The sequence below is a fragment of the Allorhizobium pseudoryzae genome (genome assembly GCF_011046245.1).
GTDB classification, from domain to species: Bacteria; Pseudomonadota; Alphaproteobacteria; order Rhizobiales; family Rhizobiaceae; genus Neorhizobium; species Neorhizobium pseudoryzae.
The window spans coordinates 2,478,239-2,535,730 of record NZ_CP049241.1; the positions used below are offsets into that span (position 1 = coordinate 2,478,239).

The window sequence follows — 57,492 nt, forward strand, 5'->3', positions numbered from 1 at the left end:
CTCGCCGACCCATTTGGCGAATTCGGTGAAGGCGCGGCGATACTCCACTTCCTGGAAGGCCTCGCGTTCGCGGGCATCGCGCTGCACCTGGCCGATGAAGAGGATCATCGGGATCGAATCCTGCATGGCGACATGCAGGCCGGCAGAGGCATTGGTGGCGCCGGGGCCGCGGGTGACCATGCAGATGCCGGGTTCGCCGGTGAGCCTGCCCCAGCAATCCGCCATCATCGCCGCACCGCCTTCCTGGCGGCAGACCAGAACCTCGATGCCGCTGTCATAGAGCGCATCGAGCACCGCGAGATAGCTTTCGCCCGGCACGCAAGAGACACGGCTGACGCCGTTTGCCTTCAGCGCCTCGACGATGAGTTGGCCGCCGGTCTTCATGGGGTCTGCCCTTCCTTGTCTGCAATAGCGTTTTTGTCGTTGTCTGTTTCGATGCCGAATTCGGCGAGAACCGCGTCGGTGTGCTGGCCCAGCGCCGGGCTCGGACGGTGATAGGCAAGCGGCGTTTCCGATAGAACGATGGGCGTGCGCACGCCCGGAATGGTCGTGCCATCTTCTGTCTCAAGATCGATGCGCATGCCGCGTGCTTTGATCTGCGGATCGTCAAACATTTCGGCGATGGAGTTGATCGGCCCCGCCGGCACGGCGTTCTCGCCACAGGCGGCCAGAAGATCGGCCTTGGTCCACTTCGCCGTTTCGCCGATCACCAGCGCCCGCACCTCGGCACGACGGGCGAGGCGGGCTTTGTTGGTGGAATACCGTTCGTCTTCTGCCACGCCCTCCAAGCCGAGGATCCTGCAGAGCCGCGCGAACTGGCCGTCATTGCCGACCGCGAGGATCAGGTGGCCGTCGACGGTCGGGATCACCTCGTAGGGGCTGATATTGGGATGGGCATTGCCGAGCCGCACGGGCGAGACGCCGGAGACCAGGTAGTTCATGTTCTGGTTGGCCATCACGGCGGACATCACATCAAACAGCGCCATGTCGATGTGCTGGCCTTCGCCGGTCTTCATCACATGGATCAGCGCCGCCTGGATGGCGGTCACCGCATAGACGCCGGTGAAGAGATCGGCGACGGCCGTTCCCGCCTTCATCGGTTCGCCGTCCATGGCGCCGGTCACCGACATGAAACCGGACATGCCCTGGACGATGTAATCGTAACCGGCGAGATCCGCATAGGGACCGTCCTGGCCAAAGCCGGTGATGGAGCAGTAGACGAGGCGGGGATTGATCGCCTTCAGGCTTGCATAATCCAGCCCGTATTTGGCAAGCCCGCCGCGCTTGAAGTTCTCGATGACGACATCGGCATCCTTCACCAGCTGCCGAATGATCTCCTGACCTTCCGGCTTGGAGAAATCCACCGCGATCGACCGTTTGCCGCGGTTCGTCGCGTGATAATAGGCCGCGGAGAGATTTTCGCCGTTGGCGCCGGTGACGAAGGGCGGGCCCCAGGTGCGGGTGTCATCGCCGCCATTCGGGTTCTCCACCTTGATGACATCGGCGCCGAAATCCGCCAGCACCTGGCCGGCCCAGGGACCTGCGAGAATACGCGCGAGTTCGATCACACGAATGCCCCTGAGGGGCGGCTGTCCGGGGTTCTTGCTCTGCATGTCTCCTCGCCGGTCTTGTTACTGTCCGTTGCCGCCCCTGCCATCCTTGCCGGGAATGGTCCATTGGACGGGGAGCAATTGCCGGCAGCCCTCATCCGCCCTTCGGGCACCTTCTCCCCGAGGGGAGAAGGGACCAGCCGCGCCGCTTGCGGTTCTCCTCTCCCCTCGGGGAGAGGTCCGCCGAGCGAAGCGGAGGCGGGGTGAGGGGACCATCCGGCATTCAGGTGGTCATTTCCACTCCGTCATAGCCCGCGCTGATCTGTGCGGCACTTGAATTCTAGTCATGACATCATTCCGGCCGCTGCGCGGGCCCGCGCCAGGCTGTCGTCGGCCCAGTCGGCAAACTCCGCCATGGCGGCCTCGCGGCCGATCTCGTTCAGTGTTTCGTGGCGCATCTCGGGATAAATGCGCTTCGTCACCTGCGAAAAGCCGGCAGAGGCCAGACGATGGGAAAGCCAGGCGGTGGCCTTGGCGCCATCGGTCGCGGGGTCCTGGCCGCCGCCGACAAGATGAATGGGCATATCCTTCTTCAGGCGGGAGAGGAGTATGGGTTCCGTGCCGCGGAAGGTCAGCGCGAAGACATCGAGCCACATCGACACACTGATATCGAAGCCGCAGAGCGGATCGGCTTCATAGGCCTCAACCTCCGCGCGGTCGCGACTGAGCCAGTCCGCCTGGCTTTTATAGTTCGGCATGGAGCGGCCCCAGGTGTCGAAGGTGAGCCGCGGCAGGATGGCGCTCGGCACGTCCGAGCCCTTCAGCGCCCGCTCCGTCTTCAGCACCACCTGCGCCACGCGTCCGAGAAAGCCGACGGCGAAATTGGAATTCCACACGGCCAGAGCGGAATAGATGCGCGGATGGCTGAGCGCGGTATTCAGCGCAATCAGCCCGCCCATCGAATGGCCGAAGAGCAGAACCGGCAGGCCGGGATGAGCAGCGACTGCCTGATCCGTCACCGCCTTCACGTCAGCGATCACCATGTCCACGCCGTTTCCGTGCGCAAACTGTCCCTGAACCGCATCGGGAGCGGTCGTCAGCCCATGTCCGCGGTGATCATGGGCATAGACCGCAAAACCACGCGCCGCCATGAACGCGGCAAAAGGCTGGTAGCGGCCGGAATGTTCGCCAAGCCCGTGGCAGATCTGCAGGATCGCTTTTGCTTCGCCCTCTGCCGGTTCATGCCGGAGCGAAAGCGTCGCACCGGTCGGGCTGAGGAGGCGTGATGGCGTGGCAAACATGAGGTCTTCCTTCCTTCCCGCATTGCTCCTGAGCGCCGATTCGCCTAGATAGCGTCCAAACCCGAAAAAGAGACGCCGGAGCGATCACCCTTATGGCACGTCAATTCATCTATCACATGGCCGGGCTGAACAAGGCCTACGGCAACAAGAAGATCCTCGAGAACATTCATCTCTCCTTCTACCCGGATGCCAAGATCGGTATCCTCGGTCCGAACGGTGCCGGTAAGTCGACCGTGCTCAAGATCATGGCGGGCCTCGATAAGGAATGGACCGGCGAGGCCTGGCTGGCGGACGGTGCGACGCTGGGCTACCTGCCGCAGGAGCCGCAGCTTGATCCGTCGAAGACCGTGTTCGAAAACGTTATGGAAGGTGTGGCCGACAAGACGGCGATCCTCAATCGCTATAACGAACTGATGATGAACTATTCCGACGAGACGGCGGAAGAGGGGGCAAAGCTCCAGGACATCATCGACAGCCAGAACCTCTGGGATCTCGAAAACCAGGTCGAAATGGCCATGGATGCGCTGCGCTGCCCGCCGGGCGATGCGGCTGTCGACAATCTGTCCGGCGGTGAGCGCCGTCGCGTGGCGCTCTGCCAGCTCCTGCTGCGCAAGCCCGACCTGCTTCTGCTCGACGAACCGACCAACCACCTGGACGCCGAGACGATCGCCTGGCTTGAAAAGCACCTGCGCGAATACCCGGGCGCTATCCTGATGGTCACCCACGACCGTTACTTCCTCGACAATGTCACCGGCTGGATCCTCGAACTCGACCGTGGCCGCGGCATTCCCTACGAAGGCAACTATTCTGCCTATCTGACGGCCAAGGCCAAGCGCCTGGCGCAGGAAGAGCGGGAAGAAGGCAGCCGCCAGAAGGCCCTGTCGCGCGAACAGGAGTGGATCGCCTCCAGCCCGAAGGCCCGCCAGGCCAAGTCGAAGGCACGTATCCGGGCCTATGACGAACTGGTGGCAGCCGCCGAAAACCGGCGTCCGGGCGAAGCCCAGATCATCATCCCCGTCGGCGAGCGCCTCGGGCAGGTGGTCATCGAAGCGGAGAACATCACCAAGGCCTATGACGGGCGCGTTCTCTTCGAGAACCTCACTTTCAAGCTGCCGCCGGGCGGCATCGTCGGCGTCATCGGCCCGAACGGCGCCGGTAAATCGACGCTCTTCCGCATCATCACCGGCCAGGAGCAGCCCGACAGCGGCGAGATCCGCGTCGGCGACACCGTGCATCTCGGTTATGTCGACCAGAGCCGTGACTCGCTGGATGGCTCGAAGAACGTCTGGGAGGAAATCTCCGGCGGCAACGACATCATCAAGCTCGGCAAGTTTGACATGAATTCGCGTGCCTATTGCGGGGCCTTCAACTTCAAGGGCGGTGACCAGCAGCAGAAGGTGGGCAACCTCTCGGGCGGCCAGCGCAACCGCGTGCATCTGGCCAAGATGCTGAAGGCGGGCGGCAACGTGCTGCTGCTCGACGAACCGACCAACGACCTCGACACCGAAACGCTTGGTGCGCTCGAAGATGCTTTGGAAAACTTTGCCGGCTGCGCCGTCATCATCAGCCACGATCGCATGTTCCTCGACCGTCTCGCCACGCATATCCTGGCCTTCGAAGGCGACAGCCATGTGGAATGGTTCGAAGGCAACTTCGAAGACTATGAGAAGGACAAGATCCGCCGCCTTGGCCCGGACTCCGTCAATCCGAAGCGCGTGACCTACAAGCGCCTGACGCGCTGAGATCTCTGCGGCTCCTGTCGCTGCGGACTGACAGCCTTGAAGAAGCCCCGGCCTTTGCGCCGGGGCTTTTTGCGTTGACGGGGCCGAGGCCCAATTTGCGTCAGGATGATACGATTATCGCAGCGCTGTGAAAGATGGTTTACGATGCGGGAAACGGATTGCTGCATTGCGATATGCTGCGGGGAAGTCACGTCATTACGGTAATATTTTGTTTGCTTTCGCTGTTTTATCCATGGTGCATCGCAATAGGATAAACCTCCATGGCTATTTCTCTAAAATCAATTTTGATCGGAATTTTCACAGCGCTGAGCACGCTTGTCTGCGTTCTGGTCGGTTCCGCTTTTGTGTCGTCGGTGAGTGATTACCGGCGATATTCCGACATTTCCCATCTCGCCGTGCTGGACAAGGGGCTGTTTGCCACCTTGCTCGCCTTCCGCAACGAACGTGGCGATGGACCACCGGCGCTGGTCCTGCCGATCGAAAGAGCCGATGGCGCGATCGCCCAGATCCGCAAGGATCGTTCTGATACGATGGCCGCGATGGGCGGCGTGCGGGACGCCGCGCCGACCATTGCCGATGCATTGATTGTCACGTCGATGCGTCAGGTCATGGACCGTTATGCCCTGGTCGACAGCTTCCGGCAGCGGCTGGATGATACGCTTGCCTTGCCTCTGGCGCGTCGGGATGCCTCGTTCAGCGACCAGTGGATGACCGAGACGCAGAAGTTTCTGGATTCGGTTGGCGAGGCGTCCGAGCGCGTAGGCCAGGCTATTCGTGCGCTGGATCCGAGCCTTGTGCCCGTCAGCCAGATGGGGTCCACCGCCTGGAGCGCGCGTGTGGCGGCCGGCGAGGTGTCACTGATCCTCAACCCGCTTGTCGCTTCCGCCAAGCGGATGAACGAAGATCAATATGCAAAAGTCATCGTGGGCGAGGCGCGCATCAACGCGCTCTGGCAGATCGTTGGCGCGCTGGTGGCGCATCCATCGACCGAACCGTCGTTGCGGGAGGCTTATGCACGGGGCCAACAGAATTTCTTTACCAGCAGCTTTGCCCAGCACCGCCAGGAGCTGATCACCGCGCTGCACACCGAAAAGCCGCTGCCGATGAACACGGATGAATGGCGGGCCGGCAACAAGACGGCGCTCGGCTCCGTCGCCGAGGTTGCTCTCGTCGCGAAGGCCGTCCTGGTCGACCGTGCGGCGGCGGCGCGTGCCGATGCCTTCCAGTCCGTCCTCCTCTACGGCGGCATCTTCCTGGCGACGCTCGTCTTTTCCGTTGCGGCGCTTGTCGTGATCATTCGTCGTGTCGCCCGGCCCATCGAGCGCCTGACCCTCTGCATGAACGAACTGGCGCAGGGCAGTCACGCCGTCATGGTCCCCGACCTGGAACGCCAGGACGAGATCGGCGGCATGGCGCGCTCGGTCGAGGTCTTCCGCCAGGCGGCGATCCGCAATGCGGAGTTGGAGCGTGAAGCGGAGGAGGCGCGTGGACGCAGCGAGGCCGAGCGTCTGGCCTTCCAGCGCCAAGCCGAGGCCGAAGCGCAGGAGCGTCTCGATGCCGCGACGGGTGCGTTGGCAACCGGTCTGCGGCGGCTTGCCTCCGGTGACCTGCTCTGCGAAATCGATGTCCAGTTCGCGCCTCAGTTCGAACCGCTTCGGCACGATTTCAACCACTCGGTCGAACAGCTGCGCCAGACGCTCGTTTCCGTCGGCAACACGGTGTTCATGGTGCGCGGCGGCAGCGGCGAGATTGCATCCGCCTCCGCAGACCTGTCCAAGCGCACGGAAGGGCAGGCGGCAACGCTGGAGCAGACGGCAGCGGCTCTTGAGGAGATCACCTCCAACGTGATGTCCACGTCATCGCGGAGCGCCGAAGCCCGTGACCTCGTCAGGGCCGCCAGCGGCCAGGCCGAGCAATCGGGTGTCGTCGTCAACAATGCGGTTCTCGCGATGGAACGCATCGAAACCGCTTCGCGCCAGATCGGCCAGATCATCGGCGTCATCGATGAAATCGCCTTCCAGACCAACCTGCTGGCACTGAACGCAGGGGTCGAGGCCGCCCGGGCCGGCGACGCCGGCAAGGGGTTTGCCGTGGTGGCTCAGGAGGTGCGCGAACTTGCACAACGTTCCGCCAATGCCGCCAAGGAGATCAAGAGCCTGATCGGCAATTCGGAGCAGGCGGTGGCCGAGGGCGTCAAGCTCGTCAGTGCGACCGGTGACGGGCTGAGCGCGATTGCCGGCATGGTCGATTCGATCAACCGCCACATGGAAGCCATCGCCACGGCTGCGCAGGAGCAGGCGACGGGACTGCGGGAGGTGAATGGTTCGGTCAATCACATGGACCAGGCCACGCAACAGAATGCCGCCATGGTCGAGCAGTTGAGCGCCGGAAGCTCAAGCCTTGCCCGGGAGGCGGCGCAACTGGCAGCCATGCTGCAGGCCTTCCGGATCGGCGTTGAGACGCAACGGGCGCCTGATCGGGGGCGGCCCACCAACACGCCTGCTTCGCGGCGCGCAGCGTAACTCGTCGCTCAGCCTGGCTGCGTCGCAAACCCTTGCGGCGCCGCTCGCACTCAGGGCAACGCCACTCTTGCGGCCCGCAATGGCGGGAATGAGGGCAGAGGCGTTGACCGAACTTTTCGCATCCGACACAAGGCGACCTCGCGGGCCGCCTTGTGCTGTTTGCGCGGCAAAAGCGCTTGCAGTGCCGAACGCCATCATATAAAGATATCTTTATATCTTGATTGTGATGGACGATGGAATGGCCCTGGGTCTCGACAAATTGGTGGATGTGCTGAAGACCGCGGGGGAGCTAACGCGTTTTCGTCTTCTGGCGCTCCTGTCGGCCGGTGACCTGACGGTGAGCGATCTGACCGATATTCTCGGGCAGTCGCAACCCCGGATCTCGCGCCACCTGAAGCTTCTGTCCGAGGAAGGTCTGATCGAGCGCTATCAGGAAGGCGCCTGGGCGTATTTTCGCCTGAAACAGGACGGGCCCGTCTCACCTCTGGCCAGGCTGCTGCTGGAGGCGGCTGGCTCCGACGATCCCGTCTTGCAGCGTGACGGCGAGCGACTTGCCGAAGTCAAGCGCGTGCGGGCCGAACGGGCACAGGCCTATTTCAGCCGCAATGCCGCCGAGTGGGATGAATTGCGCCGCCTGCATGTGAGCGACAGGGCGGTGGAAGAGGCATTGCTGCGGCTGGTTGGCTCCGAGCCCATTGATGCTTTGCTCGATCTCGGCACCGGGACCGGCCTCATCCTGCAACTGTTCCAGAACCTCTATCGCCGCGCTGTCGGCATCGATGCGAGCCGCGACATGCTGGCGGTCGCCCGGGCCAATCTCGATCGCACCGGCATCCTGAAGGCCTCCGTTCGCCAGGGCGATATCTTCAACCTGCCAGTGGAGGCCGGGGATTTCGACCTCGTCACCATCCATCAGGTTCTGCATTTCCTGGATCATCCGGAGCGGGCGATTGCCGAAGCGGCCAAGGTGATCCGGCCGGGCGGGCGCCTGATCATCGTCGATCTTGCCCCACACACGCTCGACTACCTTCGGGAAGACCACGCCCATGTGCGCCTCGGCTTCTCGCACCAGACCGTGACGGAGTGGCTGGAAAAGCTCGACTTGTCCGTGGAGCAGGTGATCGATCTTCAACCGAGCGCCAAGGCGGAAGCGCCGGCGCTGACGGTAACCATCTGGCTGGCCCGTGCGGCAGCCGCAGCGGCTGGCGCGGGTAAGCCCCTTCAGCGGAAATCTCTTGTATCGGACGTAGCCTCATGACCTCTGTTGCCCCCACTCAGGACCGCTTTCGCATCTCCTTCGAATTCTTCCCGCCGAAATCGGTGGAGATGGAGGGGCAGCTGTGGGACACGGCGCGCGACCTGAAGCGCTACAATCCCGATTTCGTCTCCGTCACCTATGGCGCCGGCGGCACAACCAAGGCGCCGACCTTTGCGGCTGTCGACAAGATGATCTCCGAGGTTGGGCTTGCGACCGCCTCGCACCTGACCTGCGTCGATGCCGACAAGCAGGAGACCCATCAGGTCATCGAGGACTTGCGGGCGCTTGGCGTGCGCCACATCGTTGCACTGCGCGGCGATCCGTCGAGCGGTATCGGCACCGCCTATGTGCCGCATCCGGATGGTTATGCCAATGCAGCGGAACTGGTTTCGGCCCTGAAGGCCGATGGCAGCTTCGAAATCTCCGTCTCCGCCTATCCGGAAAAACATCCGGAAAGTGCCGACGTCTCCGCCGATATCGCGATGCTGAAGCTGAAGGCGGAAAACGGTGCGGACCGGGCGCTGACGCAGTTCTTCTTCGATAACGACGTGTTCGAACGGTACCTCAACGAAGTGCGCAAGGCGGGCATCACGATCCCGGTGATCCCCGGCATCATGCCGATCCAGAACCTGACGCAGCTGAAGCGATTTGCCGGGCGCTGCGGATCCAGCGTTCCGGCGTTTCTGGATGCGCGGTTCGAAGGGTATGACGACAAGCCGGAAGAGCGGGCCAAGGTCGCCGCCGATGTGGCGGCCGAGCAGGTCGAGGATCTGATCCGCCGGGGCATCCACGAATTTCATTTCTACACGATGAACCGCGCGCCGCTGATCGCCGCCGTGCTTGATCATCTCGGACGCCTGCCCAACGAAAAGGCTCAGGCCGGGGCGGCGGCCTGAGCCCTGTTTTCGGAGAGGGCGGTGCATGACCGCCCACACTCATTCATGAAACTGCTGTCTTGTTCATCGGGTCAATTGGCTAATCTGGCCAGGCTGCGTCCCTTGGGCTCAAACGAAGAGCATTGACGCGACGAAAACGAACGCTGCACCGAAGATGAGGAGATTGAAGGAATAGGTACGTCCCATGTCTGTCTCCCTTGCGTTAACAGCTGAAATCTAAGGGCAAGCGACGGGCTTTGCAAAGTGAATAATGTGCTGCACTGCCGCACAATGCCGGGCCGAGACGTGCTCATGTTTTGGCTAAGATTAGGAAATATAAAGGGAAAAACCCTTTATAAATGTGCCTAACAAACTGTGAAAAAACTTCGAGACGTTGTTAAGAAGCGTTACATTCCGTGATGAATTGCTGCACTGCCGCGATCGTGTGATCGCCTGACCTCTTCGAGGTGAGTCCGGGCTTGCGGCTTTCGCCAGGCAGATCCCCCGCTGAAAGGGTGTCAATTTATAGCCCGGAAGGAAGATGCCGGAACCTCTGTGCGACGCTCCGGCATCCCGCAATCAAAGTGCGTTCAAGAGAGCCTGGGTCGGCCAACCATCCGCTGGCATGCCGAGCCGCTGCTGTTCGCGCTGCACGGCGCGGCGGGTGCCGGAGCCGAGGATGCCGTCGATTTCGCCGACATCGTGGCTTTTCGCGTCAAGCTTGGCCTGCAGCGCCTTCATCTGGTCCACGTCAAGGCCGGGCTCCGGGTTGCCCTTGAGGTAGGGCGGCGCACCGGACAGGCGGGTGGCGAAATAGGCGGCCGATGTCGTGTAGATGAACGACTTGTTCCATTCCAGATAGATGCCGAAGTTCGGATAGGTGAGGAAGGCCGGCCCCTTGCGACCCTGGGGCAGGACGAGAGCCGCGGGGAGGGTGCCGAACTCGGTCTTGCCGTCGCGCGGCTTCACGCCGAGCTTGAACCATTCGGAGGCCGGGATCTCGTTGCCGAGGCCGGACTTTTCCCAGGGCAGGCTTTCCGGCAGTTCGACTTCCTGGATCCAAGGCTCGCCGGCGCGAAAACCGAGGCTCTTGATGAAGGAGGCGGCGGTCAGGATCGCATCGGGCGCACTGGCCTTGACGTTCACATGCCCGTCTCCGTCGCCGTCGATGCCGTGGGCGATGATATCCTTCGGCAGCATCTGCACCTGGCCGATTTCGCCGGCCCAGGCGCCGGTATTGGTCTGCGGGTCAAGATCGCCATGCTGCACCATCTGGGTCAGTGCCAGAAGCTGCGGACGGAAGAGTTCGGGACGGCGGCAGTCATGCGCCAGCGTCACCAGAGCGTTGCGGGTGTTGAAATCGCCCTGAACGGCACCGAAGTCGGTCTCCATGGCCCAGAAGGCGGCAATTACGCCCGGCGCAATGCCGAATTCCTTCTCGGCGCGGGAAAAGACGGAGGACAGGTCCTGCAGCTTCTTGCGGCCCATGTCGAGACGCCCCTGGCTGACGGTGCGCTGCGAGAACTCAAGGAAGGTCTGGCGGAAGACGCCCTGGGCGCGGTCGCGCGACAGGACCTTCTGGTCGATCTGGGCGCCGGCCAGTGCCTTGTCGGCGGCATCTGCCGGGACGCCCATCGACACGGCCTCGGCCTTTACGGCCTGCAGGAAGCCTGCGAGATCGCCGCCACAGGGAGCGGCTGGCGTCTGGGCGCGTGCCGGCGACAGGGCGCAGGTGGAAAGAAGAAGCGCCAGAGACAGGCGACGGAAGATCTTGGACGTCATTGGGTATCCTCGGTGGGACGGTGGCTTCATTTCAGCAAGATTTGTGACAGAAGAGAGGCGCTGCCTTCAAGAAATGGACACTTCGCCTGTGGATGGCTGGCAGAACGGCAGCGGTCACGTCTTTGCCGCAGCGACCAGCCAACGCTGCCAGTGCTCGCGTGTTCCGCTGAAGACATTGATATCTGCTTCTCCCTCGATGCCCGGGATGATGCCGGTCGATGTGTATTGCCAGAAGGCCCAGTTCCTGTCGCCATAGATCTCCTGCGGGTGGGCTGCAACCGATCGAACCCAGAATTGATAGGTGCGGAAGTGGCCGACGAGATTGTCGCGGTGGAAATCGACCGAGGTGTAGATGATTGGGCGCTTGCCATAGTACGCCTCGATGCGATCGAGGAAACGGCTCATGGCGGCACGGACCGTCTGGGGATCGGGTCGCGTCTTGCAGGTGGGGGAGGCGGGGTTCCACTCGACATCGAGCACCGGCGGCAGGCTGACGGAGGCTTTCGGCACGTTGCGGATGAACCAGTCCGCCTGCACATCCGGCTCGCCGCAGAAATAATAGAAGTGGTAGGGCGCGTGCGGAATGCCCGCTCTCGCCGCCCCGCGCCAGTTCTCCTCGAAGCTCTGGTCGATGCGATCGGCTCCCTCCGTTGCCTTGATGAACACGAAGTCGATGCCGGAGGCTTTCACTTTGGGCCAATCGACGGAGCCGTTCCACTTGGAGACGTCGGTGCCGTGTATCTCGTGGCGATGCGGATGCCGCGCGCCAAAATCCTGCGGATCGTTGTCCTTGAACTTGCCTTGAGGAGCAGTGAGGCCGAGGGTCAAGGCATCCGGCCCCGTGGCCGTACATCCGGAGAGTGCCAGTCCCACAGCCAGGACCAGGGAGGGTATGCGCACGATCTGGCTCCGCGATGACATCCAAGGACGGCGACCGGGCTCGGTATTCCGTGATTCGCCCGGTCGTGTTCCTTATCGCTGCACCGGGCGCTGTCACGCAAGGCAAAAACGGTTGAGGCAGCCATCGCCACCCAGGAGGGGCGCAAAGGCGGTTCAGGCGCGGCGACGCACCACCGCCTGCCAGGCATAACCGCGATAGAGCGGCAGGAAGATCATGTCCGCATCGGCGCCTTCCAGCGAGCGCTCCAGCGCTTCGGCAAGGTCGGCCCTCGGCGTTACGTGGAAACGCGTAAGCCAGGTCTGCAACCCGCTGCGGAACCATGCGGGCAACTGTTCCTGCTGGCCGAAATCGACGATGTGCAGGGAACCGCCTGCCTTTACCGCGCCAAGGGCGGTGCGGATCGCGCTCTCCCAGTCCGGGATCATCGACAGCGCATAGGAGATCATGACGCGATCAAAGCCCGCGGTGCCGAAGTCGCTCGGCGAAAACGTCGTGGCATCGGCCACCTGCAGCACCGGCTGCACCGCTTTGCCGCGGAAATTCGCCCGTGTCGTCGTCAGCATTTCCGCAGAAATATCGAGCCCGTAGAGCCTGGCCGTCGGATAGAGCTTGTGCGCCAGCATCAGGTTGCGGCCCGTGCCGCAGCCGACTTCCAGAAGCGTGCCCTTCTGCGGCACCTGCAGTTCCCGGATCGTGCGGTCGCGCCCGAGCAGGTAATATTTGCGCGTCAGATCGTAGATGTGCCGCTGGTAGCGGTACATCCGGTCCATGCGCTCGGCGTGTTCGGCATCCATCACGGGAGAGCTCGTGTCCACCGCCGTCAGGCCTTCTTCACGTAGATGTGGAAACCGCCATAGATGGCGGAGCGGTCCTGCAGGTTGAGGTCCTGCGAGCGCGCTTCCAGATAGGTCCACTGGTCGCGGATCGTCGGCGACAACCGGCCTTCGATGATGCTGCGCTCGGCAGCGGTGCGGAAGATCACCCGCGCGCCCGCGGCCGCGGTACGGGAGATTTCCGCCCAGAGTTCGTTCAGCTGCCGGTCGTTCATCCAGTCCTGCGCATCGAGAAGGACGTAACGATCGACCGTGCCGGCCTGCTTACCCGAGAGAAGTTCCGTGAAGGTGGCATGGTGGACGGTGACGCGATCGGCATTGTCGCGGATGGCGCGGTAATGCTCCGGCTTCAGATAGGTCGGCAGCGTGCCTTCATGCGGCTGCGGATAGCGGCGGGCAAAGGCCTGCCAGGCGAAATAGTTGTCGCGAAGCGGGAAATGGCAGGCAAGCTTTTCGAGGCGCTGGCGCAGCACCGGGGCAATCGACCCCTCGTCCGCCAGGCTTGCGAGCTCGTCATACTGCTGCGGCGGGATGCCGAGGCCGAAAAGCGAGCTCTTGCGGCCAGTGAGCCAGCGCACGAAGGGCCGGTCGAAGAGCGGGGCGATGCGATCCTCGAAAAACTGCCGCTGTTCGCGCAGCGACCTTGTCTTCGCCATCTCGGTCAGGTCCACCCCGTGCAGGCGGGCGATCAGGTGACCGGCGGCGATGAAGCGGCCGAGCAGGCCGGTGCGGTAGATGTTGCGGTCGAAGACGCTGATGCGGCGGCGGCCATTCAGCGTCCGCTTTTGCCAATAGCGGCGGGTGGCCGTATCCAGTGCAGGCGCAACGAAGGTGTCGAAGGCCTTCGAATTGCTGGCGCGTCCTTCGGTGGCGAGAAGCCGCACGACATCGGCATGGGCGGGCAGGCTCCGGAAGGCGGCAAGTTTCAGCCTGTTGAGAGCGATGTGATGCGGGTTGAGATCCACGACGTCGATCGAGGCCGGATGGTGGGAAAGATAGGCCAGCATGTTGCAGCCGCCGGAACCGATGGTGACGATGCGATGACCTGCGGCCAGTTCCATCCCCGCCATATCGACATCCGGATCTTCCCAGATCTGCGGATAGACGAGACCGGAGAACAGCAGACCGAACATCCGCTCGGAGAAGCCGCTTTTCGACAGCGCCTTGTGTTGCAGGAGTGCAGTCTTCAGTTTTCCGTTCTTCAGAAAACTGGCTTCCGGTGCAATCTCGGCCATCCCCGATTCCCCGTCTCGTCATGAGCTTTTCGAAAGCCTCTAGTCGCGGCGTGTTGCAGTTTCATGACGCAAACCCTGCGCAAAGCCCTGCAATTCGTGACTTTTCATTGTCACGGAAACCTGTTTGCATGCGGAACTGAGCGAAGCGGAGAAGTGAATGCGCAGCGTCGGAAGCCTGTTGAAGCGTCTCGCGAAGATCGTCCTTGTGCTGTTGCTGCTCGTCGTGGCCGGCGGGCTTGTCTGGCTTTACACCATGCCGCCGGATCTGCTGCGCGTCGGCAGCGGTTATGCCGCGAAGATCGTCTGCTCCAACGTGTTTCTTGCCGGACGCGATGAAAACGACGTGCTGGCGGAGGATGTGCAGGCGCCGGGCCATCCTCTGCTGCGGCTGATGCGGGTGTCGGTCGATCGGCCGGCACAACGGGTCTCGGCTGCCCTCCTCGGTCAGATTGCGCCGAGCGCTGCCGTCTATCGACCGGGGCTTGGATGCGCCGTGGTTCCGCAGGGCAGCACGGCTGCGGCGCTTGATCTGCCGGAGGCAGGGCCGGGCGCTGCGGTTCAGGCGGGAGCCGGTTCGTGGCCGAACGGCGAGGGTATCGAGGCAAATGCGGCTGTGGCCGCGCTTCTGGCGCGGGACGATCTGGTCGGCCCCGGCTTTCGTGCGGTCGTCGTCGTGAAGAATGGCGCCATTGTCGGCGAGCGGTATGCAGCGGGTTTTAACGACAAGACGCCGCTGCTCGGCTGGTCAATGACCAAGACGGTGAATGCCGCGTTGATTGGCCGGCTGATCGACGAGGGGCGCATGCGTCTTGATGAGCGCAACCTGATGCCGCAATGGGCAGGCGATGCGAGGCGTGACATCACCCTTGCGCAGCTTCTCGCCATGGAAAGCGGCCTTGCCTTCAACGAGGATTACGGCACCGTCGCGGATGTCACGCGCATGCTCTACCTTCAGCCGGACATGGCGGCCTTCACGGCCTCCCTGCCACTCGAAGGCACGCCGGGCCAGAGGTTCAGCTATTCGTCCGGCACGGCCGTTCTGCTGTCGCGCATCTGGATGGATCGTCTGAGTGATCGGGCAACGGCGCTCGCCTTCCCGCGCGACGCGTTGTTTGCCCCGCTTGGCATGACCAGTGCCGTGATGGAGGTGGATGCGTCCGGCACCTTCGTCGGGAGTTCGTATCTCTATGCCAGCGCGCGTGACTGGGCGCGGTTCGGCCTGTTTCTGGCTCAGAACGGCATGTGGAAGGGTGTGCGGCTTCTGCCGGATGGTTTCGTCGCGTCGATGGCTGAGCCGACCACGGCATCCGGCGGCTGGTATTCGAGGATGCAGACCTGGTTGCCGCGACCGTCCGAACGGGCGGACATGCCCGCAGACACGTTCAATCTGCAAGGGCATGATGGCCAGACGATCACCGTCATTCCGTCCCGCGGATTGGTCGTCGTGCATCTCGGGCTGACACCCTGGTCGGCTCGCTATTCGACGATGCCCCTCACAAAGGCCATTCTCCGGGTGTATCCCTGAGCCTTAGTCGCAAGCCTGCGTTGGGTGCACTTGTCTGCTGTTCACTCCAGAACGTGCAGCATGTCCTTGCGCTTGGCGTCAAAATAATAACCGCGCGCATAAAGCTTGATCGCATCGTCCGGATCATTGTCGGCCACCAGCCAGGCGCCGCGCAGGTACTTGATCGCGTATTTCAGGTTGGTCTCGGCATCAAGAAGACCATCCGGCGTGCCCTGGTAACCCATCGACTTCGCCGTCGCGTATTTGATCTGCATGAGGCCCCAGAAGCCGCGCTTGTTGTAGGCCTTGGGGTCATACCGGCTTTCGCGATGCACGACGCGGTGCACGAGCGATTCCGGTACGCCATACAGGCCCGCATAGCGGTGGATCAGCTTGCTCAGCGTCTCGTTGCTGGCATCGGCCGTCGTCGGAAGGGGTTCGCCCGGTGCCGGCGGGAAGAAGTCGGTCGACATGGCCGACAGCGGCTGGCGCGTCCCGGCATAGGCGACCATCGACGACGGGGTTGCCTTTTCGATCCGCGGACGTGGCGTCGGGATCGCGGTGAACGGACCGGTGACGTCGGCGGGAAGGGCGGTCGCCATCACCGGCCCGAGGGTCTGGGCGGATGGTGTCGTGGTATTCGTGGGCGCGGAAAGAGCAGACGGTGCGGCGAGCGGTTTCGTGATCGTCTGGCCGGAGGTTGCCATGTTGATCGCCTGCAGGCCGCCAGCCTGATTGACGGCCGTGGAGGCGACGGCAAGTGCGGGGACTGCGACTGGCTGACTGTTCTGGGCGATGGAATTGGCCGCGGTTTCTGCGGCGCGCTGCATGGGATCAGTTGACTGCGAGACGAGCGTGACGCGTCCGACTTTCTGGGCTGCGCGATTGGGGGCCGCTGCGATCTGCGTGGCCGCGGCTGATGGCGCAGTCGAATCACCGGGGAGGCGGTCTGTCTTGCCGGCCGCATGGGCGGCGGTTGCCGTGGACGCATCTGCGACGGCGGTGCCTGCATCGGCAACTGTTGCGGCGGCGACATCCGTGCCTGCCTGGCTGTTGGATGCCGTCTGAACGCTTGAGCAGCCGGAAACGGCCCCACAAATTGCCACTGCCACAATCGTGTTGCAGCCGAGAATTCGGGTTATCGCCATCGTCTCACTTTCATGAAGATGAATGTTTTCTTCCCGCCGGCACCTGACCGTTAAACATTCCATTAACGCATGACAGGCCTGTCATCAAGTCAGGGTGATCATGCAGCGATCCGGCGGTAGCCCGCGCTGACGGCGCGGCTGGCGATAAATCGCGTGCGGGGCTTGCGCGAGGCTGGATTGAGGCGCCGGGCGCGGCTGATCTTGCGTGCCGAGGATTCGGCGATCAGCAGCTGGACAAAGGGGGCGACCAGCGCTGCGAGCGCATAGGCGAGGAAGGCCTGTGCAAACGATTCGTCCGAGATCCGGAGCGAATCGGACATCTGGAAAAAGAGGCTCGCGACGACGACGGCGAAGCCCGGACCAAGGCTTGCGACAAGGATGGAAAAGAATGCCTTGTCCCACCGGCGGGCCGGGAGGTTGTCATTGTCCGCCAGACGCTGGGCAAACCGCCTTTGCTGCGAGCGCAACAGATAAAGGCCGAGAATCACGACGCCCAGCCATCCAAGCGGACGCTCCATGGCGGGGGCCAGAGTGTGGATTGCCACATAAAGCGTGCCGGCAAGTCCGCCTGCCACGAGATAGCCCAGCCAGAGGGCAGGGATCAGGAGCGCGCTTCGTGCACGTCCCTGAACTAGGCTGTAATCGCGCAGAAGCATGCCGGATGCGGAGGGAAGAAGAAGCACGAGAAGGGATGTGGCACCAAAGGCCAGCAGTGTCTCGATGCTCATCAACTCCTCCCTCCCGGATGGGCGCCTGGCTCCCATCCATCCCTGATCGTCAGGTGCGACCGGTTATGCTGCCCGCCAGGTCTGGCCAATGAAGTCCATGACCTCGCCGAACCACGGCGTCGACAGATCGAAATGCTTACCACCCTTGATACGCGGGAATTCGATCGTGCGCAATTTCCCATTCTGGTCCTCGTCGTGACCGGTCACGCCGGAGACGCCGTTGAGCGCGCTTTCGACGGCCAGATCGACCATGCTCTGGATCAGGCGCAGATCATCGCTGTTGGCCGGTGCGGAGCGCGCATAGTAACCCGATTTCTGAACCATCGAACGTTCGGCATCGAGAAGGGTTGCAAAATGTTTCTGGAACCAGGAGCCGACATTGATCGTGTCGAGCTTCACGTGGCCGAAGGCATCACGTTTGATCGCTTCACCCGCTGCCTCGCGCTCGGCAACGATCGTGTCGAGACCGGCGCCTTCGGATACGAACAGCGTCACAAAGCCGCAGGTGTCCATAATCTTGCGCAGACGGTCCGCTTCGCCCTCCAGATCGAAATGCATCTCGGGCAGGTAGAGCCCGTCGATGTTCTTCATCTGTGTGTTCATCATCAGGCCCTCGACATATTCGTTGTTCCGGGTGTCCTGGATGTAGGCGCGGGCGGTGGCCGCGGTCAGCCAGCCGCAGTTGCGGCCCATCACTTCGTGGATGACAAGGGTGCGGGGGGCCGCACTTTGTTCGTTGCTGACATGGTCGAAGAAGTGCGCGCCGACTTCGGCAGCGGTCCAGGCGCCCAGCGTCTGGCGAATCGGGAACACGTCGTTATCGACGGTTTTGGGCAGGCCAACCACTGTCAGGTCATACCCGTTCGAGGCGAGATAGGCGGCGAGGTCCGCGGCCGTGGTGTTGGTGTCGTCGCCGCCGATCGTGTGGAGGATGGTGATGCCATCGGCCGCGAGACGGTCTGCCGCGACCTTCAGCGGGTTCTCGCCTTCCTTCACCAGACCACGCTTCACGCAGTCGGCGGTGTTTGTGAGCTTCACGCGGCTGTTGCCGATCGGCGAGCCGCCGTAACGGTGCAGGAGATGCGCGCGCTCGCGCATGTTGGCCGTGATCTCGATTCGGTCGCCAAGCAGCAGTCCCTGGTAACCGGAGCGATAGGCCACCAGATCCAGTTCCGGCGCGATGTCGCTATAGCGCTCGATCAGCCCGCCGACCGCCGATGACAGACACGGTGCAAGCCCGCCCGCGGTCAGCAATCCCACTTTCTTCTTGGCCATCGAACCTCCTTTGCGCCTACGCCGCGCTTGCCAACAAAATCGGCAAATGGATGCGACAGCCCGCCGCGGCTGTAAAGTGAATTTCTCAAGAAAATCCGGTATTTCGCCGAATTTGTGGAACGCATGTCGTTTCAATCGGTTCAATTTGCAGACAGGCTGGAACGGTACGCGGGTGATGCCGTGCGGGGCGGGAACGGCGGCCAGCTTCGTCGGATCGCGGCTGCGGCAGAATGACCGGTCGGCGATCCGCACCCCCCGGATCGTCCGTAAGATGACGAAAGATTAATTGTCGGTCGGTTCCCTGCTTCTTGCCAAGGGTTCCAGAATTTGGTCAGGTGCAGCATGATTTTAGATTTCGCCTGCCTTCATTTGAGTTCATTCTGGGAGCGGCTGCTCGGCAGCGTCGGCGACGCGGCCAACAATGCGCTGTCGAGAGTGATCGAAGCGATCCGCACGCTGTTCGAAGGCGATCCGGAAACCCGCCGCCAGGTGTCCTTCTCCGTCGCGATCATCGCGCTTTCCGCCAAGATGGCCAAGGCGGATGGCGCCGTCGTGGCGTCCGAAGTGGATGCCTTCCGGCAGATCTTCGATTTCCCCGAGGAAGAAGCGAAAAACGTCGCACGTCTCTACAACCTCGCCCGTCAGGATGTGGCGGGTTACGAAGCCTATGCCGAAAAGCTCGCGAATCTGTGCGGATCGGGCGAACACAATTGCCCGATGCTGGAAAGCGTCATCGACGGCCTGTTCCACATCGCCAAGGCGGACGGCATGGTGCACGAGAAGGAACTCGCCTTCCTGCTACGCATTGCCGAGATCTTCCGCATCGACGAAAACCATTTCCGCCGCATCATGGCGCGCCACGTGCACATTGAAGGGATTGACCCCTATCTGGTGCTGGGCGTTTCGCCCTCCGATGACTTCGCCGACATCCGCAAGCAGTATCGTCGGCTTGTCGCCGAGCATCATCCGGATAAGCTGATCGCGCGCGGCGTGCCGGAAGCGTTGCATGCCGCCGCCAACGAGCGTATGGCCGCGCTGAACGCCGCCTATGCGGTGATTGCCAAGGAACGCAAGGCCGCATGAAGCTTATTCCTGATTATGCTGGTGCGAGGGTCGATCCCTCGCCGAACCATGGCGAACGCGTGGGCGTCGATGCGCCGGACATGATCATCCTGCATTATACCGGCATGCCGGATCACGGGCAGGCGCTCTCCTGGCTGAAGAACATCGAAAGCCAGGTGTCGTCGCATTATTTCGTCTGGCCGGACGGGCGCATTATCCAGATGGTGCCGGAGACGCGCCGGGCCTGGCATGCGGGCAAGAGCGTGTGGGCGGGCGAGAGCGACATCAATTCCCGTTCGATCGGTATCGAGATTGCCAATGCCGGTCATCCGGGCGGGCTTCCACCGTATGCGGAGGAGCAGATGGCGGCTGTCATCGCACTCACCCGGGACCTCATCGACCGCTGGCGGATTGCGCCGGAACGGGTGCTCGGCCATTCGGATGTGGCGCCGCGCCGCAAGGTCGATCCGGGCGAAAACTTCCCGTGGGATCGGCTTCACCGCGAAGGCATCGGGCACTGGGTCGAGCCTGGCCCGATCCGCAGTGGCCGTTACTTCCAGCGCGGGGAGGCGGGGCAGCCGATCGAGGCGCTGCAGGGCATGCTGGCGCTTTACGGTTACGGCATCGACATCACCGGTGAGTTCTGCGAGCGCACCGAGGGCGTGGTGGAAGCCTTCCAGCGGCATTTTCGGCCTGAGCGGGTGGACGGCATCGCCGACATGTCGACCATCGATACGCTACACCGGCTGCTGGCCGCCCTGCCGAAGTTCCAGGGCACCGACGAGGCCTAAGGCCTGCGTCACCTTTGCAGTGGACCGTTTGCCCGTTGCGGGGTAGCCACTGACACAAGGGAAAGACTCGGGGGAAAAGTGGGACGGCCATGGCTGCGGATTTCAGGTTCATCGTCATCGGTTGCGGCATGATGGGGGCGGCGGCGGCGCGGCATCTGTCGAAGGACGTGGACGGCGTGGCGCTGATCGGTCCCGGCGAGCCTGCCGATCCGAAGACGCATCAGGGCGTTTTCGCCAGCCATTACGACGAGGCCCGCATCACCCGTACCATCGATCCCGATCCGGTCTGGGCGCTGCTCGCCAATCGCTCCATTGCCCGTTACGGCGAGATCGAGCAGGAGAGCGGTATCTCCTTCTACCACAAGACCGGCTGCCTGATGGTGGCGCCGGAGCGCGCCAGCGGTCATGCCTATATCCGCAACATCTGTGCCGCGGCCGAGACGCTGGGCACCGGAATCGAAGTGCTATCCCGGTCGGAGCTTCCCCGGCGTTTCCCCTACTTCGGCTTCGAGCCGGGATGCGAGGGCGTGCTGGAGGCGGGCGAGGCGGGTTACATCAATCCCCGCGCCCTGGTTGCTGCCCAGAGCCGGATTGCCGAGCGCCAGGGCGTGCGGCGGATCACCGAAACGGTTGTCTCTGTGCGGGATGAGGGTGGTCTTGCCGTGGTGCGGACGGCGGAAGGCGGCACGTACACCGCCGAGAAGGCGCTGGTGGCGGCCGGCGGTTTTTCCATTGCGGAGAGTCTCTTGAGCGAACCGCTTCAGATGTCGGTTTATGCGCGCACTGTTACCTTCTTCGAGATCGATGAGGGCGAGCTTGGGCGTTATGCCTGCATGCCGTCGCTGATCTACGAACCGCGCGATCCCTCCAAGCACATCTACATGCTGCCACCGGTGCGCTATCCGGACGGCAAGGTCTACCTCAAGATCGGCGGCGATCAGGACGACGTGATCCTGACGGGCGACGCCGAGATGCGCGCCTGGTTCCGCACCGGCGGACGCGAGGCGGTGCGCGACCATCATCTTGCCATCATGGAGCACCTGGTGCCCGGCCTTGACCGCACCCGTGTCTCGACCGGTGCCTGTGTCGTGTCGAAGACGCCGAGCGGCTATCCGATCATTGCCCCGACATCTTCGCCGAGGATCGCACTCCTGACCGGCGGCTGCGGCGCGGCGGCCAAGAGCTCCGACGAAATCGGCAGGCTCGGTGCGCAACTGCTCCTGAACGGGCAGATCGAGGATGAGCCCTATCCGGTGCCGTTTTCGGCGAGCTTCGGGTAAATCACTGAGCCGCGGCACTTTCATTCGCCCCACAAACCGTCTAAGGAGCCCCTGCCAGTTGGCCGGGCAGCCGCGCTTTACCAATGCCGAAAGGCGGTAGGGTGAGGAAAGTCCGGGCTCCACGGAAATACGGTGCCGGATAACGTCCGGCGGGGGCGACCCCAGGGAAAGTGCCACAGAAAGGAAACCGCCCCGCCTGCTGTCCTGCTCTTCGATCCGGAGCAGGAGAGCTGGCGGGGTAAGGGTGAAAGGGTGGGGTAAGAGCCCACCGCGGGCCTGGCAACAGGGACGGCAAGGTAAACCCCACCGGGAGCAAGACCGAATAGGGATGACGCGGGTGCCGCTTGCGGCACTACAGCCTGTTTCCGGGCCAGTCATCCGGGTGGGTTGCGTGAGGCAACGTGCAAACGTTGTCCCAGATGAATGGCTGCCACGTTCCGGCGTTCGCGTCGGTGCCATACAGAACCCGGCTTACAGGCCAACTGGCGATTTCAATTTTGAATAGAAGCAACCACAGGGCGGTTTCGCCGGGCGTGGGGAGCGGGTGCTTGGCACAGCGCCAGCCTCCTTTCGGCAGGCTGCGATTTCACGTTTGGCGTGTGTCGACGGTTGCCGCTGCTGTAGATGTTCACGCTAATGTGTATCTGTTCCCAAAGGGTTAGTGGCGGATTTGGCGCGGTTGCAGTGCACATATGACGCGTGCAGAGGCCGTGTCCCGCTAACCCTTTGTTAAACTTAACGGCTTATAAATATTTCAGGCTGCCGCGTCTCCGTGTGGCGGCTTCCCATTGACGCCCATATGGTCCCATGGTATCCCAAAATCACACTGCAAGCGGGCAATCAGTTGCCCTTTCATCGGACAGTAGCGGGCCGGTTCCATCACGGAACATTGGGCGGAGGTCTCTTCGCCTGAGCGGTCGGGTTGTGTCCTTTGGCGTGCGTGGTGCGGGGCGCGTGCGTGTCCTGTCATTTTGTGGGGCGGATGTTTGGCGTCATGAACCGCTTCTTGTCCAATGCGACGAACAAGATCGATGCGAAGGGCCGGGTCTCCGTGCCTGCTCCCTTTCGTGCGGTCATCGCGCAGCGGAATATCCAGGAGCTTTACTGTCTCCAGGATCTTGTCTTTCCGGCGATCAGCGTCGGTGGTCCGGATCTGCTCGAGCGTTACGAGCGGCAGATCGCGTCCGCCGATCCGTTCTCGCCGGAGGCGAATGCGATGTCGCTGCTGGTTCACGGTGGCGGCGTCTTCATGCGGCTCGATGCGGAGGGCCGTCTCATGGTCACGGATTTCATCCGGGACTTCACCGGCATCACGACAGAGGTCTCCTTTGTCGGGCGGTCGGATCATTTTCAGCTTTGGCAGCCGCAGGCGTTTCACGAGGCGCAGGCGGCGGCGCGAGAGGGTCGAGCCCGGTTTGGGGCGCGGTCCACTTGAAACAGGGGACCGGAATGGCGGCGAATCTTGGCGACGGAGTTTCCGAGGCTGATGGCGGACCGGTCCGCCACATTCCGGTGATGCTGGAGGAGGTGCTGTCCAGCCTTTCTCCCGCGCCTGGCAAGGTTATCCTAGATGGTACCTTTGGCGCGGGTGGTTATACCCGCGCCATTCTTGCCTGCGGCGCCAACGTCATTGCGCTTGATCGTGATCCCAATGCGATTGCCGGCGGTCAGGCGCTGGTGGCGGAATCACAAGGCCGCCTGACGCTCGTTCCGACACAATTTTCGGCGCTTGCCGAGCATGCCCCGGCCGATGGCCTCGACGGCGTCGTGCTCGATATCGGTGTCTCCTCCATGCAGATCGACGAGGCTGAGCGCGGCTTCTCCTTCCAGAGGAACGGACCGCTCGACATGCGCATGTCGGCCTCCGGCGTGTCAGCTGCCGATGTCGTCAATCGCGCCAAGGCGGGTGATCTTGCCCGCATCTTCGGTTTTCTCGGCGAGGAAAAGCAGGCGGGCCGGATTGCGCGCGCCATCGAGAAGCGCCGCGCGACGGAGCCGTTTTCCACCACGCGCGACCTTGCCAACCTCATCGAGAGCGTCAATCCGCGCAAGGCCAAGGACAAGATCCACCCGGCGACACGCGTCTTCCAGGCGCTGCGCATCTTCGTCAATGATGAGCTCGGCGAGTTGGCTCGTGCGCTGTTTGCCGCCGAACGCGCTTTGAAGCCCGGCGGCCGGCTGGTGATCGTCAGCTTCCATTCGCTGGAGGATCGCATCGTCAAGCGCTACCTCGCCGATCGCTCCGGCAAGGCTGCGGGTTCCCGGCACCTGCCGATGGTGGAGGACAAGCCTGCCGTCTTCGAACCGGTCGGCAAGGGCATGATGTCGGCCTCGAAGGACGAGGCGGAGGTCAATCCGCGCGCCCGGTCCGCCAAGCTGCGCGCCGCCTTCCGGACGGCTGCACCGGCGCGCCCGGCGGATTTCTCAATCTTCGACCTTCCCGAACTCGCCAGCCTCGACAAGTTGGGAGCCTGATCATGCTGAGAAGTTTCGACTTCATTCTCATCGGCGTCATGACGGCCACCGCCGTGGTGACCTATACGATCAAGCACAAGGCCGAACTCAAGCTGGAGGAGGTGCATCGCCTCGAAAGCGAGATCAAGCTCGAGCGCGATACGATCGATCTTCTGAAGGCCGACTGGGCGCTGCTGACGCAGCCGAACCGCCTGCACCGGCTGATCAACGTCTACCAATCCGAACTCGATCTCGTTCCGACGGCGCCGACACAGCTCGCCATGCCGAAGGAACTGCCGATGCCGAAATCGCAGTTGCCGCAACCCGAAACGACGATCGAGCAATTGATCGCCGGCGTTGATCCGGAAGTGCGCGCAGCCATCCGCGGTGTCGACAAGGCGAAGGCGACCAAGGCCGCATCGACCGTGCCGGTTCCCCTGCCGCGGGCAGCGAGATCAATCGATGTCATTTCTACAGGATCGGTGGAGGACTAATGGCTTTCCTTTCGCGGATCATGGTGCTGAAGAGCAGGGCACATTTTTCGGCCGGCGCCAACGGCATCCGTGCCGGTTCGGCCGGTGCGAAGTTCGAGGGGTCTCGCAAGCGCAAAGCGACCCAGGCCCGCACGCGCATTGGCCTGATCATGGTTGCCTTCGTGGCCTTTTACGGCGTGATCGGCGCGCGCCTCACTTATTACGGGCTGCGCGAACCGGAAACGACGTCGAGCATCATGCCGGCGGACCGGTTGATGGCGTCGCGTCCGGACATTCTCGATCGCAACGGCGAGGTTCTCGCCACCGACATTCGCACCGTCTCGCTGTTTGCCGAACCGCACAAGATCGTTGATGCGGACGAAGTGATCGAGAAGCTGCGCACCGTCCTGCCGGATATCGATGCCAAGCAGATCTATGGCAAGCTGCGCTCCAATTCCCGCTTCCAGTGGCTGCGCCGGCAGCTGACGCCGAAGCAGCAGAGCGAAATCCTGGCGCTCGGCATTCCGGGCATCGGCTTCCGCCCGGAAAAGCGGCGCTTCTATCCGGGTGGCGCGACGGCGGCCCATATCGTCGGTTACGTCAACATCGACAATCGCGGCGTCGCCGGCATGGAGCGTTACATCGACAGCCAGGGTCTCGCGGATCTTGCCGCCGTCGGCATGACGAGCAGCCAGCCGCTGGAGCCGGTGAAGCTCTCGATCGACGTGCGCGTGCAGGCGATTCTGCGCGACGTGCTCACCTCCTCGATCACCAAGTTCAAGGCCAAGGGGGCGGGCGGCGTGGTGCTTGATGCCCATACCGGCGAAATCCTCGCCATGTCCTCCGTGCCGGATTTCGATCCGAATGATCCGGCCGCCGGCGGCGAAGAAGGCTGGCTCAACCGCATGTCGAACGGCACGTTCGAAATGGGTTCCACCTTCAAGTCGTTCACGCTCGCCATGGCGCTGGACAGCGGCAAGGTGAAGATGACCGACAGTTTCGATGCGCGCTATCCGATCAAGATTGGCGGCTTCACCATCAAGGATTTCCACGGCAAGGGGCGCTTCCTCACCGTGCCGGAAGTGTTCCAGTATTCCTCCAACATCGGCACGGCCAAGATGGCCGACGTGGTCGGCATCGACGGCCACAAGGCCTTCCTCACCAAGCTGGGCCTTTTGACACGGATGCAGACGGAACTGCCGGAAGTGGCGATGCCGAGCCAGCCGCGTGAATGGAAGAAGATCAACTCGGTGACGATCTCCTTCGGCCATGGTGTCTCCACCACGCCGCTGCAGACGGCGGTGGCCGGTGCGGCGCTGGTCAATGGCGGCAAGCTGATCGAACCGACTTTCCTGCCGCGCAACGAAGTGCAGGCGGAATCGGCCGCCACGCAGGTGATCAAGCCGACCACCAGCGACAACATGCGCTGGCTGTTCGAGTGGAACGGCGTCAACGGGTCGGGCAAGAACGCGCTGGTGCCGGGTTTTGACGTGGGTGGCAAGACGGGGACGGCCGACAAGGTCATCAACGGCCGTTACAACCACGACCACAACTTCAACGCCTTCCTTGCGGCCTTCCCGATCTACCATCCGAAATATGTCGTGCTGACCTTCATTGACGATCCGCGCAGCGAAACGGACCGCGCGGTGCTCGCCGGAAACAGCGCAGCACCGATGGTCAAGGAGATCATTTCCCGTTCGGCGGCGATTCTCGGTGTAAAACCGCGCTTCGGTGAGAACGGCTCCGCCATGCTTGTGTCCTATTAGGACATAATGAATGGACCCGACGATTCGCGGCCCTAGATCAGGCCGCAGCGCGAGAGAGGGTGCCTATGAATTTGAGAACACTCTCCGGAAGTGATTTTCCGGAGATCGAAACCGTGCTTGCCGGACCTGCCGGCGACTTGACCGTCACCGGGATCTCTGCCGATAGCCGGCAGATCACGCCGGGTATGCTGTTCGTGGCGATTGCCGGCACGAAGGGGGACGGCGCAAGCTATGCCGCCGACGCGATCGGTCGCGGTGCGGTCGCGGTCGTCGCCGGTCATCCGCTCGATCTCGCCGTGCCGGTGCTGACGGTCGATCATCCGCGCCGGTTCCTGGCGCTGTCCGCCAGCCGTTTCTTCGGCGCCCAGCCGGCCACCATGGTGGCGGTGACGGGCACGGCGGGCAAGACCTCGGTTGCCTCCTTCACGCGGCAGATCTGGGCGCAAGCCGGCCTTGCCGCCGCGCAGATCGGCACCACCGGCGTGATCTCGCCCTTGCGCAACGACTACGGTTCGCTGACGACGCCCGATCCGGTCGCGCTGCACCGGCTGTTGTCCGACCTGGTCCAGGAAGGCGTCACCCATGCAGCGATGGAAGCCTCGAGCCACGGCCTCGACCAGAGCCGGCTTGACGGCGTGACGCTCTCTGCCGCCGCCTTCACCAATCTCGGCCGCGACCATATGGACTACCATCCGACGATGGAGGACTACATGGCCGCCAAGATGCGGCTGTTCGACACGCTTCTGCCGAAGGGCCGTCCGGCGGTGATCTTTGCCGATGATGCCTGGTCAAGCAAGGCGATCGAGACGGCGGCTGCCGCAGGGCATGATGTGCGCACCGTCGGTCGCGCCGGCAATTTCCTCGCGTTGAAGCGGGTCGAACATTTCCGCCACAAGCAGATGATCGAGGTCCATCACGAGGGGCAGATCTTCGAGGTGGACATTCCGCTGGCCGGCGATTTCCAGGTGGCCAATGCGCTCGTCGCGGCGGGTCTTGCGATCTCGACCGGAGTGGCACCCAAGGTCGCCATGGCAGCACTCGAAAAGCTCGTCGGTGCCTCCGGGCGCCTTGAACTGGTCGGCCAGACCGGGCAGGGCGCTCTGGTCTATGTCGATTACGCCCATAAGCCGGATGCGCTCAACAATGTGCTGACCTCGGTCCGGCCGTTCACGACCGGTCGCGTGATGGTGGTCTTCGGTTGCGGCGGCGACCGGGACAAGGGCAAGCGCCCGATCATGGGCGAGGTGGCGACCAGGCTTGCGGACATGGTGATCGTGACGGACGACAATCCGCGCTCGGAAGATCCGGCGACGATCCGGTCCGAAATCATGGCGGCAGCCCCGCAAGCGCGCGAAATCGGTGACCGGGCGGAAGCCATCCGGTTTGCCGTGTCGCAGCTAACGGCCGGCGACACGCTGATCGTGGCCGGCAAGGGGCATGAGGAGGGGCAGACGATCGGCACGACGGTTCTGCCGTTCTCCGATCATGCCGAGGTGCGCAAAGCTTTGGAGGAGCTGAAACAGTGAGCTGGTTATGGACGAGTGCGGACATGGTGACCGTCATGGGAGGCAGGCCGCTCGGCAATCTTCCCGAAGGCGTGACGGGCATTTCCATCGACAGCCGTTCCATCGGTTCCGGTGAGGCATTTTTTGCGATCAAGGGAGACCGCACCGACGGGCACGACTTTGCGACCATGGCGGTGGCGAACGGCGCGGCCCTTCTGGTCGTGGCGGAAGGCAAGCTGCCGGCCATGGGCCGCGTCACCGTTCCGATGATCGTCGTGGAAGATGTGCTGGTGGCGCTGGGGCGCCTTGCCGTTGCCTCCCGCCAGCGCTCGCGGGCGAAGATCGTTGCCGTCACGGGGTCTGTCGGCAAGACCACGACGAAGGAGATGCTGCGCAACCTGCTGGCGCCATCCGGCAAGGTGCATTGCGCCGTCGCTTCGTTCAACAATCACTGGGGCGTGCCGCTGACGCTTGCCCGCATGCCGGCGGATACCCAGTTCGGCGTGTTCGAGATCGGCATGAACCATCCGAACGAGATCCGTCCGCTGGTGAAGATGGTGCGTCCGCACGTGGCGATGATTACCACGATCGCGCCCGCGCATCTCGGCAATTTCAAGAACCTGGAAGAGATCGCCGCCGCCAAGGCGGAAATCTTCGAGGGTGTCGAGGCGGGTGGCGCGGTCATCCTCAACCGCGACAACAAGCAGTTCGGTTTTCTTGAAAGCCGCGCCCAGGAGGTCGGCATCCAGAACATTCTGACCTTCGGTCAGCACGCCAAGGCGGATTTCCGGCTGGCGGATTTCGAAGGCGGCGCGGAAGGCTCCACCATCTGGGCCGTGGTGAACGGCGAGACGATGGAGGTGCATATCGGTGCGCCCGGTCGCCACATTGCTGAAAATGCCATGGCGGCCCTTGGCGTGGTGGCGCTGTTCGGGGCGGATCTCGAGGCGGCGAAACAGGCGCTGGCCGGTCTGCGGGCCGTCAAGGGACGCGGCGAGCGCCACCGGTTGGGGATCGGCGAGGGCCACCTGACCCTGATCGACGAAAGCTACAATGCCAATCCGGCCTCCATGCGCGCGGCGATCGCGCTTTTGGCCGCAACCCCTCCGGAAGTCACCGGCCGCCGCATCGCAGTGCTCGGCGACATGCTGGAAATGGGGGCCTTTGCCGCCAAGGTGCATGAGGAACTCGCAGGTCCGCTGCTGGCCGCCGGCATCGAACATGTCTGGCTCGCCGGGACGGAAATGGCGGCATTGCGCGACGCGTTGCCCGATAGCGTGGCCGTCGAATACCGCCCGACGACCGCCGAACTTGTCGATCATGTCGTCAAGAACGTCAGGCCGGGCGATGTGCTGATGGTGAAGTCCTCGCTCGGCATCGGCTTCGGCAAGATCATCAGTGCCCTTATTGACAACTATCCGGCCTTGCCCGACAGGGAGCGCCACCTTTGACCCGTCTGAAGAAAGACCAATCATGCTGATCTGGCTTGTCGAGCTGGCAAATAGCTTTCAGATTTTCAACCTGTTTCGCTACATTACCTTTCGAACGGGCGCTGCCCTCTTTACCTCCGCGCTGATCGTCTTCCTCTTCGGGCCGCGCATGATCGCCTCGCTGCGCATCCGCCAGGGCAAGGGCCAGCCGATCCGTGCCGATGGGCCGCAGACCCATTTCAAGAAGGCCGGCACGCCGACCATGGGTGGCCTGATGATCCTCACCGGCATCGTCGGCGGATCGCTGCTGTGGGCGGATCTTTCCAACGTCTATGTGGTGGCGACCCTGCTGGTGACGCTCGGTTTCGGCGCCATCGGTTTTTATGACGATTACCTCAAGGTGACGAAGCAGACGGAGAAGGGATTTTCCGGCAAGGCGCGTCTTGCGATCGAATTCGTCATCGCCGGTATTGCCGTCTATTTCATGATGCGGGTCTCGGTCGCCAACAGCCCGGCGGGCTCGACGCTTGGCACTTCAGTTGCCTTCCCCTTCTTCAAGGACCTGCTGCTCAACCTCGGCATCTTCTTCATCCTGTTCGGTGGCTTCGTCATCGTCGCGGCCGGCAATGCGGTCAACCTGACGGACGGTCTCGACGGCCTTGCCATCGTGCCGGTGATGATTGCCGCCGCCTCCTTCGGCGTGATCGCCTATCTGTCGGGCAATGCGGTCTTTGCCGGTTATCTGCAGATCAACTTCGTGCCCGGAACGGGCGAACTTGCCGTGATCCTCGGCGCCGTCATCGGCGCCGGTCTCGGCTTCCTGTGGTTCAACGCCCCGCCGGCGGCGATTTTCATGGGGGATACCGGTTCGCTGGCACTCGGTGGCCTGATCGGTTCGGTTGCCGTTGCCACCAAGCACGAGATCGTCATGGCGATCATCGGTGGCCTCTTCGTCATGGAGACGCTGTCTGTCATCATCCAGGTCGGCTTCTTCAAGATGACCGGGCGGCGCGTGTTCCTGATGGCGCCGATCCATCACCACTTCGAAAAGCTCGGCTGGACGGAAAGCCAGGTGGTCATCCGCTTCTGGATCATCGCCGTTGGCCTTGCCATGCTCGGCCTGTCCACCCTGAAGCTTCGGTGAGACCATGATCCCGGTTTCGACGTTTTCCGGCAAGAAGGTCGCGCTCTTCGGTCTCGGCGGCTCCGGCCTTGCGACCGCGCGCGCGCTCGTGGCCGGTGGTGCCGAGGTGACGGCCTGGGACGACAATCCGGACAGCGTGGCGAAGGCTGCCGCCGCCGGGATCGTCACGGCGGACCTGCATGGCATCGACTGGCCGGCGCAGGCTGCCTTCATGCTGTCGCCGGGCGTTCCGCTGACGCATCCGAAACCGCATTGGACGGTGGATCTTGCCCGCGCGAGCAGTGTCGAGATCATCGGCGATGTGGAGCTTTTCGTGCGCGAGCGTCGGGCGCATGCACCCGATTGCCCGTTCATCGCGATCACCGGCACCAATGGCAAGTCGACCACGACGGCGCTCATTGCACATATCCTGCGTAGAAGCGGTCGCGACACGCAGCTTGGCGGCAATATCGGCACGGCGGTGCTGACGCTCGATCCACCGCAGGACGGCCGCTTCTACGTGGTCGAGTGCTCTTCCTACCAGATCGACCTCGCGCCGACGATCAATCCAACCGCCGGCATCCTGCTCAACCTGACGCCGGATCATCTCGACCGGCATGGCACCATGCAGCATTACGCTGACGTGAAGGAACGGCTGGTCGCCGGAAGCCAGGTGGCGATTGTCGGCGTGGATGACAGCCATTCGACGCTGATCGCGGATCGTCTGGCGGGTGTGCGGAATGATCGATCTGCCTTCGGTGCCGGCGAGACAGAGGGGGGTAACGCATCCCGCAGGGTCATTCGCGTTTCGCAGGCGAAGCCTCTCTCGAACGGTCTCTACAACAGGGACCACCGCATTTTTTACGGCGAGACCCTGATTGCCGATCTCAACGGCATCGATACGCTGAAGGGCAGCCACAATGCGCAGAATGCAGCGGCGGCGGTCGCCGCCTGCCTGTCTGTCGGTGTGTCTGAGGAGGAGATCCGTACGGGTCTTGCGAGTTTCCCCGGCCTCAAGCACCGCATGCAGCCGGTGGGGCGGATCGGCCAGGTCACCTTCGTCAACGATTCCAAGGCCACCAACGCGGATGCCGCGGCACCGGCGCTGTCCAGCTACGAGCAGATCTTCTGGATCGCGGGGGGATTGCCGAAGGCCGGCGGCATCGCAAGCCTCGCGCCACTCTTCCCGCGTATCAAGAAGGCCTATCTGATCGGAGAGGCGGCGCCCGAGTTTGCCGCGACGCTCGGCGAGGCGGTCCCTTATGAAATCTCCGGCACGCTGGACAGGGCGGTTGCCCAGGCGGCGGCCGATGCCTCTTCGGTTGAAGGGGGTGGGGTTGTCATGTTGTCGCCGGCCTGTGCCAGCTTCGACCAGTTCAGGAACTTCGAGGTCAGGGGCGATTCCTTCGTCTCGCTCGTCGCAGATCTCGAGGGCGTGACCATGCTCGTCGAGCCGGAAAAGGGGAAATGACATGGTAAGCCGTGCGGATCGTGGAGCGCTTGCGGACTGGTTCTGGACGATCGATCGTTTCTTCCTGGCGACGTTCATCCTCTTGATGGGCCTCGGCTTCATGCTGTCCTTTGCGGCCTCGCCGCCGGTCGCCGAACGCATCGGCCTGCCGAGCTTCTATTTCGTCGAAAAACACGCGATGTTCTTGGCGCCGTCGATCGTGGTGATGATCGGGCTGTCCTTCCTCAGTCCCCGGCAGGTGCGCCGGGCTGCGGTCATCATCCTGGTCGCTTCGATCATGATGATGGTTCTGGCGCTGTTCTTCGGCGTCGAAATCAAGGGATCGCGCCGCTGGTTCAACATCGGCAGCTTCGGCCTGCAGCCGTCGGAATTCATGAAGCCGGCCTTTGTGGTGGTGTGCGCCTGGCTGTTTGCCGAACATGCGCGGCAGCCGGAAATTCCGGGCAACCTCTTCGCGATCATCCTGTTCGGCATTGTCGGCGCGCTTCTGGTCGCCCAGCCTGACCTTGGCCAGACGATCCTGACCAGTGCCGTCTGGGGATCGATGTTCTTCATGGCCGGAATGCCGTGGCTCTGGATCATCCTGCTCGGCAGCCTCGGTGTCGGCGGCCTTGTGTCCGCCTATTACGTCTTTCCGCACGTGGCCGGCCGCATCGACCGCTTCATGACGGGCGAGGGCGATACCTTTCAGGTCGATACGGCGCGCGAGGCAATCATCCGCGGCGACTGGTTCGGCCAGGGGCCGGGCGAGGGGATCGTCAAGCGTATCCTTCCCGATAGCCATACCGACTTCATCTTCTCCGTGGCGGCGGAAGAATTCGGCATCGTCTTCTGCATGGTGCTGGTGGCGATCTTCGCCTTCATCGTGATCCGGGGTCTCAGCCTTGCCTATCGTGAGCGCAACGACTTCAACCGCTTTGCGGTTGCCGGCCTCGTTCTGCAGATCGGCATCCAGTCGATGATCAATGTCGGCGTGAACCTCGAACTGATGCCCGCCAAGGGCATGACGCTGCCGCTGATTTCCTATGGTGGTTCCTCGATGATCGCCATCTGCATCACGGCCGGCTTCATCCTGGCGCTGACGCGTCACCGTCCGGAAAAGCGCGCCCAGGAGCGCAGCCTCTTCCGCATCGGCCACGGCATTCCCGCGGAGTAGTTCCTCATCATGAGCAAGGGCCTGATCATGCTTGCCGCCGGCGGGACCGGCGGCCATCTTTTTCCAGCCGAAGCGCTGGGCCATGAACTGACGAAACGCGGCTTTACCGTGCATCTGGTGACGGACAAACGGGCCGAGCGCTTTGCCGGACGCTTCCCGGCGGAAGAGATCCATGTGGTGCCGTCCGCCACCTTCGGCTCGAAGAACCCTGTCGCGGTGGCACGGGCGCTCTGGACGCTCTGGACCGGGCTTCGCAGCGCCCGCCGTCTGATGAGCCGGCTGAAGCCGCAGGCGGTCGTCGGTTTCGGCGGTTATCCCACCGTTCCGCCGCTGCTGGCTGCGACGGGGCTTGGCATTCCGAGCATGATCCATGAACAGAATGCGGTGATGGGGCGTGCCAACAAGGCGCTCGCCTCCCGCGTTCAGGCGATTGCCGGTGGCTTTTTGCCGGATGAAAGCGGCGCCTTCGCGCAGAAGACGGTGGCGACCGGCAATCCGGTGCGTCCGGCTGTGCTTGCGGCGGCGGGTCTGCCTTACCAGCCGTCGCGCGGAGACGATCCCTTCCGCCTTGTTGTCTTCGGCGGCAGCCAGGGCGCGCAGTTCTTTTCGCGCGCCGTTCCGGCAGCGCTTGCCCTTCTGCCGGAGCCGGACAGACGCAGGCTGCACCTCACCCTTCAGGCAAGGCCGGAGGATAGGGAGCATGTCGATGCCGCGCTTGCGGCCCTGGGCATGACCGCAGATGTGGCTCCCTTCTTCGGTGACATGGCCGAGCGGCTGGGGGCCGCCCATCTCGTCTTGTGCCGGTCGGGTGCATCGACCGTCTCCGAGATTGCAGTCATCGGGCGCCCCGCAATCCTCGTGCCCTATCCTTACGCGCTCGACCATGACCAGGCGGCCAATGCGGCGGCCCTGGTGAAGGTTGGGGGTGGCGAGGTGGTGGTGCAGGCGGAGCTTTCGCCGGAGCGGCTTTCGGCCATGATCCTTTCGGCCCTTCGCGAGCCCGACCGGCTTTCGCGGATGGCGGAGGCGGCCAGAGGTGTCGGACGCCCCAACGCTGCGGCCTTGCTCGCCGATCTGGTTGCCGCTATTGCCGACAAGAAGACTGTTTCGACGTTTAAAGGAGTTGCACCATGAAAATGCCGAAGGCCATCGGCCTCGTCCATTTCATCGGGATCGGCGGCATCGGCATGAGCGGCATTGCCGAAGTGCTGCACAATCTCGGCCACCGGGTGCAGGGATCGGACCAGGCGGATGGCGCCAACGTGCAGCGCCTGCGCGACAAGGGCATTCCGGTCTTCGTTGGTCACCAGGCGGACAATCTCGGCGATGCCGAGGTGGTGGTCGTCTCGACGGCTATCAAGAAGAACAACCCGGAGCTCATGGCGGCGCGCGAAAAATCGCTGCCGATCGTTCGCCGCGCCGAAATGCTGGCCGAACTGATGCGCTTCCGTAATGCGATCGCCATCGGCGGAACGCATGGCAAGACGACGACGACATCGATGGTCGCGACGCTTCTGGAAGCCGGCGGGCTCGATCCGACCGTTATCAATGGCGGCATCATCAATGCCTACGGCACCAATGCCCGCATGGGCGAGGGCGAGTGGATGGTTGTGGAGGCCGACGAATCGGACGGCACCTTCCTGAAGCTTCCCGCCGACGTGGCGGTCGTCACCAATATCGATCCGGAACACCTCGATCATTACGGCAATTTCGACGCGGTGCGGGCAGCCTTCCGCCAGTTCGTCGAGAACGTGCCCTTCTACGGGTTTGGCGTGCTGTGTATCGACCATCCGGAAGTGCAGTCGCTGGTCGGCAAGATCGAGGACCGCAAGATCGTTACCTATGGGGAGAACCCGCAGGCGGATGCGCGCTTCTCGAATGTGCGCATGGAAGGCACGCGGTCGATCTTCGACGTTGAGATCCGCCGCCGCCGCACGGGCCGCGTCTTTACCTTCAAGGATCTCAGCCTGCCGATGCCGGGCCGCCACAATATTTCCAACGCGACGGCGGCGATTGCGGTCGCCAACCGGCTGGGCATTTCGGAAGACGGTATCCGCAAGGGGCTCGCCTCCTTCGGCGGAGTGAAGCGCCGCTTCACGCTGACGGGCACCTGGAACGGTGTGTCGGTGTTCGATGATTACGGACACCACCCGGTGGAGATCAAGGCCGTGCTGAAGGCTGCGCGCGAAAGCTGCCAGGGCCGCGTGATCGCGGTGCATCAGCCGCATCGCTATTCGCGACTGTCCAGCCTGTTTGAGGATTTCGTAACCTGCTTCAACGATGCCGACAGCATTATTCTGGCGCCGGTCTATGCTGCAGGCGAGGAGCCGATCGAGGGGGCGACGTCAGAGATCCTGGTGTCGCGGATCAAGGCCGGCGGGCATCGGGACGCCCGTTACATGGAAACGCCTGCGGAACTCGCCGGCATCATCGCCGGCATTGCAAAGCCGGGTGATTTCGTGGTTCTCCTTGGGGCTGGCAATATCACGCAATGGGCAGCGTCTTTGCCCAAGGATTTGGAAAGCGTATCGGGACGGAATTCATGAAGCAGGTGAATGGGGAAAAACTGCTGGCCTCTCTTGGGCCGCAGGTCAGCGAATTGCGGGGCCGCTTGACGCCGGATGCCCCCATGGATCGAGTCACCTGGTTCCAGGCCGGCGGTCTGGCCGAACTGATGTTCCAGCCGCATGACATTGATGATCTGGTGACCTTCCTGAAGCTTCTGCCGGAAGAGGTGCCGCTGACGGTTGTCGGCGTTGGCTCCAATCTTCTCGTGCGCGACGGCGGCATTCCGGGTGTCGTGCTGCGCCTGTCGGCCAAGGGCTTCGGGCAGCTGGAACTGGCGGGGGAAAATCGCATCCTGGCGGGCGCGATCTGCCCGGACAAATACATTGCCGCGATGGCAATGGACAACGGTATCGGCGGTTTCGCCTTCTATTACGGTATTCCCGGTTCGATCGGCGGGGCACTCCGCATGAATGCCGGCGCCAATGGCGGAGAGACGTCGGCACGTGTCGTGGAAGTGCATGCCGTGGATCGCAAGGGCGAGAAGCATGTGCTGACCAATGAGCAGATGGGCTACAGCTATCGTCATTCTGCGGTCCCCGCAGGCCTCATCTTCACGCATGCCGTTTTCGAAGGCTATGCCGACGACCGCGCCAAGATCCGCACGGAAATGGACGCCGTGCGCCATCATCGCGAGACGGTCCAGCCGGTCAAGGAAAAGACCGGCGGCTCCACCTTCAAGAACCCGCCCGGTCATTCCGCCTGGGAATTGATCGACGAAGCGGGCTGCCGTGGCCTGATGAACGGCGGCGCGCAGATGTCGTCGCTGCATTGCAATTTCATGATCAATATCGGCCATGCCACCGGCTACGATCTCGAATATCTCGGCGAACTCGTTCGCCAGCGCGTGTTCGAGACGTCCGGCGTGAAGCTCGAATGGGAAATCAAACGGCTCGGCATCTTCATGCCGGGACGTGAGGTGCGGCCGTTCCAGGGCGTGACCACGGAGTAGCGACGGGGGGGCGATGGATCCGCGTAAGCGTGTTCTTGTTCAGAACGAGCGAGCAAAGCTGAGTGCTGCCGCGATTGATCGCCTCTCGACCGCCTGTGTTGCGGTCGGTTTCATCACGCCGCTTGTTTCCCTCTCTGGCAGCACGATCGTGCCGAGTTGGTCCCTGGAGCTGGTTTTCTCGACCGTGACTTGGCTTGTTGCCGCTTTCATCCTACATTTGATGGCACGCCATGTGTTGAGAAGGCTCGAGCCATGACTGCCATCACGGTTTTCTATCTGTACGGACTTCCCGTTCTTCTGGTTGCGGCTGTCGGCGCTTTAATCGGCGTGCAGATGTTGCGGGATCGCCACAAATCAAACCTGCACCCCGGCGAGTGAGTTTTCTTCCCAATGCCGATCAGCCCGCAGTCTCAACGACTTGGCGGGCTTTTTTATTGCTCTGAATCCGATTCAAGGCCTTGGCGTGATGCGTGAGGCGATGCCGCCATCCTGCTTTCGGAACGTCGTCTCTGTCGTCTCCGGTTAACGAAAGTAAACGATTCATTAACCATGTTCGGTCTCTAATGAACCTGCGCAAGAATCAGTTTCGCGCAAGCGCGGTCCCGTATCGCGTGACGTTTTCAAGGAGCGTTTGATGAGTGGCAAGCATGTGGCTGTTTTGATGGGTGGGATCTCGTCCGAGCGTCTGGTCAGCCTGTCGTCCGGCAATGCCTGCGCCGATGCTCTTGAAGGCGAAGGATTTCGCGTCTCCCGTATTGATGTCGATCGCAACGTCGCGGCGGTCCTCGCTGATCTGCGGCCCGATGTGGCCTTCAATGCGCTGCATGGGCCTTACGGCGAAGATGGTGCCATCCAGGGCATCCTTGAATATCTCCAGATCCCGTACACCCATTCCGGCGTGTTGGCGTCCGCGCTTGCCATGGACAAGGGGCGGGCAAAGTCTGTCGCCGCCGCCGCCGGCATTCCGGTGGCGGACGGCCGTGTCATGGATCGCCACGAGATCGGCGCTCAGCATCCGATGCAGCCACCCTATGTGGTGAAGCCGGTCAGCGAGGGTTCCTCCTTCGGTGTCGTCATCGTCCGCGAAGGTCAGTCGCATCCGCCGCAGGTGCTCGGCTCCTCCGACTGGCGGTATGGCGACCGGGTGATGGTCGAGCGCTACGTGGCGGGTCGCGAGTTGACGTGTGGCGTGATGGACGGCGAGGCGCTTGGCGTCACGGAAATCGTGCCGCTGTCCGGCGCCTTTTACGACTATGACGCCAAGTATGCGGCCGGTGGCTCGAAGCATGTCATTCCGGCAGAAATTTCACCAAATATTTACCAAAAGATTCAAAGACTGGCGGTTAAGGCGCACCAGGCGATGGGGTGTCGTGGTGTGAGTCGCTCCGATTTCCGCTTCGATGACACCGCATCGGGCGAGGGCGAGCTTGTCTGGCTGGAAATCAACACCCAGCCCGGCATGACCCCGACCTCCCTGGTGCCTGAAATGGCCGCACATGCCGGCCGTTCCTTTGGTGAACTCGTCCGCTGGATGGTGGAGGATGCCTCGTGTTCTCGCTGATTGGTAAAAGAGGCGGTCCGCATCGCGGACAAGGCGCCGCATCTGCCGCGATGGCGGATGATCGCGTCGTGCTGCCGCGGCCGATGCGGCGTGTCGTTCGTTTCTGCGTCAGCCTTGCAACGGGACGCATCCATATTCCGGCCCATGCCGGGACCGTTTCCGTGTTCGCTCTTTTTGGTGTTGTCGGCTTGTGCGGCATGTCGCTGGGTGGGCATTCGCAGGTGGTCGCGCAGGCGACGACCTCGGCGGCCGGTTTTGCCATCGAGAAGGTGCAGGTCTCCGGCAATGCCCAGACCTCCGAGATCGAGATCCTGCAGCTGCTTGGCCTTGACGGCACCACGTCGCTGGTCTCGCTCGATGTCGATGCGGCGCGCCGCAAGCTGGTCGAGCTTCCCTGGGTCGAGAGCGCAGAAGTGCGCAAGATCTATCCCGAGACGATTGCCGTGACGCTCAAGGAGCGCAAGGCGTTTGCCATCTGGCAGCACGGCTCGGAACTGTCGCTGATCGAGCAGAACGGCAGCGTGATTGCGCCGCTGCGCGACAACAAGTTTGCCTCGCTACCGCTCTTCGTCGGTCGTGATGCGGAAAAGGCAGCTGCCGAATTCCTGCAGGAAATGGCGAAATGGCCGGAGATCGAAAGCCGCGTCCAGGCCTATGTGCGGGTTGCGAGCCGTCGCTGGGATCTGCACCTTGGCAACGGGGTCGTGATCCACTTGCCGGAAGACAATGTCGACCAATCCTTGAAGATGCTGTCTGCCTATGAAGCGAAGGAAGGTGTTCTGGAGCGCGATATCGCTTCGGTCGATCTTCGGCTTTCCGACCGCACGACGATCCGTTTGACCGAAGGTGCCGCCGAGCGCCGTGCGCAGGCGCTTGCCGCGCGTGACAAGGCGCTCAAGAAGCAGGGAGGCCAGACGTGAGCCTGTTCGGATCCTCCCATTTCGGCCTTCCGCGCCTGAAACCTTTGTCGTCCAAACGTCAGCACGTCGTGTCCGTGCTGGATATCGGCTCGAGCAAGATCGTCTGCATGATCGGTCGTCTGACGCCGCGCAAGGAAAGCCAGATCCTGCCGAACCGCACGCACAATGTCGAGGTGATCGGCATCGGGCACCAGCGCTCGCGCGGGGTGAAGTCCGGTGTGATCGCCGATCTCGATGCCGTCGAAAGCGTCGTGCGGCTCGCCGTCGATGCAGCCGAGCGCATGGCCGGCCTGACGGTCGATAGCCTGATCGTCAACGTATCCGCCGGGCGCCTCACCAGCGACGTTTATACCGCGAGCATCGATCTTGGCGGCCAGGAGGTCGTGGCGTCCGATCTGCGCAAGGTGCTGATGGCGGCAAGCCAGCAGTCGCTGCGCCAGGACCGCGCCGTGCTGCATTCGCTGCCGACGGGTTTTTCGCTGGATGGCGAGCAGGGTATCCGCGATCCGCTGGCGATGTATGGCGATCTTCTCGGCGTCGATATGCATGTCGTGACCGCTGAGCGCGCATCGTTGAAAAACATCGAGCTTTGCGTCAATCGCGCGCATCTTTCCGTCGAAGGCATGGTGGCAACCCCCTATGCGAGCGGCCTTGCCGCCCTCGTCGATGACGAGGTCGAGCTCGGCTGTGCCGCGATCGACATGGGTGGCGGCACCACGACCATCTCCGTTTTTGCCGAAGGCAAGCTCGTTCATACCGATGCGATCGGTATCGGTGGCCATCACGTGACGACCGATCTCGCCCGCGGGCTTTCGACCCGTATCGAGGATGCCGAGCGCATGAAGGTGGTGCATGGCTCTGCCATCGCGACGGCTGCCGACGAGCGCGACCTGATCTCCGTCCCGCCGATCGGCGAAGACGACCGTGATCTGCCGACGCAGGTGCCGCGCGCGCTGGTGACCCGCATCGTTCGTGCCCGCCTGGAGGAGACGCTGGAGCTGATCCGCGATCGCATCCAGAAGTCGGGTTTCAGCCCGATCGTCGGCAAGCGCGTCGTGCTGACCGGCGGTGCCAGCCAGTTGACGGGCCTGCCGGAAACGGCGCGCCGGATTCTCGCCCGCAATGTCCGTATCGGACGGCCGATGGGCGTGTCCGGTCTGCCGACGGCGGCGAAGGGGCCTGCATTTTCCACGGCGGTGGGTCTGATGATCTACCCGCAGGTGGCCGAGATGGAAACGCATGCCGGGCAGGGCGGCCTTCTGGCCGGGCTCGGCGGTGGCAATGGCCGGATTGCCCGGGTTGGGCAGTGGCTGAAGGAAAGTTTCTGACCCTCTAGTTTCAGGCAAGGGTGTCAGCTTAGGTTTGAGAATTGGCTCGCTTGGCGAGGCGGCCAGGAAAAGAAGGAACGGTAACCATGACCATCAATCTGCGAAAGCCGGATATTACCGAGCTGAAGCCTCGGATCACCGTCTTCGGCGTGGGCGGCGGCGGCGGCAATGCCGTGAACAACATGATCACCGCCGGCCTCGAAGGCGTCGACTTCGTCGTTGCCAATACCGATGCCCAGGCGCTGACGATGTCGAAGGCCGAACGCATCATCCAGATGGGTGTTCAGGTCACCGAAGGCCTTGGCGCCGGCTCGCAGCCGGAAGTCGGCCGCGCGGCTGCCGAAGAATGCCTTGATGAGATCATGGACCACTTGTCCAGCACGCATATGTGCTTCGTCACCGCCGGCATGGGCGGCGGCACGGGCACGGGTGCCGCGCCGGTCGTCGCTCAGGCAGCCCGCAGCAAGGGCATCCTGACCGTCGGCGTCGTTACCAAGCCGTTCCACTTCGAAGGCGGTCGCCGCATGCGGCTTGCCGAACAGGGTATCCAGGAACTGCAGAAGACGGTCGATACGCTGATCGTCATCCCGAACCAGAACCTGTTCCGTATCGCCAACGACAAGACGACCTTCGCCGATGCCTTCGCAATGGCGGATCAGGTTCTCTATTCCGGCGTTGCCTGCATCACCGACCTGATGGTGAAGGAAGGTCTCATCAACCTCGACTTCGCCGACGTGCGTTCGGTCATGCGCGAAATGGGCCGCGCGATGATGGGAACCGGCGAGGCTTCCGGCCAGGGCCGCGCCATGCAGGCTGCGGAAGCCGCGATTGCCAACCCGCTGCTCGACGAAACCTCGATGAAGGGTGCGCAGGGGCTGTTGATCTCGATCACCGGCGGTCGCGACCTCACGCTGTTCGAAGTCGACGAAGCGGCAACGCGCATTCGCGAGGAAGTCGATCCGGATGCCAACATCATTCTGGGTGCCACCTTCGACGAAGCTCTGGAAGGCGTTATCCGCGTGTCCGTCGTTGCCACCGGCATCGACCGCGCCATGGCGGAGAACGACCTGCGTGCAGCGGAAATGCGCGCCGCGCAGAAGCCGATTGTCCGTCCCTCGGCGGCCGTTGCCTCGGCACCGGCCGCAGCTCAGCCTGCCATGACGCAGGCACCCCGCACGGCACCGGTTGATCCGATTGCCGAAACCATCCGTCAGGCAGAAGCCGCGATGGAACGTGAACTGTCGATCCCGGCACCGCAGGCCGCCGCTCCGGTCATTCAGCCGGCCGCTCCGCAGCCGGCACCGGCACCGCAGCCGATGATGAATCGTCCGGCTCCGGCTGAGGAGGAGTTCCGTCCGCAGAGCCGCCTCTTCCAGGCCACCACGCCTGCACCGGCCGCTCCCGTCGAGCCGTTCCTGTCGCGTGCGCCGATCGCTCCGGTCGTCGCACCCGCACCCGCACCGGCCCCGGCTCTGTCGATGGCGCCTCAGCCTGCTCCGAGCTTCATGGCACAGGCTCCGCAGCCTGTTGCTGCTGCCCCGCAGCCGGCACCCCGTGTCGCCCCGGCTCCGATCGAGCCGGCCGCTCCGGTGATTCGTCATCAGGCCGAGCAGGTCCGCATGCCGCGCGTCGAAGATTTCCCGCCGGTCGTGAAGGCCGAGATGGAAAGCCGCTCGCAGCCCGCCCAGGCGGCTGCCGAAGAGCGGGGTCCGATGGGGCTTCTGAAGCGAATCACGAGTTCGCTTGGTCGCCGCGAGGAAGAAGAAAACGTCGCGTCCGACATGACGGCTGCCCCGGCCGCCGCTTCGCAGCAGCGTCGCGCCCTGTCCCCGGAGGCAAGCCTCTATGCGCCGCGCCGCGGAAGCCTGGACGATCACGGCCGGTCCGTGCCGCAGGCATCCCACCACGACGACGACCAGCTGGAAATCCCGGCCTTCCTGCGCCGCCAGTCCACCTGATCGTTACATAAAAAGTAACCGTGAAAGCCCGGGTTCAACGCCCGGGCTTTTGATTTTTATCAATCGCTTAGTCTAAAGTGTTGGAGTGGGTGAAATCGTCACGATCGTAACAATCCGAAAGAAACAGTGATTTGGATTGGAACGGGGCTCGCCGTATGTACGAGCTAGGAAAAGCGGCTGGAGTCGAACAACAGGTTCGCCGCGACAAGCAAACCGGCTCGGTCCTCTAGGGCCGGACGGCAAGACAAAGGCAAAAAGAATGACGATCGGACTTCTGGGCTTTCAAACGACCATCGCTGCACCGGTGACGCTTTCGGGCATCGGCGTGCATTCCGGTAGCCCGGTTTCGATCACGTTCCAGCCGGCGGAAGCTGGCACGGGCATCATCTTCAGCCGTTCCTTTGCCGATGGTTCGGTCGCCGAATATCGCGCCGTCTCCTCCAATGTCGGCAATACCGATCTCTGCACCGTTCTCGGGACCTCGCTTGCTCGCTCGGTTGCCACCATCGAACACGTCATGGCAGCGCTCTACGCGCTTGGCATCGACAACCTGATGGTTGAGGTCGATGGCGCCGAAATGCCGATCATGGATGGTTCATCCTTCCCGTTCATCGAGGCGATCGAACAGGCAGGCGTGGTGAACCTCGGCGCCAAGCGCCGTTACATTCGCGTGGTCAAGCCGATCCGCATCGATTCGGGTTCGTCCTGGGCGGAGTTCCGCCCCTATGACGGCACGCGCTTCGAGGTGGAGATCGATTTCGAATCGCCGCTGATCGGCCGCCAGTCCTGGAAGGGCGACCTGACGGCGCAGGTGTTCCGTGACGAGCTGTCGCGGGCCCGCACATTCGGTTTCATGCGCGATGTGGAGCGCCTCTGGGCGGCCGGTTTCGCGCTCGGCTCATCGCTCGAAAACTCGGTCGTCATTTCCGATGACGATACTGTCGTCAACGTCGAAGGCCTGCGCTACACGGACGAGTTCGTGCGTCACAAGACGCTGGATGCCGTGGGCGACCTGGCGATTGCCGGTGCCCAGTTCATCGGTTGCTACCGCTCCTATCGCGGTGGTCACAAGCTGAATGCCAACGCGCTGAAGGCGCTGCTTTCCGACCGCACCGCTTACGAGGTGGTCGAGGCACCGGTTCGCAGCCAGCGTGTACGTGCCCGGGAATTCGTCGCGGTCAACGCGCCGGAATTCGCCTCCTGGGTTGGTTGAAGATTTGCAGTCCAGTCCAACTCGGCCGTCTCCTGGAGGCGGCCTTTTCTTTTTGTAAATCAGGTCTTGCCTCGCCATAAATTTGCGTCAAACCGCCATCATTGCGTTGCTCTGTCGCTTCCTTTATGGCTACAACGCCAACTCGGGCGGACGATGTAACATCGCGTGACAATCGGGAACTGTCGAATGACTGAGACGAAGTCTGTTGCAATGAGGAAAGCGGCGCGGATTGCAGCCGTCTCCTTGCTTTTGGTCGGTACCGGCGTTCTGGTATCCGCCTGCCAGTCGGATCCGGACATCGACATCACCAAACTTGGTCTTGCCACCGATCCGCCGGAGCAGCTCTATAATCAGGGCCTTGCCAACATGAAGGCAGGCAACCTGTCGGAAGCCAGCAAGAAGTTCGACGCCATCGACAAGCAGAACCCGTTCACCGAATGGGGCCGCAAAGCGCTCGTCATGAGCACCTTCACCAAATATCGGCTTGGCCGCAATGACGAAGCCGTCGCGACCGGCAACCGCTATCTGAAGCAGTATCCGAACTCCGACGACAGCGCCTATGTGCAGTATCTGGTCGGTCTTTCCTATTCCAAGCAGATCGCCGACGTGACGCAGGACCAGAAGGCGGCCCGCAGCACGATCGATGCCATGCAGAAGGTTGTCGATAACTATCCGAAGTCGGAATATGTTGAGGACGCGCAGGCGAAGATCCGCTTTGCCCGCGACCAGCTGGCCGGCAAGGAAATGCAGATCGGCCGCTATTATCTCGAACGCAAGGAATATCTGGCGGCGATCTCCCGCTTCCGCACCGTCGTCGAGCAGTTCGGCACGACCAACCAGGTGGAAGAGGCGCTCGCCCGTCTGACGGAATCCTATTACGCCATGGGTGTGATGGAAGAAGCACAGACCGCCGCGGCCGTGCTCGGCCACAACTACCCGGACAGCCAGTGGTATGCCGATTCCTTCAAGCTGCTGAAGAGCGGCGGTTTGGAGCCGCGTGAAAATCGTGGATCCTGGATTTCGCGCGCCGGGGCCAAGCTGATCGGCGCCTGATAGGAAGACCATGCTTATCCAGTTGTCGATCCGCGATATCGTCCTGATCGAGCGGCTGGACCTCAGCTTCGAAAGCGGCCTGTCGGTGCTGACGGGCGAAACCGGAGCGGGGAAATCCATTCTGCTCGACAGTCTGTCGCTGGCGCTTGGCGGGCGCGGCGATGGCGGCCTCGTGCGTCATGGCCTCGACAAGGGGCAGGTAACCGCGGTCTTCGATGTCGGCGGCGCCCATCCGGCCCGTGTTCTGCTGCGCGAGAACGGTCTGGATGACGACGGGGACCTGATCTTCCGCCGCACACAATCCGCCGACGGCCGTACCAAGGCCTCCATCAACGACCAGCCGGTCAGCGTGCAGCTGATGCGCCAGGCTGGCCAGTTGCTGGTCGAAATCCACGGCCAGCATGACGACCGGGCGCTGGTGGATATCGATGCCCACCGCACGCTTCTCGATGCCTTCACGGGGCTCACCGAGGAGGTCGGCCAGGTCTCGGTCCTGTACCGTGCGTGGCGCGATGCCGAACGGGCGTTGAAGACGCACAAGGCCAAGGTGGAGGCGGCGGCCCGCGAGGCCGATTACCTGCGCGCCTCCGTCGAGGAACTTGAAGGCCTGAGCCCGCGTGACGGGGAAGAGGACGAGCTTGCCGAACAGCGGGCGCGGATGCAGAAATCCGAACGCATTGCCGGCGATATTTCCGAAGCCTGCGAATTCCTGAACGGCAATGCCTCTCCCGTGCCGCTGATTGCTTCCCTGGTGCGCCGGCTGGAGCGCAAGAGCGCGGAAGCACCCGGCCTTCTGGAAGACACCGTGCAGCTGCTCGATGCGGCGCTCGACAATCTTTCCAACGCCCAGATGGAGGCGGAAGCCGCCCTTCGCCGCACGGAGTTCGATCCGCGCGAGCTGGAGCGGGTCGAGGAACGGCTGTTTGCGCTTCGTGCCGCCAGCCGCAAATATGCGGTCGCTGTGGCCGATCTGCCGGCGCTTGCGGAAAAGATGGTGGCGGACCTCGCCGATCTCGATGCCGGAGAGGAGCGTCTCGGCCAGCTGGAAAAGGCGGCCGGGGCGGCTAAGCTTGCCTATGACCATGCCGCCCGCGCACTCTCCGACAAGCGCCAGAACGGCGCGTCGGCGCTGGCCGATGCGGTGATGGCAGAGCTGCCGGCGCTGAAGCTGGAGCGGGCGCGCTTCATGGTGAATGTGACGCCGGACCCGGAGAATGCGGCGGCAGAGGGCATCGATACGGTCGAATTCCACGTGCAGACCAATCCCGGCACACGTCCCGGGCCGATCATGAAGGTCGCCTCCGGCGGTGAACTGTCGCGGTTCCTGCTGGCACTGAAGGTGGCGCTGGCCGATCGCGGCTCCGCGCCGACGCTGGTCTTCGACGAAATCGATACCGGCGTCGGTGGGGCTGTGGCGGATGCCATCGGCCAGCGGCTGAAGCGGCTCTCCGACAAGGTGCAGGTGCTCTCGGTCACCCATGCGCCGCAGGTGGCGGCACGGGCGGCGACGCATCTTCTGATCTCCAAGGGCCCGGCGGGCGATGGCTCCGACAAGATTGCGACGCGGGTGGCGACCATGTCGCCGGACCACCGCGCCGAGGAAATCGCCCGCATGCTGTCCGGCGCCTCGGTCACCGACGAGGCGCGCGCGGCGGCGGCCAGTCTTCTGGCTGGAAACGGCTGAACCGTTCCGGGTCCGCAGCCGGTGATCGCATATTCGCCAAGCGTTGGGGACTCTTCCGCCGATGTGGATGAAGCGCGGGCGAGACGCTTTGGCATTTTGCACGGGATCGGTTTCGTCTAAAACGCGTTCATGCCCGCGGATGGAGAGACGAAGACCATGGCCGATGATCGCAAAGCCGTCGAACTGCTGAGCGCCGAGGACGCGCAGGCGGAATTGGCCTGGCTGTCTGCCGAGATTGCCCGCCACGACCTTCTCTACCACCAGGGCGACCAGCCGGAAATTTCCGATGCCGATTACGATGCCCTGAAGCGCCGCAACGATGCCATCGAGGCGCGGTTCCCGCAGTTGGTGCGCGAGGACAGCCCTTCGCAGCGTGTCGGCGCGGCGCCGGCGTCCGCCTTCCAGCAGATCACCCATTCCCGGCCGATGCTGTCGCTCGACAACACGTTTTCCGACGCGGACGTGGCTGACTTCGTGGGTTCGGTCTACCGTTTCCTCGGGCGTCTGCCGGGCGGGTCGATTGCCTTCACCGCCGAGCCGAAGATCGACGGGCTGTCGATGTCGATCCGCTACGAGAACGGTCGCATGGTGAGTGCGGCGACGCGCGGCGACGGAACGACGGGCGAAAACGTCACCGCCAATATCCGCACCATCCGGGAGATCCCGCAGCAGCTTCCGCCGGGTGTGCCTGCCGTGGTGGAGGTGCGCGGCGAGGTCTATATGGCGAAAAGCGATTTCCTGGCGCTGAACGCGCAGATGGAGGCCGACGGCAAGCAGACCTATGTCAATCCGCGCAACACCGCGTCCGGTTCGCTGCGCCAGCTTGATCCAAAGGTGACCGCCAGCCGCAAGCTGCGCTTCTTCGCCTATGCCTGGGGCGAGATGTCGGAGATGCCGGCTGCGACCCAGATGGGCATGGTGGAATGTTTCGAGCGCTGGGGCTTTCCCGTCAATCCGCTGATGAAGCGACTCTCCTCGGTGGAGGAGATCCTCGCGCATTACCATGAGATCGGTTTGCTGCGCCCGGATCTCGACTACGATATCGACGGCGTCGTCTACAAGGTGGACGAACTGGCGCTGCAGGAGCGGCTCGGCTTCCGCTCGCGCTCGCCGCGCTGGGCGACTGCGCACAAGTTCCCGGCCGAGCAGGCCTTTACCACGGTGGAGGCGATCGACATCCAGGTGGGGCGCACCGGCGCTCTGACGCCCGTTGCCCGCCTGACGCCGATCACCGTCGGTGGCGTGGTGGTGACAAATGCCACGCTGCACAACGAGGATTACATCAAGGGCATCGGTAATTCCGGCGACCGTATCCGCCCCGAGGATCACGACATCCGTGTGGGGGATACTGTCATCGTGCAGCGCGCCGGGGACGTCATTCCCCAGGTGCTCGACGTGGTGCTGGAGAAGCGCCCGGCGGAGGCGCTGGCTTACGAGTTTCCAAAGAAATGCCCGGTATGCGGCAGCCACGCGGTGCGTGAGCGCAACGAGAAGACCGGGCGGCTCGATTCCGTCACGCGATGCACCGGCGGCTTCGTCTGTCGGGCGCAGGCGGTGGAGCACCTGAAGCACTTCGTCTCGCGCAATGCCTATGACATCGAAGGTCTGGGCTCGAAGCAGATCGACTTCTTCTTCGAAGCCGAGGATCCGTCGCTGCAGATCCGCACGGCACCCGACATTTTTACGCTGAAGAAGCGCCAGGAGGCATCGACGCTCACCAAGCTCGAGAATATCGAGGGGTTTGGCAAGGTCAGCGTCAAAAAGCTCTTCGACGCGATCGACAATCGCCGTGAGATCGCGCTGAACCGTTTCATCTTCGCGCTTGGCATCCGTCATGTGGGCGAAACGACGGCCAAGCTTCTGGCGCGGGCTTATGGCACCTATGAGGCCTTCGAGAGCGCCATGCAGCAGGCGGCCTCCTTCTCTGGCGAGGCCTGGGAGGAGCTGAACGCCATAGAGGGGATTGGCGAGATCATGGCGCGTGCCATCGTCGAATTCTTCAAGGAGCCGCGCAATGTCGAGGTGATCTCGCGGCTGCTCCAGGAAGTCACACCGCAGGCGATGGAACAAATCGCCGCCAGCGGCAGCCCGGTGGCCGGCAAGACGGTCGTCTTCACCGGTTCGCTCGAAAAATTCACCCGCGACGAGGCGAAGGCCCGGGCCGAGAGTCTTGGCGCCAAGGTTTCGGGTTCGGTGTCGAAGAAGACCGATATCCTGGTCGCCGGTCCCGGCGCCGGTTCGAAGCTCGACAAGGCGCGCGAGCTGGGCATCCAGACGCTGGACGAGGACGAGTGGCTGGCGCTGATCGGCGGGTGAGACGTAGGCAGTAGGCAGTAGGGTTTCCCTCATCCGCCCTTCGTGCCCCTTCTCCCCGTGGGGAGAAGGGGGTCTCCGCAGCGTCTCAGGCTCCTCTTATTGGCAGCGGGAGAAGGAAGGGGTTTGGCACCCGCTTCCGCCCAAGCGCGCTTTCCGCAACTGTACCGTCTTGTGGGATTGGCCAAACGTGCCGCGCAACCCTCTTCTCCCCCTGGGGAGAAGGTGGCCCGAAGGGCCGGATGAGGGGACTTTTAGGGCGCGCCATCGGCTTACCCTCGCCCCGCTTGCGGGGAGAGGGCCAGGGTGAGGGGCTTTTCGATAGCGCGCCTCACGCCCTCAGCCGCGCCATCGTCAGCGCATCCACGAAAGCGCCGTCGCGGAAGGCGAAGTGGCGCAGCGTGCCCTCCACCTCGAAGCCGAATTTGCGGTAGAGGGCGAGGGCTGCGTCATTGTCGGCATAGACGGTCATCTCCAGCCGTTTGAGATTGTACCAGTTGTCGGCCATCGCGACGACTTCGCCGAGCAGTGCTGCGCCGATGCCGCGGCCGCGAAAGGCGTCGTGCACGCCCATGCCGAAACTGCCGCTGTGCGCCCGGCGTCCGGCATGGCGCGTCAGCCCGATATCGCCGACCACCTGATCCTCAAGGACCGCGACCAGGGCCGTCACCGTGGCCGGCTGGTTCTCGATGCCTTTGCGGATCTCGTCTGCGCTGTGATAGGGCGTGCGCAGCGTGCCGAAGCGGAAGCCGGGCAGATTGTGCAGGGCGGCGATGCCGACCGCATCGGCGGGCGTGCGGGCGCGGATGCTGAGGCCGTCCGGCCATCGGGCGTCTCGATTGATGGGGATTATGGTCGTCATGGCGTCTGTCCTTCGGGATGGCCGAGGCAGAGCGGATGAAACCGAAACCCTGCCAGGTCGGCAGGGCGTGCGGGGAATGATCAGATCAGGGTGTCAGAACCCGCATGCCGATCGTCCACGCGCCCTGCAGGGCGAATGGTCATCACGAGATGCATATGGGTTTCCGTTCTGATCATGGTGCGCAGAAGGCCGCAAAACCGGCATCCCGTCAAGGACTGTTTGTCCGCGGGATCTCCCATCTTGCCTCTCGCATACTGCCTCGATTGCCGCTAAGACACGCAAAACCGAACCAGGTAAGGGAGACGACGCGTGAGCAAGGACTGGAACAAGGGCGTCACGCTGGCACTCGAAGGCCCCGGCCAGTTCCGGACGATCGAGACGGTGCAGGAGGCGTCCTGGGTGCTGATCGAGGACTGGCCGCTGGAGGACGGTCCGGAGCTCGACAAGGCGCTCGTGGTGTTCGAGGCGGTGCTGAAGGGCAAGAAGTCTCCGGAAGCGGCGCGGCTTGCCTTTATCGCCGCGGCGATGGAAGCCGGGATCGAGGTGAAGGCCTGACCCCTCCGCCGATCGCCAACCCCAGCCATTCTTGACGGACAAAAACCTTGAAGACCATCGCCATCGATTTCGAGACCGCCAACGAGCAACGCGGCAGCGCCTGTTCGGTCGGCCTTGCCTGGATCGAGGACGGGAAGGTGGTCCGGGTGGAGGAGCGGCTGATCCGGCCAAAGGACATGCGGTTCTCCTCTTTCAACATCGCCGTCCACGGCATTCGCCCCGAACAGGTGGAGGATGCGGGCGAGTTTCCCGAGGTGATGGACGAGTTCATTGACGATTTCGCGGATGCGACGATGATTGCCCACAATGCCGCCTTCGATTTCAGCGTCTGGCGGGCCTCGCTCGATCTTTACCGCCAGTCCTATCCGGCGCTCTCTTACCTCTGCAGCGTCAAGATGGCCAAATCCGTCTGGCCGCAGCTCTCTTCGCACCGGCTGAACGTGCTGGCGGCGCATCTGGGGCTGACCTTTGCCCATCACCGGGCGGGAGAGGATGCGCTGATCTGCGCGGAGGCGACACTGGCGATCGCAAGGGCTGTCGGCGCGATCCATCCCCGCGAGATTGCCGGCCGGATCGGCATGACGGAGGGGCGGCTGTTTGCCGGCGGTTATACCCCCTGCACGCTTCGCAAGCGCTGACGCCGGAAGTTCCGGATGCGTGCGTATTGTAAACGCGTCCGCCGATCTTATCTCCGGATCACGATCTGTTGATGGAGTATCCCATGCGTGCCTTTGCCTGCCTTGCCCTTGCCGCCTCGCTTGTCGGTGCAAGCCTTCCCGTCTCCGCCCGGGCCGAAGTGGTCGGCAAGGTCGGCGTCGACTGGATGGGCAACGACATCATCGTGGATGCGCTGACCGATCCCAAGGTCAAGGGCGTCACCTGCCACGTGACCTATTTCGATCGCGGCATGCTGGATCGCCTCAAGAACGGCAACTGGTTCGAGGACCCCTCGAACAACTCGATCGCCTGCCGTCAGACCGGCCCGATCGAGATCGGCGACATCGATCTCTCCAAGGAAGGCGAAGAGGTCTTCAAGCAGGGCATGTCGCTGATCTGGAAGAAGCTCGTCGTCAACCGGATCTATGACAAGGCCAACAACACGCTGATCTATCTGGTCCATTCGCGCCAGATCGCCGATGGATCGGCGAAGATGGCGATTTCCACGGTGCCGCTCTTCAACCAGGCCGTGACCTGGAAGAACGGCCAGCCGAACTAGGCCGACAAACGCCCAAAACCCCGGTCGCAATGACCGGGGCCGGAGCATCCAGCAGCAATGTTTCGGCCGATCAGGCGGCCTGGGCGAGCTCGTCGGCGATGACCGTGTCGAGGTTCAGGAAGCAGACCATCGTCTTTTCCAGCGCCACGATGCCACGGCAGAAGGCGCGCTGGGCTTCCGGAATGATTTCCGGTGCCGGCTGCAGGTCTTCCGACTTGATCGTCATCATGTCCGACACCTGCTCGACGAGCAGGCCGACCAGCTTGCCGGCGATGTCGGTGACGATGATCGCCGCGCGTTCGGACGGTTCGGTCATCTTCATTCCGAGGCGGCAGGCCATGTCGATGACCGGGATCACCGCGCCGCGCAGGTTGATGAGACCCAGCACGTAAGGCGGTGTGTGCGGCATCGGGGTCACCGGGGCCCAGCCGCGGATTTCGCGGATGGCCATGATGTCGATGCAGAATTCCTGATCACCGAGATGGAAGGAGACGATTTCGAGATAGGCGCCGGACTGCTTGATTGCATTGCTCATGGTTAGAACTCTTCCCATTTCTCATTGGTTGCCGTCGCAAGTGCCCTTGCGGCGGGGGTGCTGCTGGTGATGGCGCTCGCAACCCTGTTCATCAGGTTGCGGGCGGGAGAGGGGCGGGACGGGGCGGCAGGCGCCGCCGCTTCTACGGCGCGAGGCCTCGCGGCCTCGACCCGGAACTGACTCATCAGACGGCTCAGATTATCCGCATCGCCCGCCAGTGCGTGGCTTGCGGCATTGGTTTCTTCCACCATGGCCGCATTCTGTTGCGTCGTCTGATCCATCTGGCCGATGGCGGTGTTGATTTCCGAGAGGCCGGTCGACTGCTCTCGGGCGGAGGTTGCGATCATGCTGACGTCGTCATTGATCTTCAGCACGTCATCGCCGATGCGGTGGAGTGCCTCACCGGTCGCCTTGACGAGATCGACGCCGGTCTGAACCTCGGCGCTGGAGCGGGTGACGAGCGCCTTGATGTCCTTTGCGGCACCGGCCGCGCGGCCGGCAAGCTCGCGCACTTCCTGCGCCACGACGGCAAAGCCCTTGCCAGCCTCGCCGGCACGGGCGGCCTCGACACCGGCGTTCAGTGCCAGAAGATTGGTCTGGAAGGCGATCTCGTCGATGACGTTGATGATCTTGCCGATCTCACCCGTCGCATCCTCGATCCGCTGCATCGCCGACATGGCGTCGCCGACAACGGCGGAGGAGGATTCGGCGAAATCCTTGGCATTGCTCACGCGGTGACGTGCCGCTTCCGCCCGTTCGGTCGCAGTGCGCACGGTCCGCGTGATCTGTTCGAGCGCCGCGGAGGTTTCCTCCAGCGAGGCGGCCTGCTGTTCGGTCCGCTTGGCGAGATCGTCGGCGGCGGAGCGCATCTGCTGCGCGTTGGCATGAATGGAGCCGGCGCTGCCGTTGATTTCGCGGATGGTCAGCTGGAGCTTGGAGGTCAGGCGGTTGAAATCGATGCGAACCGGCTCGAGTTCGGTAGGGAAGGGGGTGTCCAGCACCACGTTGAGGTCGCCATCGGAAAGACGTGTCAGCGCCTGGGCCAGTTCCTCGGTCGCCTTGCGGATTTTCTCGGAGGCGGTGCGCTCCACGTCGAGGCGCCGCCGCTCCTCGTCATCGTAACGCCGGCGCTCGCTCGCCGATTGCTGCTCCAGGCGGATCTTGTCCAGGCTTGAGACACGCAGAGATTCGGTTGCACGCGCCATATCGGCAATTTCATCGCTGCCTTCGGTGCCTGGCACGGCCGCGTCACAGTCACCATCGGCAATGCGTCTGAGGCTGTGCTTGATACCGCTGATGCTGTGGCGGATGGCTGATCCCTGCACATATTGCAGAAGGCCGACCAGGAGCAGGGCCGCAGCGCCGGCAATCAGCTGCATCGACAGGGACTGGTCCAACTTGTCTTTCGTCGCCTGGATCGTCGCCTCGTTGCGGGCCGTTGCCAGTTCGGCCAGCTGAGCCAGCCGATCACTGATCTTCTCGCTGTTGCTGTCGATTGCGTCGTCGATCGCGTCGAACTTGTCGTCGGATGCGCCGGCTTCGACAAGGCCCTTGAGGTCGGTCAGCATCAGTTTGTTGGCAGTCTCGATAGCCTGTGGCAGACCTTCGGCCAAATCCGGCCGTCCGACGATGGTGGCAAGCGTGGTGGCCGAGGCCAGCTCCTTCTTTATGTAAGAGCTGCCCTCCTGAAAGGACTTCAGCCGCTCGGGTTGAACTGCGCGTTCGTCCTTGTCGACGAGCGTGTCCATGGCCGTCAGCGTCAATTCGAGGTTGGCTGCTTTCAAGGCGTTGATGGTTTCCACCAAGCTTGAGATGTCACTCACCTGCTGCAGCGCCGCATTGATCTTTGTCTGCTGATACCAGCCGAGCCCGACGATCACGCCAACGCCTGCAAAGGCTGTGACCCCGAGGGTCATCAGCCGCTGGCCGATCGACATCGATTTTCTGCCGTTGTTGCTCGCCATTGTCTTCGTCGGTTCCGTTGAAGTGCTGCAAATGGTGACATGTCATGGGCCGATGGGATCGACCTTCAAAGCCGCGGCATCATGCCAGCGGCGCATTGCATCACGTCAGCGAAATGTCTCAGACAGGTGTTAAACATTCGCTAATCCTGTAATACATTGTATCCCATGTATTTAACGGGGAAACGCTAGAATTTTCCCCATTCTCGCAGTAGACTGTTGCTATGCGGTTACCTGTTGAACCTCGAATGTTGCCTGTCTGGTGCGCCGCCGTCGTTTTGATGGCGGGGTTGTTCGGCGTGGCAACCTATGGCTGGATGCTGCATGGAGCCGATATTTTCCTGGCGATGTCCGACAGTCTCGCCGCCTGGTGCATGTAGGCCTTAATCGTTGAAACGGGCAGGGTGGGGCAAAACCGCACGTCTGCGTGACAATCTGGGATCTGCGATTGCAGCCGGAGACGGGGCGGCGTATCCATGGGCGCGAATTGAAGCGCAGTGGGAGCCGTCGTTTTCATGAAGACCGTCCGGATCATTCTGTGGGCAGCCGTCGTCGTCATGGCGGGCGTTCTCGGCTGGCTGACGCTGGAGGTGACCCGCAGCAAGGACCAGATCGCCGAAGGGCCATTCGGGGTGCCGTTCCAGCTCGTGGCGCAGGATGGCAAGCCGATCACCGAGGCCGCTTTCCAGCAGAAGCCGACGGCGGTCTTTTTCGGTTTCACCCATTGCCCGGAAGTCTGCCCGACAACGCTCTTCGAAATGAACGGCTGGCTGCACAAGGTCGATCCCGACGGCACCAAGCTGAACGCCTATTTCGTCACGGTCGATCCGGAGCGGGATTCACCGGAGATCCTGGGGCGGTACGTCTCCAACGTCACCGATCGCGTCATCGGCATTTCGGGGCCTGCCGACAAGGTGGCCGAGATGGTCAAGGGCTTCCGTGTCTATGCCCGCAAGGTGCCGGTGGACGACAAGAACCCCAACGGCGATTACACGATGGATCACACGGCCTCGGTTTTCCTGCTCGACAAGAGTGGGCGGTTTGTCGGCACGATTGCCTATGGCGAGGCGACGGAAACGGCCGAAAAGAAACTTCAGAACCTGATCAAGGGTTGAGCGCCGCGCTTCACCATCAAGCCGGTTGAAGGCGGGGCCTCTTCTGTGGCATTGCAGCGGCACAGTCATCAGCCGGAAAGAACAGAACCTTGAGCGAACTGCGCCTCTACGTCACCGTGACCGAACGGCAGGCCGAAGATATCCTGGACAGGTTGTCCTTCACCTTTGGCGAGGAGGACTATGCGATCGGCACCACCGAGGTGGACGAAAAGGCCGATCGCTGGGAAGCCTCCGTCTACATGCTGTTCGACGATGAGGACGAGGTTCGTCCGCGTTTCGAAGAGACGATCGCCGAGGCCTATCCGGATCTTCCGATCGAGCGCGAGGTTCTGCCGGAGATCGACTGGATCGCCAAGTCGCTGGAAGGCTTGAAGCCGGTCCGGGCGGGGCGCTTCCTGGTCCACGGGTCCCACGATCGCGACAAGGTGCGCATGGGGGATCTCGCCATCGAGATCGATGCAGGCCAGGCATTCGGCACTGGACATCATGGAACCACCGCGGGCTGCCTCGAGATGATCGAAAGCGTCGTGCGCGCGCATCCGCCGCGCAACGCGCTCGATCTTGGCACCGGCAGCGGTGTCCTGGCGATTGCCGTTGCGAAACTGAAGAAGATCCCGGTGCTGGCAACCGATATCGATCCGGTGGCGGTTCGTGTGGCTGCGGACAATGCGAAGCTGAACGGGATCGTCGGCGGCATGGCGCTGGAGACTGCGCCGGGGTTCCATTCGTCCGCCTTCCGCAAGCATGGCCCTTTCGATCTCATCATCGCCAATATCCTGGCGCGGCCGCTGATCAAGATGGCGCCGCAGCTTGCCACGCATCTGTCACCCGGCGGCGATGTGATCCTGTCCGGCATTCTGGCCGCGCAGCGCTGGAAGGTGATCGCCGCCTATAATGGCGCCGGGCTTGCGCATGTGCGCACCATCTGGCGCAATGGCTGGGTGACCATCCATCTGCGGCACGGCGGCTGATTGATGCATTGCAGCATTGCGCTTTCTGCATACCCTTGTTCTGCAGGCCGATAAGAAACAAAAAAGGGCGACACCCGAAGATGTCGCCCCTGGATCGTGCCGGGAGAGGGCAGATCCGATCCCGCGAGCTTTGGAGGAGGAGACGCTCGAGCGGGTTATGCCGTGTTCTATCGGGGTCGTCGGCTTGGGAGGAGGAGAGCCTTCGACCCGTCCAATCAGAACACGTAGCGGGTTGCACCCTTGCGATTCAGTTCTTCGCGGGAGGTGCCGAGAGCCTTGAGGCTGTCGTCGTCGAGATACATCAGCGCGCCGTTGACGTAACGGTTTGCCTGGCGCTCGCGTGCGGCGACAACGCGATCGAATGCATTGCGGAAGAACGAGTTTGCCATGTCCGTGGTCCTTGATCGTGGGGCGAAGCGTGCTTGCTTGCCGATGCTTGGAATATAACCCTCGCTTCTCTGCTTAGTCAGTGGGCTCGCTTCAATGGTGTTATGCGCTGATTGCATGGGTTGGCGCGTTTTATCCCGCCGTGCCTGTGCAGTTGCACAAAACGCGGGCTTCGCCGCAAGGTGCTGGCCTCGGCGCGGATTTTCGCTAACATCCGCGCGCTTCCCGGAATCGCGTTTGAAAGCAGATCCATGTTCCAGTCCTTTGATACCACCTCGTCTCCCGCCTTCGGCCCTGCCCGCGTGGAGGGGCTTCGCTCCCGCTTCGATGATCTTGGCATTGACGGTTTCCTCGTGCCGCGGGCGGATGAATTCCAGGGCGAATACGTGCCGGCCTCAGCCGAGCGGCTATCCTGGCTGACGGGCTTTACCGGTTCGGCCGGCGTGGCGCTGATCACACGCGGGCAGGCGATCGTGTTTGTCGATGGTCGTTATACGACGCAGGTTGCGCAGCAGGTGGATGCGGCGACCTTCACGCCCGGGGATCTCGTGGGCGAGCCGCCGCACAAATGGCTGGCCGCCCATGCGCCGACCGGCTTCCGTCTCGGCATCGATCCGTGGCTTCACAGCGGCGCCGAGGTGGCACGTCTTGCGGCGGCGCTGACCGCAAAGGGCGGTTCGCTGGTCTTCATCGATGCCAATCCGGTGGATCTCCTGTGGAGCGACCGTCCGGCACCGCCGATGGGCGCCGTCGTCGTGCAGCAGGAGAGCCATGCGGGCAAGCCAGCTGCGGAGAAGATCAGGGAGATCGCCGAAGGCGTTGCGACCAAAGGGGCCGCCGGCGTGCTGATCTCCGATCCGTCCTCGGTTGCCTGGATCTTCAACATCCGCGGTTCCGACGTGCCGCACACGCCGCATCCCTTGGCGCGCGCCATCATCACCGCCGCCGGCAGGGCGGAACTCTTCATCGAGGCGGGCAAGGTCACCGGCGAGGCGCAGCATCACCTCGATGCGCTCTGCACACGCTTTGCGCCCGCCGAGCTGACGACGCGGCTTGCAACACTCGCGGAGGGCGGGGCCAAGGTTCTTGTGGATGCCGACACCACCTCGATTGCGCTGTCGAAGGCGATCGAATCGGTCGGCGGCGTGGTCGTCGAGGCGATGGACCCGGCGCGTCTG

Annotated in this window: 51 protein-coding genes and 1 other RNA gene (2 of these 52 only partly in view); 38 read left to right on the forward strand and 14 right to left on the reverse strand. The window is 63.0% G+C overall.

The window, feature by feature from the left end:
* The 3 genes from G6N78_RS12025 to G6N78_RS12035 form a co-directional block, all read right to left on the reverse strand.
* Window positions 1-384 carry the beginning of a thiamine pyrophosphate-binding protein gene (locus G6N78_RS12025; protein ID WP_165218665.1) on the reverse strand. 1,266 nt of this gene lie to the left of the window's left edge, so the window shows 384 of its 1,650 coding nt (coding positions 1-384); the start codon lies at window positions 382-384; the stop codon falls past the left edge of the window.
* Window positions 381-1,613 carry a succinate--glutarate CoA-transferase gene (gene caiB, locus G6N78_RS12030; RefSeq protein WP_165218667.1) on the reverse strand — a complete coding sequence of 411 codons (1,233 nt, stop codon included), beginning with the start codon at window positions 1,611-1,613 and terminating at the stop codon, window positions 381-383. Before caiB ends, G6N78_RS12025 begins: the two co-directional genes overlap by 4 nt.
* A gap of 281 nt (window positions 1,614-1,894) precedes the next feature.
* A complete protein-coding gene (locus tag G6N78_RS12035; RefSeq protein ID WP_165218669.1) occupies window positions 1,895-2,851 on the reverse strand; it encodes an alpha/beta hydrolase in 957 nt (318 codons plus the stop codon).
* A 92-nt stretch (window positions 2,852-2,943) separates the two neighbouring features.
* Between G6N78_RS12035 and ettA the strand changes: the two genes are divergently transcribed.
* The 4 genes from ettA to metF all read left to right on the forward strand — a co-directional run bounded on the left by ettA (window position 2,944) and on the right by metF (window position 9,269).
* Window positions 2,944-4,593 (forward strand): energy-dependent translational throttle protein EttA, encoded by a 1,650-nt coding sequence (gene ettA, locus G6N78_RS12040; protein WP_165218671.1) that lies wholly within the window; start codon window positions 2,944-2,946, stop codon window positions 4,591-4,593.
* A gap of 260 nt (window positions 4,594-4,853) precedes the next feature.
* Window positions 4,854-7,115, forward strand: a complete 2,262-nt coding sequence (locus tag G6N78_RS12045; protein ID WP_165218673.1) for a methyl-accepting chemotaxis protein — start codon at window positions 4,854-4,856, stop codon at window positions 7,113-7,115.
* A 226-nt stretch (window positions 7,116-7,341) separates the two neighbouring features.
* Window positions 7,342-8,373 (forward strand): ArsR/SmtB family transcription factor, encoded by a 1,032-nt coding sequence (locus G6N78_RS12050; protein ID WP_165221685.1) that lies wholly within the window; start codon window positions 7,342-7,344, stop codon window positions 8,371-8,373.
* Complete coding sequence (gene metF / locus G6N78_RS12055; protein WP_165218675.1) at window positions 8,370-9,269, forward strand: methylenetetrahydrofolate reductase [NAD(P)H]; 900 nt, start codon at window positions 8,370-8,372, stop codon at window positions 9,267-9,269. The genes G6N78_RS12050 and metF overlap by 4 nt, the downstream gene beginning before the upstream one ends.
* Before the next feature lie 558 nt (window positions 9,270-9,827).
* Here the strand turns inward: metF and G6N78_RS12060 are convergent.
* The 4 genes from G6N78_RS12060 to G6N78_RS12075 form a co-directional block, all read right to left on the reverse strand.
* Complete coding sequence (locus tag G6N78_RS12060) at window positions 9,828-11,030, reverse strand: lytic murein transglycosylase (RefSeq protein ID WP_165218677.1); 1,203 nt, start codon at window positions 11,028-11,030, stop codon at window positions 9,828-9,830.
* A gap of 114 nt (window positions 11,031-11,144) precedes the next feature.
* On the reverse strand, window positions 11,145-11,933 hold the full coding sequence (locus G6N78_RS12065) for a glycoside hydrolase family 25 protein (protein WP_370691520.1): 789 nt from the start codon (window positions 11,931-11,933) through the stop codon (window positions 11,145-11,147).
* A gap of 150 nt (window positions 11,934-12,083) precedes the next feature.
* Window positions 12,084-12,725, reverse strand: a complete 642-nt coding sequence (locus G6N78_RS12070; RefSeq protein ID WP_234905787.1) for a class I SAM-dependent methyltransferase — start codon at window positions 12,723-12,725, stop codon at window positions 12,084-12,086.
* A 26-nt stretch (window positions 12,726-12,751) separates the two neighbouring features.
* On the reverse strand, window positions 12,752-13,999 hold the full coding sequence (locus G6N78_RS12075) for a BtaA family protein (RefSeq protein WP_165218681.1): 1,248 nt from the start codon (window positions 13,997-13,999) through the stop codon (window positions 12,752-12,754).
* Between the two features lie 157 nt (window positions 14,000-14,156).
* Between G6N78_RS12075 and G6N78_RS12080 the strand changes: the two genes are divergently transcribed.
* A complete protein-coding gene (locus tag G6N78_RS12080) occupies window positions 14,157-15,524 on the forward strand; it encodes a serine hydrolase domain-containing protein (protein WP_165218683.1) in 1,368 nt (455 codons plus the stop codon).
* 41 nt (window positions 15,525-15,565) lie between these two features.
* Here G6N78_RS12080 and G6N78_RS12085 read toward each other — a convergent pair whose 3' ends face one another.
* The 3 genes from G6N78_RS12085 to G6N78_RS12095 all read right to left on the reverse strand — a co-directional run bounded on the left by G6N78_RS12085 (window position 15,566) and on the right by G6N78_RS12095 (window position 18,654).
* On the reverse strand, window positions 15,566-16,651 hold the full coding sequence (locus G6N78_RS12085) for a transglycosylase SLT domain-containing protein (RefSeq protein ID WP_234905788.1): 1,086 nt from the start codon (window positions 16,649-16,651) through the stop codon (window positions 15,566-15,568).
* A gap of 98 nt (window positions 16,652-16,749) precedes the next feature.
* Complete coding sequence (locus G6N78_RS12090; RefSeq protein WP_165218685.1) at window positions 16,750-17,379, reverse strand: hypothetical protein; 630 nt, start codon at window positions 17,377-17,379, stop codon at window positions 16,750-16,752.
* A gap of 63 nt (window positions 17,380-17,442) precedes the next feature.
* Window positions 17,443-18,654 (reverse strand): pyrophosphate--fructose-6-phosphate 1-phosphotransferase, encoded by a 1,212-nt coding sequence (locus tag G6N78_RS12095; protein WP_165218687.1) that lies wholly within the window; start codon window positions 18,652-18,654, stop codon window positions 17,443-17,445.
* A gap of 342 nt (window positions 18,655-18,996) precedes the next feature.
* Between G6N78_RS12095 and G6N78_RS12100 the strand changes: the two genes are divergently transcribed.
* The 26 genes from G6N78_RS12100 to ligA all read left to right on the forward strand — a co-directional run bounded on the left by G6N78_RS12100 (window position 18,997) and on the right by ligA (window position 48,715).
* Window positions 18,997-19,737 (forward strand): J domain-containing protein, encoded by a 741-nt coding sequence (locus G6N78_RS12100; protein WP_165218689.1) that lies wholly within the window; start codon window positions 18,997-18,999, stop codon window positions 19,735-19,737.
* Entirely contained in the window at window positions 19,734-20,507 is a 774-nt protein-coding gene (locus G6N78_RS12105; protein WP_165218691.1) for an N-acetylmuramoyl-L-alanine amidase, read from the forward strand. Before G6N78_RS12100 ends, G6N78_RS12105 begins: the two co-directional genes overlap by 4 nt.
* An 89-nt stretch (window positions 20,508-20,596) precedes the next feature.
* Window positions 20,597-21,787 carry an NAD(P)/FAD-dependent oxidoreductase gene (locus tag G6N78_RS12110; RefSeq protein WP_165218693.1) on the forward strand — a complete coding sequence of 397 codons (1,191 nt, stop codon included), beginning with the start codon at window positions 20,597-20,599 and terminating at the stop codon, window positions 21,785-21,787.
* Between the two features lie 54 nt (window positions 21,788-21,841).
* An RNA gene (rnpB, locus tag G6N78_RS12115) (RNase P RNA component class A) lies at window positions 21,842-22,277 on the forward strand.
* Window positions 22,278-22,781: 504 nt separating this feature from the next.
* On the forward strand, window positions 22,782-23,222 hold the full coding sequence (gene mraZ, locus G6N78_RS12120; protein ID WP_165218695.1) for a division/cell wall cluster transcriptional repressor MraZ: 441 nt from the start codon (window positions 22,782-22,784) through the stop codon (window positions 23,220-23,222).
* A 14-nt stretch (window positions 23,223-23,236) separates the two neighbouring features.
* Window positions 23,237-24,262, forward strand: coding sequence for a 16S rRNA (cytosine(1402)-N(4))-methyltransferase RsmH (gene rsmH / locus G6N78_RS12125; RefSeq protein ID WP_165218697.1), 1,026 nt, complete (start codon window positions 23,237-23,239; stop codon window positions 24,260-24,262).
* Window positions 24,263-24,264: 2 nt separating this feature from the next.
* The gene (gene ftsL, locus G6N78_RS12130) at window positions 24,265-24,735 is read left to right on the forward strand and encodes a cell division protein FtsL (RefSeq protein ID WP_165218699.1); all 471 of its coding nucleotides are present in this window, start codon (window positions 24,265-24,267) and stop codon (window positions 24,733-24,735) included.
* Window positions 24,735-26,480, forward strand: a complete 1,746-nt coding sequence (locus G6N78_RS12135) for a peptidoglycan D,D-transpeptidase FtsI family protein (RefSeq protein ID WP_165218701.1) — start codon at window positions 24,735-24,737, stop codon at window positions 26,478-26,480. Before ftsL ends, G6N78_RS12135 begins: the two co-directional genes overlap by 1 nt.
* A 65-nt stretch (window positions 26,481-26,545) precedes the next feature.
* Window positions 26,546-28,006 (forward strand): UDP-N-acetylmuramoyl-L-alanyl-D-glutamate--2,6-diaminopimelate ligase, encoded by a 1,461-nt coding sequence (locus tag G6N78_RS12140; protein ID WP_165218703.1) that lies wholly within the window; start codon window positions 26,546-26,548, stop codon window positions 28,004-28,006.
* Window positions 28,003-29,436 carry a UDP-N-acetylmuramoylalanyl-D-glutamyl-2,6-diaminopimelate--D-alanyl-D-alanine ligase gene (locus G6N78_RS12145; protein ID WP_165218705.1) on the forward strand — a complete coding sequence of 478 codons (1,434 nt, stop codon included), beginning with the start codon at window positions 28,003-28,005 and terminating at the stop codon, window positions 29,434-29,436. Before G6N78_RS12140 ends, G6N78_RS12145 begins: the two co-directional genes overlap by 4 nt.
* 22 nt (window positions 29,437-29,458) lie before the next feature.
* Entirely contained in the window at window positions 29,459-30,559 is a 1,101-nt protein-coding gene (gene mraY / locus G6N78_RS12150; protein ID WP_165218707.1) for a phospho-N-acetylmuramoyl-pentapeptide-transferase, read from the forward strand.
* Between the two features lie 4 nt (window positions 30,560-30,563).
* Entirely contained in the window at window positions 30,564-32,009 is a 1,446-nt protein-coding gene (gene murD / locus G6N78_RS12155; RefSeq protein WP_165218709.1) for a UDP-N-acetylmuramoyl-L-alanine--D-glutamate ligase, read from the forward strand.
* 1 nt (window position 32,010) lies between these two features.
* Window positions 32,011-33,165 carry a putative lipid II flippase FtsW gene (gene ftsW, locus G6N78_RS12160; RefSeq protein WP_165218711.1) on the forward strand — a complete coding sequence of 385 codons (1,155 nt, stop codon included), beginning with the start codon at window positions 32,011-32,013 and terminating at the stop codon, window positions 33,163-33,165.
* A gap of 9 nt (window positions 33,166-33,174) precedes the next feature.
* Window positions 33,175-34,299 carry an undecaprenyldiphospho-muramoylpentapeptide beta-N-acetylglucosaminyltransferase gene (gene murG, locus G6N78_RS12165; protein ID WP_165218713.1) on the forward strand — a complete coding sequence of 375 codons (1,125 nt, stop codon included), beginning with the start codon at window positions 33,175-33,177 and terminating at the stop codon, window positions 34,297-34,299.
* The gene (gene murC, locus G6N78_RS12170) at window positions 34,296-35,711 is read left to right on the forward strand and encodes a UDP-N-acetylmuramate--L-alanine ligase (RefSeq protein WP_165218715.1); all 1,416 of its coding nucleotides are present in this window, start codon (window positions 34,296-34,298) and stop codon (window positions 35,709-35,711) included. The genes murG and murC overlap by 4 nt, the downstream gene beginning before the upstream one ends.
* Complete coding sequence (gene murB / locus G6N78_RS12175; protein ID WP_165218717.1) at window positions 35,708-36,682, forward strand: UDP-N-acetylmuramate dehydrogenase; 975 nt, start codon at window positions 35,708-35,710, stop codon at window positions 36,680-36,682. The genes murC and murB overlap by 4 nt, the downstream gene beginning before the upstream one ends.
* A 13-nt stretch (window positions 36,683-36,695) precedes the next feature.
* Complete coding sequence (locus tag G6N78_RS12180; RefSeq protein WP_165218719.1) at window positions 36,696-36,938, forward strand: hypothetical protein; 243 nt, start codon at window positions 36,696-36,698, stop codon at window positions 36,936-36,938.
* Window positions 36,935-37,060 (forward strand): hypothetical protein, encoded by a 126-nt coding sequence (locus G6N78_RS25940; RefSeq protein ID WP_272955611.1) that lies wholly within the window; start codon window positions 36,935-36,937, stop codon window positions 37,058-37,060. The genes G6N78_RS12180 and G6N78_RS25940 overlap by 4 nt, the downstream gene beginning before the upstream one ends.
* A gap of 256 nt (window positions 37,061-37,316) precedes the next feature.
* Entirely contained in the window at window positions 37,317-38,243 is a 927-nt protein-coding gene (locus tag G6N78_RS12185) for a D-alanine--D-alanine ligase (protein WP_165218721.1), read from the forward strand.
* The gene (locus tag G6N78_RS12190; protein ID WP_370691415.1) at window positions 38,231-39,163 is read left to right on the forward strand and encodes a cell division protein FtsQ/DivIB; all 933 of its coding nucleotides are present in this window, start codon (window positions 38,231-38,233) and stop codon (window positions 39,161-39,163) included. Before G6N78_RS12185 ends, G6N78_RS12190 begins: the two co-directional genes overlap by 13 nt.
* Window positions 39,160-40,491, forward strand: coding sequence for a cell division protein FtsA (gene ftsA / locus G6N78_RS12195; protein ID WP_165218723.1), 1,332 nt, complete (start codon window positions 39,160-39,162; stop codon window positions 40,489-40,491). The genes G6N78_RS12190 and ftsA overlap by 4 nt, the downstream gene beginning before the upstream one ends.
* An 86-nt stretch (window positions 40,492-40,577) precedes the next feature.
* Complete coding sequence (gene ftsZ / locus G6N78_RS12200; protein WP_165218725.1) at window positions 40,578-42,449, forward strand: cell division protein FtsZ; 1,872 nt, start codon at window positions 40,578-40,580, stop codon at window positions 42,447-42,449.
* A gap of 259 nt (window positions 42,450-42,708) precedes the next feature.
* On the forward strand, window positions 42,709-43,662 hold the full coding sequence (lpxC, locus tag G6N78_RS12205) for a UDP-3-O-acyl-N-acetylglucosamine deacetylase (protein WP_165218727.1): 954 nt from the start codon (window positions 42,709-42,711) through the stop codon (window positions 43,660-43,662).
* A gap of 210 nt (window positions 43,663-43,872) precedes the next feature.
* Window positions 43,873-44,715 (forward strand): outer membrane protein assembly factor BamD, encoded by an 843-nt coding sequence (locus tag G6N78_RS12210; RefSeq protein WP_165221697.1) that lies wholly within the window; start codon window positions 43,873-43,875, stop codon window positions 44,713-44,715.
* Between the two features lie 10 nt (window positions 44,716-44,725).
* On the forward strand, window positions 44,726-46,399 hold the full coding sequence (gene recN / locus G6N78_RS12215; RefSeq protein ID WP_165218729.1) for a DNA repair protein RecN: 1,674 nt from the start codon (window positions 44,726-44,728) through the stop codon (window positions 46,397-46,399).
* 156 nt (window positions 46,400-46,555) lie between these two features.
* A complete protein-coding gene (gene ligA / locus G6N78_RS12220) occupies window positions 46,556-48,715 on the forward strand; it encodes an NAD-dependent DNA ligase LigA (RefSeq protein ID WP_165218731.1) in 2,160 nt (719 codons plus the stop codon).
* Window positions 48,716-49,043: 328 nt separating this feature from the next.
* Here the strand turns inward: ligA and G6N78_RS12225 are convergent, their stop codons facing one another.
* Window positions 49,044-49,574 (reverse strand): GNAT family N-acetyltransferase, encoded by a 531-nt coding sequence (locus G6N78_RS12225; RefSeq protein WP_165218733.1) that lies wholly within the window; start codon window positions 49,572-49,574, stop codon window positions 49,044-49,046.
* A gap of 309 nt (window positions 49,575-49,883) precedes the next feature.
* On the opposite strand from G6N78_RS12225, the gene G6N78_RS12230 reads away from it, so the two are divergent.
* The 3 genes from G6N78_RS12230 (at window position 49,884) to G6N78_RS12240 (ending at window position 51,345) form a co-directional block, all read left to right on the forward strand.
* Window positions 49,884-50,129 (forward strand): DUF982 domain-containing protein, encoded by a 246-nt coding sequence (locus G6N78_RS12230; protein WP_165218735.1) that lies wholly within the window; start codon window positions 49,884-49,886, stop codon window positions 50,127-50,129.
* 47 nt (window positions 50,130-50,176) lie between these two features.
* Window positions 50,177-50,767 (forward strand): 3'-5' exonuclease, encoded by a 591-nt coding sequence (locus G6N78_RS12235; protein ID WP_165218737.1) that lies wholly within the window; start codon window positions 50,177-50,179, stop codon window positions 50,765-50,767.
* Window positions 50,768-50,850: 83 nt separating this feature from the next.
* Window positions 50,851-51,345, forward strand: coding sequence for a CreA family protein (locus G6N78_RS12240; RefSeq protein WP_165218739.1), 495 nt, complete (start codon window positions 50,851-50,853; stop codon window positions 51,343-51,345).
* Window positions 51,346-51,415: 70 nt separating this feature from the next.
* Here the strand turns inward: G6N78_RS12240 and G6N78_RS12245 are convergent, their stop codons facing one another.
* On the reverse strand, window positions 51,416-51,880 hold the full coding sequence (locus G6N78_RS12245) for a chemotaxis protein CheW (RefSeq protein WP_062554154.1): 465 nt from the start codon (window positions 51,878-51,880) through the stop codon (window positions 51,416-51,418).
* Between the two features lie 2 nt (window positions 51,881-51,882).
* A complete protein-coding gene (locus G6N78_RS12250; protein WP_165218741.1) occupies window positions 51,883-53,844 on the reverse strand; it encodes a methyl-accepting chemotaxis protein in 1,962 nt (653 codons plus the stop codon).
* A gap of 245 nt (window positions 53,845-54,089) precedes the next feature.
* Between G6N78_RS12250 and G6N78_RS25945 the strand changes: the two genes are divergently transcribed.
* The 3 genes from G6N78_RS25945 (at window position 54,090) to G6N78_RS12260 (ending at window position 55,927) form a co-directional block, all read left to right on the forward strand.
* Window positions 54,090-54,221 carry a hypothetical protein gene (locus G6N78_RS25945; protein WP_272955612.1) on the forward strand — a complete coding sequence of 44 codons (132 nt, stop codon included), beginning with the start codon at window positions 54,090-54,092 and terminating at the stop codon, window positions 54,219-54,221.
* Window positions 54,222-54,356: 135 nt separating this feature from the next.
* On the forward strand, window positions 54,357-54,956 hold the full coding sequence (locus tag G6N78_RS12255; protein WP_165218743.1) for an SCO family protein: 600 nt from the start codon (window positions 54,357-54,359) through the stop codon (window positions 54,954-54,956).
* An 89-nt stretch (window positions 54,957-55,045) separates the two neighbouring features.
* Window positions 55,046-55,927, forward strand: coding sequence for a 50S ribosomal protein L11 methyltransferase (locus tag G6N78_RS12260; protein WP_165218745.1), 882 nt, complete (start codon window positions 55,046-55,048; stop codon window positions 55,925-55,927).
* Between the two features lie 215 nt (window positions 55,928-56,142).
* Here the strand turns inward: G6N78_RS12260 and G6N78_RS12265 are convergent, their stop codons facing one another.
* Complete coding sequence (locus tag G6N78_RS12265; RefSeq protein ID WP_165218747.1) at window positions 56,143-56,316, reverse strand: hypothetical protein; 174 nt, start codon at window positions 56,314-56,316, stop codon at window positions 56,143-56,145.
* A gap of 249 nt (window positions 56,317-56,565) precedes the next feature.
* On the opposite strand from G6N78_RS12265, the gene G6N78_RS12270 reads away from it, so the two are divergent.
* Window positions 56,566-57,492: the 5' portion of an aminopeptidase P family protein gene (locus tag G6N78_RS12270; protein WP_165218749.1), read on the forward strand. It continues 903 nt past the right edge of the window; 927 of the gene's 1,830 nt are visible here — the first part of the coding sequence; it begins with the start codon at window positions 56,566-56,568; its stop codon lies off the right edge, out of view.

Coding starts and splice junctions, on each gene's coding strand:
- caiB (WP_165218667.1), bottom strand. CDS start 1,613: ATGCAGAGCAAGAACCCCGGACAGCCGCCCCTCAGGGGCATTCGTGTG.
- G6N78_RS12035 (WP_165218669.1), bottom strand. CDS start 2,851: ATGTTTGCCACGCCATCACGCCTCCTCAGCCCGACCGGTGCGACGCTT.
- ettA (WP_165218671.1), top strand. CDS start 2,944: ATGGCACGTCAATTCATCTATCACATGGCCGGGCTGAACAAGGCCTAC.
- G6N78_RS12045 (WP_165218673.1), top strand. CDS start 4,854: ATGGCTATTTCTCTAAAATCAATTTTGATCGGAATTTTCACAGCGCTG.
- G6N78_RS12050 (WP_165221685.1), top strand. CDS start 7,342: ATGGACGATGGAATGGCCCTGGGTCTCGACAAATTGGTGGATGTGCTG.
- metF (WP_165218675.1), top strand. CDS start 8,370: ATGACCTCTGTTGCCCCCACTCAGGACCGCTTTCGCATCTCCTTCGAA.
- G6N78_RS12060 (WP_165218677.1), bottom strand. CDS start 11,030: ATGACGTCCAAGATCTTCCGTCGCCTGTCTCTGGCGCTTCTTCTTTCC.
- G6N78_RS12070 (WP_234905787.1), bottom strand. CDS start 12,725: ATGGATGCCGAACACGCCGAGCGCATGGACCGGATGTACCGCTACCAG.
- G6N78_RS12075 (WP_165218681.1), bottom strand. CDS start 13,999: ATGGCCGAGATTGCACCGGAAGCCAGTTTTCTGAAGAACGGAAAACTG.
- G6N78_RS12080 (WP_165218683.1), top strand. CDS start 14,157: ATGCGCAGCGTCGGAAGCCTGTTGAAGCGTCTCGCGAAGATCGTCCTT.
- G6N78_RS12085 (WP_234905788.1), bottom strand. CDS start 16,651: ATGGCGATAACCCGAATTCTCGGCTGCAACACGATTGTGGCAGTGGCA.
- G6N78_RS12090 (WP_165218685.1), bottom strand. CDS start 17,379: ATGAGCATCGAGACACTGCTGGCCTTTGGTGCCACATCCCTTCTCGTG.
- G6N78_RS12095 (WP_165218687.1), bottom strand. CDS start 18,654: ATGGCCAAGAAGAAAGTGGGATTGCTGACCGCGGGCGGGCTTGCACCG.
- G6N78_RS12100 (WP_165218689.1), top strand. CDS start 18,997: ATGATTTTAGATTTCGCCTGCCTTCATTTGAGTTCATTCTGGGAGCGG.
- G6N78_RS12105 (WP_165218691.1), top strand. CDS start 19,734: ATGAAGCTTATTCCTGATTATGCTGGTGCGAGGGTCGATCCCTCGCCG.
- G6N78_RS12110 (WP_165218693.1), top strand. CDS start 20,597: ATGGCTGCGGATTTCAGGTTCATCGTCATCGGTTGCGGCATGATGGGG.
- mraZ (WP_165218695.1), top strand. CDS start 22,782: ATGAACCGCTTCTTGTCCAATGCGACGAACAAGATCGATGCGAAGGGC.
- rsmH (WP_165218697.1), top strand. CDS start 23,237: ATGGCGGCGAATCTTGGCGACGGAGTTTCCGAGGCTGATGGCGGACCG.
- ftsL (WP_165218699.1), top strand. CDS start 24,265: ATGCTGAGAAGTTTCGACTTCATTCTCATCGGCGTCATGACGGCCACC.
- G6N78_RS12135 (WP_165218701.1), top strand. CDS start 24,735: ATGGCTTTCCTTTCGCGGATCATGGTGCTGAAGAGCAGGGCACATTTT.
- G6N78_RS12140 (WP_165218703.1), top strand. CDS start 26,546: ATGAATTTGAGAACACTCTCCGGAAGTGATTTTCCGGAGATCGAAACC.
- mraY (WP_165218707.1), top strand. CDS start 29,459: ATGCTGATCTGGCTTGTCGAGCTGGCAAATAGCTTTCAGATTTTCAAC.
- murD (WP_165218709.1), top strand. CDS start 30,564: ATGATCCCGGTTTCGACGTTTTCCGGCAAGAAGGTCGCGCTCTTCGGT.
- ftsW (WP_165218711.1), top strand. CDS start 32,011: ATGGTAAGCCGTGCGGATCGTGGAGCGCTTGCGGACTGGTTCTGGACG.
- murG (WP_165218713.1), top strand. CDS start 33,175: ATGAGCAAGGGCCTGATCATGCTTGCCGCCGGCGGGACCGGCGGCCAT.
- murC (WP_165218715.1), top strand. CDS start 34,296: ATGAAAATGCCGAAGGCCATCGGCCTCGTCCATTTCATCGGGATCGGC.
- murB (WP_165218717.1), top strand. CDS start 35,708: ATGAAGCAGGTGAATGGGGAAAAACTGCTGGCCTCTCTTGGGCCGCAG.
- G6N78_RS12180 (WP_165218719.1), top strand. CDS start 36,696: ATGGATCCGCGTAAGCGTGTTCTTGTTCAGAACGAGCGAGCAAAGCTG.
- G6N78_RS25940 (WP_272955611.1), top strand. CDS start 36,935: ATGACTGCCATCACGGTTTTCTATCTGTACGGACTTCCCGTTCTTCTG.
- G6N78_RS12185 (WP_165218721.1), top strand. CDS start 37,317: ATGAGTGGCAAGCATGTGGCTGTTTTGATGGGTGGGATCTCGTCCGAG.
- ftsZ (WP_165218725.1), top strand. CDS start 40,578: ATGACCATCAATCTGCGAAAGCCGGATATTACCGAGCTGAAGCCTCGG.
- lpxC (WP_165218727.1), top strand. CDS start 42,709: ATGACGATCGGACTTCTGGGCTTTCAAACGACCATCGCTGCACCGGTG.
- G6N78_RS12210 (WP_165221697.1), top strand. CDS start 43,873: ATGAGGAAAGCGGCGCGGATTGCAGCCGTCTCCTTGCTTTTGGTCGGT.
- recN (WP_165218729.1), top strand. CDS start 44,726: ATGCTTATCCAGTTGTCGATCCGCGATATCGTCCTGATCGAGCGGCTG.
- ligA (WP_165218731.1), top strand. CDS start 46,556: ATGGCCGATGATCGCAAAGCCGTCGAACTGCTGAGCGCCGAGGACGCG.
- G6N78_RS12225 (WP_165218733.1), bottom strand. CDS start 49,574: ATGACGACCATAATCCCCATCAATCGAGACGCCCGATGGCCGGACGGC.
- G6N78_RS12240 (WP_165218739.1), top strand. CDS start 50,851: ATGCGTGCCTTTGCCTGCCTTGCCCTTGCCGCCTCGCTTGTCGGTGCA.
- G6N78_RS12245 (WP_062554154.1), bottom strand. CDS start 51,880: ATGAGCAATGCAATCAAGCAGTCCGGCGCCTATCTCGAAATCGTCTCC.
- G6N78_RS12250 (WP_165218741.1), bottom strand. CDS start 53,844: ATGGCGAGCAACAACGGCAGAAAATCGATGTCGATCGGCCAGCGGCTG.
- G6N78_RS25945 (WP_272955612.1), top strand. CDS start 54,090: ATGTTGCCTGTCTGGTGCGCCGCCGTCGTTTTGATGGCGGGGTTGTTC.
- G6N78_RS12255 (WP_165218743.1), top strand. CDS start 54,357: ATGAAGACCGTCCGGATCATTCTGTGGGCAGCCGTCGTCGTCATGGCG.
- G6N78_RS12265 (WP_165218747.1), bottom strand. CDS start 56,316: ATGGCAAACTCGTTCTTCCGCAATGCATTCGATCGCGTTGTCGCCGCA.